38 protein-coding genes are annotated in these 49,031 nt (G+C 50.0%); 23 read left to right on the top strand and 15 right to left on the bottom strand.

Features of this window, described 5'->3' with window-relative positions:
• From BZG82_RS09910 to BZG82_RS09900, 3 genes are all read left to right on the top strand, one after another.
• Nucleotides 1–2,219, top strand: a 2,219-nt coding sequence (locus tag BZG82_RS09910) for a polysaccharide lyase (RefSeq protein WP_338012751.1), incomplete at its 5' end; no start/stop codon positions are given.
• Between the two features lie 187 nt (nt 2,220–2,406).
• Nucleotides 2,407–5,349 (top strand): glycosyltransferase, encoded by a 2,943-nt coding sequence (locus tag BZG82_RS09905; protein WP_077765744.1) that lies wholly within the window; start codon nt 2,407–2,409, stop codon nt 5,347–5,349.
• A 15-nt stretch (nt 5,350–5,364) separates the two neighbouring features.
• Entirely contained in the window at nt 5,365–5,811 is a 447-nt protein-coding gene (locus tag BZG82_RS09900) for a hypothetical protein (RefSeq protein ID WP_077662127.1), read from the top strand.
• A gap of 5 nt (nt 5,812–5,816) precedes the next feature.
• Here BZG82_RS09900 and BZG82_RS09895 read toward each other — a convergent pair whose 3' ends face one another.
• Nucleotides 5,817–8,096 carry a glycosyltransferase family 2 protein gene (locus BZG82_RS09895; RefSeq protein WP_158075998.1) on the bottom strand — a complete coding sequence of 760 codons (2,280 nt, stop codon included), beginning with the start codon at nt 8,094–8,096 and terminating at the stop codon, nt 5,817–5,819.
• Nucleotides 8,097–8,188: 92 nt separating this feature from the next.
• Between BZG82_RS09895 and BZG82_RS09890 the strand changes: the two genes are divergently transcribed.
• The 5 genes from BZG82_RS09890 to BZG82_RS09870 all read left to right on the top strand — a co-directional run bounded on the left by BZG82_RS09890 (nt 8,189) and on the right by BZG82_RS09870 (nt 14,614).
• Nucleotides 8,189–10,327, top strand: coding sequence for a glycosyltransferase family 2 protein (locus BZG82_RS09890; RefSeq protein WP_077765743.1), 2,139 nt, complete (start codon nt 8,189–8,191; stop codon nt 10,325–10,327).
• Nucleotides 10,324–11,283 (top strand): glycosyltransferase family 1 protein, encoded by a 960-nt coding sequence (locus BZG82_RS09885; RefSeq protein WP_108742980.1) that lies wholly within the window; start codon nt 10,324–10,326, stop codon nt 11,281–11,283. The genes BZG82_RS09890 and BZG82_RS09885 overlap by 4 nt, the downstream gene beginning before the upstream one ends.
• Nucleotides 11,280–13,307, top strand: a complete 2,028-nt coding sequence (locus tag BZG82_RS09880; protein ID WP_077765742.1) for a capsular polysaccharide biosynthesis protein — start codon at nt 11,280–11,282, stop codon at nt 13,305–13,307. Before BZG82_RS09885 ends, BZG82_RS09880 begins: the two co-directional genes overlap by 4 nt.
• Before the next feature lie 254 nt (nt 13,308–13,561).
• Nucleotides 13,562–13,750: a hypothetical protein gene (locus tag BZG82_RS09875; RefSeq protein WP_077480257.1), complete on the top strand. Its 189-nt coding sequence runs from the start codon at nt 13,562–13,564 to the stop codon at nt 13,748–13,750.
• A 195-nt stretch (nt 13,751–13,945) separates the two neighbouring features.
• Nucleotides 13,946–14,614, top strand: coding sequence for a TIGR01621 family pseudouridine synthase (locus tag BZG82_RS09870; protein ID WP_077765749.1), 669 nt, complete (start codon nt 13,946–13,948; stop codon nt 14,612–14,614).
• Here the strand turns inward: BZG82_RS09870 and gspS2 are convergent.
• From gspS2 to rne, 13 genes are all read right to left on the bottom strand, one after another.
• Nucleotides 14,607–14,984 (bottom strand): type II secretion system pilot lipoprotein GspS-beta, encoded by a 378-nt coding sequence (gene gspS2, locus BZG82_RS09865; RefSeq protein ID WP_077480258.1) that lies wholly within the window; start codon nt 14,982–14,984, stop codon nt 14,607–14,609. The two genes, BZG82_RS09870 and gspS2, sit on opposite strands and share 8 nt — an antisense overlap.
• A complete protein-coding gene (locus BZG82_RS09860) occupies nt 14,984–15,295 on the bottom strand; it encodes a YciI family protein (protein ID WP_077765741.1) in 312 nt (103 codons plus the stop codon). Before BZG82_RS09860 ends, gspS2 begins: the two co-directional genes overlap by 1 nt.
• 377 nt (nt 15,296–15,672) lie before the next feature.
• Nucleotides 15,673–16,623 (bottom strand): transposase, encoded by a 951-nt coding sequence (locus BZG82_RS09855; RefSeq protein ID WP_077765740.1) that lies wholly within the window; start codon nt 16,621–16,623, stop codon nt 15,673–15,675.
• A 422-nt stretch (nt 16,624–17,045) separates the two neighbouring features.
• Nucleotides 17,046–17,813 (bottom strand): tRNA isopentenyl-2-thiomethyl-A-37 hydroxylase MiaE, encoded by a 768-nt coding sequence (miaE, locus tag BZG82_RS09850; RefSeq protein ID WP_198532200.1) that lies wholly within the window; start codon nt 17,811–17,813, stop codon nt 17,046–17,048.
• Between the two features lie 109 nt (nt 17,814–17,922).
• Nucleotides 17,923–19,887 carry a beta-N-acetylhexosaminidase gene (locus tag BZG82_RS09845; RefSeq protein ID WP_077765738.1) on the bottom strand — a complete coding sequence of 655 codons (1,965 nt, stop codon included), beginning with the start codon at nt 19,885–19,887 and terminating at the stop codon, nt 17,923–17,925.
• Entirely contained in the window at nt 19,887–21,842 is a 1,956-nt protein-coding gene (locus BZG82_RS09840; protein ID WP_241837365.1) for a glycoside hydrolase family 9 protein, read from the bottom strand. Before BZG82_RS09840 ends, BZG82_RS09845 begins: the two co-directional genes overlap by 1 nt.
• Before the next feature lie 20 nt (nt 21,843–21,862).
• Nucleotides 21,863–22,858, bottom strand: coding sequence for an ABC transporter ATP-binding protein (locus BZG82_RS09835; RefSeq protein WP_077662119.1), 996 nt, complete (start codon nt 22,856–22,858; stop codon nt 21,863–21,865).
• Nucleotides 22,859–22,885: 27 nt separating this feature from the next.
• Nucleotides 22,886–23,872, bottom strand: a complete 987-nt coding sequence (locus BZG82_RS09830; protein WP_077765737.1) for an ABC transporter ATP-binding protein — start codon at nt 23,870–23,872, stop codon at nt 22,886–22,888.
• On the bottom strand, nt 23,869–24,897 hold the full coding sequence (locus BZG82_RS09825) for an ABC transporter permease (RefSeq protein ID WP_077765736.1): 1,029 nt from the start codon (nt 24,895–24,897) through the stop codon (nt 23,869–23,871). Before BZG82_RS09825 ends, BZG82_RS09830 begins: the two co-directional genes overlap by 4 nt.
• A gap of 1 nt (nt 24,898) precedes the next feature.
• The gene (locus BZG82_RS09820) at nt 24,899–25,885 is read right to left on the bottom strand and encodes an ABC transporter permease (RefSeq protein WP_077579530.1); all 987 of its coding nucleotides are present in this window, start codon (nt 25,883–25,885) and stop codon (nt 24,899–24,901) included.
• A gap of 83 nt (nt 25,886–25,968) precedes the next feature.
• Nucleotides 25,969–27,657 carry an ABC transporter substrate-binding protein gene (locus BZG82_RS09815; protein WP_077765735.1) on the bottom strand — a complete coding sequence of 563 codons (1,689 nt, stop codon included), beginning with the start codon at nt 27,655–27,657 and terminating at the stop codon, nt 25,969–25,971.
• 805 nt (nt 27,658–28,462) lie between these two features.
• Nucleotides 28,463–31,864 (bottom strand): response regulator, encoded by a 3,402-nt coding sequence (locus tag BZG82_RS09810; protein ID WP_077765734.1) that lies wholly within the window; start codon nt 31,862–31,864, stop codon nt 28,463–28,465.
• Nucleotides 31,865–32,101: 237 nt separating this feature from the next.
• The gene (rne, locus tag BZG82_RS09805; RefSeq protein ID WP_198928547.1) at nt 32,102–35,017 is read right to left on the bottom strand and encodes a ribonuclease E; all 2,916 of its coding nucleotides are present in this window, start codon (nt 35,015–35,017) and stop codon (nt 32,102–32,104) included.
• 566 nt (nt 35,018–35,583) lie between these two features.
• On the opposite strand from rne, the gene rluC reads away from it, so the two are divergent.
• A complete protein-coding gene (gene rluC / locus BZG82_RS09800; RefSeq protein WP_077765747.1) occupies nt 35,584–36,537 on the top strand; it encodes a 23S rRNA pseudouridine(955/2504/2580) synthase RluC in 954 nt (317 codons plus the stop codon).
• 63 nt (nt 36,538–36,600) lie between these two features.
• Complete coding sequence (locus BZG82_RS09795; protein WP_241837364.1) at nt 36,601–37,323, top strand: HAD family hydrolase; 723 nt, start codon at nt 36,601–36,603, stop codon at nt 37,321–37,323.
• A gap of 143 nt (nt 37,324–37,466) precedes the next feature.
• Here the strand turns inward: BZG82_RS09795 and BZG82_RS09790 are convergent, their stop codons facing one another.
• Nucleotides 37,467–38,048: a Maf family protein gene (locus BZG82_RS09790; protein WP_077456001.1), complete on the bottom strand. Its 582-nt coding sequence runs from the start codon at nt 38,046–38,048 to the stop codon at nt 37,467–37,469.
• A gap of 276 nt (nt 38,049–38,324) precedes the next feature.
• Between BZG82_RS09790 and yceD the strand changes: the two genes are divergently transcribed.
• The 13 genes from yceD to BZG82_RS09725 all read left to right on the top strand — a co-directional run bounded on the left by yceD (nt 38,325) and on the right by BZG82_RS09725 (nt 48,844).
• Nucleotides 38,325–38,855 carry a 23S rRNA accumulation protein YceD gene (gene yceD, locus BZG82_RS09785; protein ID WP_069589094.1) on the top strand — a complete coding sequence of 177 codons (531 nt, stop codon included), beginning with the start codon at nt 38,325–38,327 and terminating at the stop codon, nt 38,853–38,855.
• 5 nt (nt 38,856–38,860) lie between these two features.
• Nucleotides 38,861–39,031 carry a 50S ribosomal protein L32 gene (gene rpmF, locus BZG82_RS09780; protein ID WP_069589095.1) on the top strand — a complete coding sequence of 57 codons (171 nt, stop codon included), beginning with the start codon at nt 38,861–38,863 and terminating at the stop codon, nt 39,029–39,031.
• Nucleotides 39,032–39,040: 9 nt separating this feature from the next.
• Entirely contained in the window at nt 39,041–40,063 is a 1,023-nt protein-coding gene (plsX, locus tag BZG82_RS09775; protein WP_077456000.1) for a phosphate acyltransferase PlsX, read from the top strand.
• 8 nt (nt 40,064–40,071) lie between these two features.
• The gene (locus tag BZG82_RS09770) at nt 40,072–41,031 is read left to right on the top strand and encodes a beta-ketoacyl-ACP synthase III (protein ID WP_069589098.1); all 960 of its coding nucleotides are present in this window, start codon (nt 40,072–40,074) and stop codon (nt 41,029–41,031) included.
• A 19-nt stretch (nt 41,032–41,050) separates the two neighbouring features.
• Nucleotides 41,051–41,977 carry an ACP S-malonyltransferase gene (gene fabD, locus BZG82_RS09765; RefSeq protein ID WP_077765732.1) on the top strand — a complete coding sequence of 309 codons (927 nt, stop codon included), beginning with the start codon at nt 41,051–41,053 and terminating at the stop codon, nt 41,975–41,977.
• A gap of 70 nt (nt 41,978–42,047) precedes the next feature.
• Entirely contained in the window at nt 42,048–42,782 is a 735-nt protein-coding gene (gene fabG / locus BZG82_RS09760; protein ID WP_077765731.1) for a 3-oxoacyl-ACP reductase FabG, read from the top strand.
• Nucleotides 42,783–42,939: 157 nt separating this feature from the next.
• Nucleotides 42,940–43,176 (top strand): acyl carrier protein, encoded by a 237-nt coding sequence (gene acpP / locus BZG82_RS09755; protein WP_002541727.1) that lies wholly within the window; start codon nt 42,940–42,942, stop codon nt 43,174–43,176.
• 92 nt (nt 43,177–43,268) lie between these two features.
• Nucleotides 43,269–44,507: a beta-ketoacyl-ACP synthase II gene (gene fabF / locus BZG82_RS09750; RefSeq protein ID WP_069589102.1), complete on the top strand. Its 1,239-nt coding sequence runs from the start codon at nt 43,269–43,271 to the stop codon at nt 44,505–44,507.
• Nucleotides 44,508–44,601: 94 nt separating this feature from the next.
• Nucleotides 44,602–45,429 carry an aminodeoxychorismate lyase gene (pabC, locus tag BZG82_RS09745; RefSeq protein WP_077479230.1) on the top strand — a complete coding sequence of 276 codons (828 nt, stop codon included), beginning with the start codon at nt 44,602–44,604 and terminating at the stop codon, nt 45,427–45,429.
• The gene (mltG, locus tag BZG82_RS09740) at nt 45,423–46,439 is read left to right on the top strand and encodes an endolytic transglycosylase MltG (protein ID WP_077662113.1); all 1,017 of its coding nucleotides are present in this window, start codon (nt 45,423–45,425) and stop codon (nt 46,437–46,439) included. The genes pabC and mltG overlap by 7 nt, the downstream gene beginning before the upstream one ends.
• A complete protein-coding gene (gene tmk, locus BZG82_RS09735; protein WP_069589106.1) occupies nt 46,436–47,074 on the top strand; it encodes a dTMP kinase in 639 nt (212 codons plus the stop codon). The genes mltG and tmk overlap by 4 nt, the downstream gene beginning before the upstream one ends.
• A complete protein-coding gene (gene holB, locus BZG82_RS09730) occupies nt 47,047–48,063 on the top strand; it encodes a DNA polymerase III subunit delta' (RefSeq protein ID WP_241825784.1) in 1,017 nt (338 codons plus the stop codon). Before tmk ends, holB begins: the two co-directional genes overlap by 28 nt.
• Before the next feature lies 1 nt (nt 48,064).
• Nucleotides 48,065–48,844: a TatD family hydrolase gene (locus tag BZG82_RS09725; protein ID WP_077662112.1), complete on the top strand. Its 780-nt coding sequence runs from the start codon at nt 48,065–48,067 to the stop codon at nt 48,842–48,844.
• Nucleotides 48,845–49,031 lie beyond the last annotated feature (187 nt).

The following is a 49,031-nucleotide window of genomic DNA, read 5'->3' as shown; positions in this document are numbered from 1 at the left end:
CTAATACTTTTATATGTACACTGAAAGAGGCAGCAGTTATGAAAGAGTTCTTTCGGTTATTGCAAGTGTGTGGCTTTAGTGTTGTTTTACTCGCCTGCGGTGGCTCGAGCGATTCATCTTCAGAGGGCAACACCTCTGGACCTAGCCCTTCAACCCCTGTGTCTTCTGCGATTGTTGGTATGGCGATCGATGGCTACCTCGAAGGCGCAACTGTGTTCCTCGATTACAACTTTAATCATACTCTCGATGCGAATGAGCCCAATGTTTTGACAGAAGCGCAGGGGCGCTTCTCTGTGGATCAAAACGCGTTGGAGGCCTGCTGGCAATATGTGCCTATCGTAGTCAATGTGCCGGTCGGCGCTTTTGATTCGGATTATGGGGAGGTGATGCGCGCCTACCAGCTCATTGCAACGCCTCAAGTGATCCGCGAGCAACGTCTTGGTGAGCAACAAGCCAGTAATTTAGTGATTTCGCCTTTCACGACGCAGATATGGCAAAAAGCCATTACGGCGTGGCAACGCGCGCAGACTGCTGAGCTCAGCTGTGAGTTAGTGCGTACAGATTCAGAGGCTCGCGCCCAATTGGTTACTTTGATTGATGAGGCGGAGTCTGATATTCGCTCTACGTATAATTTGTCGACTAACCAGCTGTATGGCGATTTTATTGAGAGCGGCGATGGTCGCACGCATACGATCGCTCAGCGATTTGCTGTCGGGCTTCAACAAGCGCATGCAGAAAAGGAACAGGTTGCACAGCTATATCCAGATTTTACAAAGGTAACACGGGTCTATTTACCCACGGTCGCGGAAGGTAGCGGTCAAATCACCGATAAATGGTTGCGTCAGGATTTTGGTGTTGCGGAAAACAATGTCATGCTTCGTGTGGCTGAGGTGTCTGGTACGTTCGATTCGGTGACTCAGCCTGTGTCTATTTTTCAGCAGGGTGAAGAGGTTGTTGGTGAGCTGCAGCGGGGTACGACAATTCAATGGACAGGCGGCTCAACGTGTACGGTGTCGGTTGAATATTGGGCAAACTGGCAAGCCACTGAGTACCGTATTATGGGGCGAGCAACGACTGACTTTGATGAGGTACAAGGGCGTTGCCAGATGCCAACCCAAGAGGCGAGTACACTAGCGACGCTAGAGGTCGATGTTATAGCTAATGCATCATCCCAGCGTACTGATGAGAGTCAGCATACCTTTTTGCCCGGAGCGAATGCGATTGTGGATGAGGTTTGGCAGCGCTTGTATGGTAGCGGTTCGCCAATTGCCGTGGATCTGTCACGACTCGATTTTATTGAGCCCGCGCTGTCGTTCCCAGATAGCTACGGTGCGGACTCTTGGACGCGATTAAGACGAGACAATATCAGTGATCGCGAACAACTTGTGCTAAAACGTGTTGATAGTGGTTTGTGGGTTGAAACGCGATTACGTGACGATGAGGTAACGGCGTTACGTTGTGGCTCCGAATTTGATTTAGTGGCTGCGGCGTCGTTGGCTGAATGCTACCAGCGTTTTGGTGCGCCTGTCTTTGCTGAGAGCTTTGATAGCAGTTTATCCGATTTTGCACTGAGCCTGTTTGATAACGCGTTGATTGAACGTGCTGAGGCGGGAGGTGTGAATAATTCAACCGGCATTCAAGTGAACTATGAGGGGTATGAGCGCGGTAGCCGTCGAGTGCTAGACAAACAAGCCTTGCCGCCCGCTTCTCGCTATTCATTGAGCTTTAATGTTGAATTTTGTGAGGATTTCAAGTTTGTTCGTGGTGGGAAACTGCATGGGTTGGGACCATTGCGCGCCATTACGGGCGGACGAGAAATGACCGATGATGGCTGGAGTGTGCGCCTTAGCTTTGGCTCGGCGGGTACGTTATCAACGTATATTTATCATCAAGATATTCCCGGTACGTATGGTGACTCGTGGCGGGTACCGAATTTTACGTTTATCCCTGGCCAGTATTACCATTTGCAGTTGGTCGTGCAGGTTAATCAGCCTGCGTCTGTATCGAATGGTATGGTGGAAGTGTGGATTGACGGTGAGCAGCGTATGGTAGTTGATAATTTACGCTTACGTGCCAGCGATAGTACGGACAGTTACATTCAGCATTTATTGTTTAGCACTTTCCACGGTGGGAGTGATGATACCTGGGCACCAAAAGATGATGCAGGGAACTTTACCACCGAGTGTGCGTACTTTGATGATTTTATGATTGCACACTAGTGGCACTATTGTGCTAAAGCGCGAACCGTTTAAGAGCCATGCTTTGTCGCATGGTTCTTTTTTTTGCTTTGTGGTGAGTGATGGAAGGGGATTGAGTGTTTACTTATGCCCTGAAGTGCCCGTAATTCGCGGCATATGTTAGAGTAGAGGCCAGCCATTCAGACCGACAGTTTTTTAAGGATATCATGTGGTCGCTGAACAATTGACAGCTATTTTTGATGCCGAGTGGTATTTACGCCAGTACCCAGATGTGGCTGAGGCGGGCGTCGACCCTTGGTGGCATTTTTCTCACCATGGCTGCAACGAGAACCGTCTGCCATGTGCGCTTCCTGCGTTTGAATGGGAGTCGATACTTTGGCGCCAGCCTTTGCAGCGTGCGCGGGCGCTGGCTCAATTAAAGGCGTTATTTGAACAATGCGATACGCACCAACAGCGTGTTAATAGAAGTTTGGCGGGTTTTGTACTGGCGCGTTTTTATGCCAGTGAGGGAGAGTATGCGGGGGTTGCGGATTATTTAAAGCCCATACTTTGTGATGCGACCGCGTGCCTATTAGTGCCAACGCAAGCGCCTTGGCTGCTGTGCTTTTCAGCGCTGTATCATCAAAAGCAGGACGCACAGTTAGCGAGGCTACTCGCCGATATGGCGTGGCCGGATGGATTGGAGCGCCAACTTGCTATCGGGATGACACAAGGCACGCTCGAGAGTTGGGAAGCCTTGCAACGAGGTTGGGAACAAGAAGGGTTATCGCGCGCACCCGCTCCCCAAGATATGTCGCACCTGTTACCCTCCGATATGCCTGGTGTGCGTCACGCTTTACCCACGTCACTCGGCTGGCGGCGATTTTTACCTTGGCGTTATCGAGTATCTGTCGTCATTCCTTGCTATAACGCGGAGCAGACTATTGCGCGTGCTTTGGCGAGTTTATGTGGGCAAACATGGCCCTATCTAGAGTTGATTGTGGTTGATGATGCGTCGGACGACAACAGTGCTAGCGTGGTGAGGCGATGGCAGGCGCGTGATTCAAGAATTCGCTTGGTTGAGCAGTCCGAAAATCAAGGCGCCTATGCGGCGCGTAATCGAGGTATGCAATCTGCGACAGGCGATTGGTTAACCGTGCACGACGCCGATGATTGGTCTCATCCACAAAAGATTGAGCGTCAAATGCAAGCATTGTTATCCGATCGCCATGCTGTTGCATCTGTGTCCCATTGGATTCGCTGCGACGAGAAGTTGCAGTTCCAGCGTTGGCGGATGGAGCAAGGCTGGGTGTACCGGAATGTCTCTTCGCTGCTAATCAAGCGCGAAGTGTTCAGTGCGCTTGGGTATTGGGATAATGTGGCCGTGAATGCGGATACTGAATATTACTATCGATTACAGCATGTCTACGGCGCTGACGCGATTGTCGAGGTGATGCCGGGTATTCCGCTTTCTTTGGGGATGGTGTTGACCGATAGTTTGACTCAGCATAGTGCGACCCATTTACGAACTCAGTTTTACGGCGTGCGAAAAGACTATCACGAACGCGCTTTGGCTTGGCATCACACCATGTCGCATCAGTTACCTTTACCCGCAGAAATGACCACGCGTCCGTTTGCCGTGCCGCCACGCCTATGTCGAGGTTCGTCGGCCTTACAGAAGGATAATTTTGCCCGCTATGTCCGAGAGTGTCAGTGGGTAGATGAAGGGTGGTATCGACAACGTTATCCGGATGTTGCCGCTGCAAATATCGATGCAGTCGAGCATTACTTGGCTCATGGTTGGCAAGAGGGCCGTGATCCTTGTTCACATTTTTCAACTTCGGCGTATCAGTTTTTGTATCCTGACGCGAACACAATCAATCCACTGTGGCACCGATTAACTCACGAACCGAACACACCGCCTATCCCTCTTTCGATAAGAGGGCACTTGGAAACCCCACCGTCACAACCGGGCGCAACAGCTGATGACCAACCTGCGATGGTGTATGTGGGACATCAGGTGTCGAACTATCAATTCGGTGCTGAGCGCAGTTTTGTTCAAATACTGAAACAAATCGCGACTCGCAAAGATTGGCAACACCATGGTTATCGGATTGAAGTGGTCTTGCCTTCGGCTACCCGTGATTATGTTGAGCAAATCATGCCGTTTTGTCATCGTGTGACCTTTATTCCTACGCCTTGGTGGCATCAGGAGCGCGCGCTATTGGATGCGTCTTGCCAGGTGTGGAGAGCTTGGCTTGAGCGCGTTAACGCCAAGGTTGTGTATGTGAATACCTTGGTGATTGACTTACCGTTATGCGCTGCCAAACAGTTAGGGATACCTACGGCGGTACATGTCCGAGAATTACCCGAGCATGACCCAAGTTTGTGTGCTGCGTTAGGGACGACGGCCAATGCTTGGCTGCATCACTTTGACCCTTTGGTGGATACGTGGATCGCCAACTCTCAGGCGGTGGCTGAGTGGTTAACCGATGTGCGTAAACCGCTTGTTTGGCAAAATCCATGGTGTGTCCCAGAGGCAGGTGGCGTTGGTATTCCGAATGGAGAGCGTCTAAAAGTGGGGATGCTGAGTAGCAATATAGTTAAAAAAGGGATCTGGGATGTGTTTCGAGTGGCTGAGCAAGCGTTGTCGGAACAGCTTCCTATCGACTTTTATCTGTTTGGGCCACACACCGCTGACATTGAGGCAATGCAGGCGGATAGAGTGCCGAGTAATCTTCACTTCGCCGGTTATGTGGATAAACCAGATGACGCATTAGCATCATTGGATGTGGTATTAAGTCTCTCTCATTTTTATGAGTCGTTTGGGCGCACGGTACTTGAGGCGCTCGGTGCAGGAAGAGTGGTGATTGCTTATTCCCAAGGTAGCATGGTGGAGTGGGCAGCAGGCTCGCCGGTGCTTTGGGCAGCGTATTTAGATCACGCGGCAGTTACCGCACACTTAGCGGTGCTTTGCAGCGATAGACAGGCGTTGCAGCAACGGGCATACCATGGTCAACAGTGGGTAAAACAGGCATTGCCCGTTAGTGAGGGCGTTGAACAATGGATGTCAATCTGCGAGCGATTGGGTCGACAGGACGATGGGATCACGCCAATCGATAGCGACACGTCCTTGATAACCGTTGATGTCATTGACCGTAAAGATAGGTAAGTAGTTGAGATAGTTATGAAGTCTAGTCAACAGTTGCATTTTGTGCGACACAAGATCGATGTATCAAGCGTATTAGCTTGGCATTTGGATGGGCCAAGACCAGGTGTGGAGAACACGGCTGATGATGGCGCAATGCTTAAGTTTCATGGTTGGCTTTTATATGAGCCCATTTACCGGGCGACGATTTGGGTTGAGGAGGAGGGACGGCGCCATAATTTTGAACTGAATATTGAGCGTCCGAATGTGGTGGAGCAAAAGCTTGGTGTCAGTGCGGATAAGCACCCACTTCGACGCTGTGGTTTTCAGTTTGAGGTGCCGGTATTCGATAAACCTTTTATGTTTGGTTTTCGGGTCAACGGCCAACTCATTAAGGTTTTGGAGGGGCGGTGGTTAACGCCTCAGCAAATTGCGGAAATTGAGCGGCCACGCAAGACCTCAGTATGGCAACGATTCAAACCGTGATCCCGTTATGTTTTTGTTGTTGCCTCAAAATGCTCTTCTTCTAAGCGTAAAGTAAAGTCCTCACGATGACGCGTTAGATGGCGACTATAGTGAGGGTCATTTTGAATGATGGCTGGCCAGCGTTGTTTCATGAGCGTGATCTCTTGTTGCTCTCGCGCTTTCTTCGCTGGCGTGTCTTCTTTGCCCCGACTTTTGGACTCATAGTGGTAAAGCGTTGCACGTGGCGTCCAGAGGTTGTAATAACCTGCTTGTTGTACTTTGAGGCAAAAATCAACATCGTTGAACGCAACGGTGAGCTTTTCATCAAGCCCGCCGACGGATTCATAGAGCGAGCGCTTGACTAGCAGACAGGCTGCAGTGACTGCGGAATAATTCTGGCTACATGCTAAGCGTTTCTGATAGCCATGACTGTATGTAGAGTAATGTTTATGTGCATGGCCTGCGAGCCCCCATATGCCTAAGATAACCCCGGCGTGTTGAATGGTGTCATCAAAAAATAACAGTTTGGCCCCGACGCAGCCAATATCTGGTCGACTTGCTTGACGGACCATCTCAGTGAGCCAAGTGGAATGGATAACTTCGGTATCGTTATTTAGTAGACACACGAGATCGCCGTCGCTGTGTGCGACGGCGAAATTGTTGATCGCAGAGTAGTTAAACGGCTGGTTATAGTCTAATACTTGAACACTACTATGCTGACTAATTTGTTGGAACCACGCCAAGGTGTCGGGACAGTCACTTTGATTATTGACGATAGTTATTTGGTAATTCGGATAACTTGTTAGCCGTAGGATACTCTCCACACATTGCCGCGTAATCGTTAATCCATTTCGGGTTGGGATGATAATCGACACGCGTGGATGAGGAGCCGGAAGACGATAGTGTGCGTGATAGACTTGATGCGTTTTGTCGAAAGTGACACGCGTAATAGTATGCACATCATTCTGGGTGAGTTGCTTAAGTGCGCTTTGTACCTGTTGACGTTCGGTCAGCGCAATGCCTTGTTGTTCGCTACGGCGCTGGTGGAAAAGTATATGCGGTATATGAATGCAAGCGCATTTGGCCGTAGGTGTGTTTAATGCCGCGTGAAGACAGCGGACATGTTGGGGCATTGCGAGAAAAGATGAGTGTATCAGCTGTCCATTAAAAAAGACGGCACGACCCATGTAGTTGTTGCTTTTCAGTAGTTCGGGGTTCCATTGTGGCTTAAAGGCGGGAGCACACCTTTCCTGCTGGACGGTAATTTCGTCATGGTCACTGTAAACCAAACTGGCTTCTGCATTATGTGCTATCCACTGAGCAAAGAGTGCTAGCGCATGTTTCGGCCATTGATCACCACACTCGATGAAACTATGCCAAGCAGTGGGTGCGAGTTGCGCCTTGTTATATGAGGTTATCTGGACCCTGTCTTCTTGAAGCGTAGCTAGGTGCGCTTCCAGCCATGCGGGGAGGCTCTGTGTAAGCAGATTGAGTTGCCAGTATTGATGGGTTTGATCGATTAGGCTTTGAATTGTTTGTTGTACCCCTTTTTTACCATCGGATGTAATATCATCTGGAATTGGCATCCACACCACTGTAGGTATGCTTTGCTGGCAATGAACGTTAGGCAGCTTAGGTTGAAAGTGCTGCCGCCAGAATGCGTAGGGCGTCTGGAGAAGGGTTTTACCGCAGAGCATTGGATGGTATGTCTGGACGAGGCGCTGGAGGGCAAATGGCCAATCGACGCGCTTTTGTCTTGCCCGCGTAATACGATAAATATGTTGCCAGCTCCCTCCTTCTTGTTGCTCTCGTCGTGAGACGGTACGTAGCATGCTCATCACAGCGCTGACTTGAGAGACGCGCTTTAGCTGAATGCTAACCTTGATATGTGCGCTAAGGGTTGGCCATATCAGTTCAATATGTTTTAGAGGTATTGGACTATGAAATGTTAAGCTCAGGAGCCCAGTTTTTTCTTGAATCAATGTGATTGGCGCTTGTTGATCACCGAACTCAACAAATACTGAATTTATCTCTTTTGCTAATTTTGTCTCTTTGGCTAATGAAAGGGCGTGATATTTTACCTTCAACTGATACCACCCTCCTTCCGAATTAGGGTGTTCGAGTTTGAGGGTATTTTTTGTGACTTGTCTTAGGACCCAAGAATGATTTTTTATCTGTGCAGTAACAGAACCTGGATAACGTATATGTGGTTCCATGGAAATAAATTTCTCGGGTCGCTTTTTGTTTAAATATTGAGCGCGGTGAGAGAGGATCTCAGAATTTAATCGATTAGATGTAAGTGACATAGGCGCAGTATTCAAACAAAGGACGTTAGGCGGTAATATACCGTTTTTGAACGTCAGTGAAAATAACCATAGCAACGCTTGGTGGATATGCGATGAGTAATATGGATAAAAAGCCGCAACTGACGTCGTGGGTAGGCACGTCTGACGACGAGATAGCGCGACTGATTGAAGGTCCAATAGCGAAAGCACGGTATTACTGGTTATCACTTTGTATTGCTGAGCCATGGCGATATCAAGGATTTGTTGTTGAATTCATCAACCATGATGGACGGCAGCAATACTTACCTGTTGGTGCAAGTTTACACGGTGTCGTTAAGCAATGGATCGCGCTGCCTCGAGGTGCGCGGGCAGTCCGTATCCGTGATTGTGATTTGAGCAGCCATGCTAAGGTGCGATTAGATAAAAAGTGTGTGAAGCCAGCACGATCGATTTGGTCTTTAGGGTATCAAGCGTTTTCATTGTTAGTAGCATTGCGCCGTCGCGATATCGTTGATCACACCGGTTGGGCTAAGCAAGTGCTAAATTGGTGGCGCCGCTTTGGCTTACGTGCGACTTACCAGAAATTACAGTTATGTAAAGTGCGTTCTCCAGAAGTGCCATTAGAAAATTGGTGGCACGAGCATTACACGCAAACCGCCATCGATGCTGGTGAGTTGAAGGCTCGGCTTGGCCACCATGTTAAAGATAAGGTTGTGGTATGGATTTTTGCTTCAGAGGAGATGACGCAAGCGTCTTTTATAGCGACGCTCGAATCTTGTTCAGGGCAAGATGCAGAGATATGGATTGATTCGCGTATACAGTTTGATGTGCCAACGTATGTCAGTGCGCGAGTCGCAACGATTGATATGTTGTATGATAATCCGCGTTGGAACTGGTGTTTAATCGTGCCGGTCGGAGCCAAATTATTACCTTACGCGGTGACTTGTTTTTATCGAGCGAGTATCAATCAGAATCATATTAAAGTGATTTATTCGGATCATGTTTATGGCTCTTTGGCATCATCCGTGGGATCTATGCCTGATCGCATAAGCTTAAAGCCAGATTGGTGTCTCGAACGGCAGCGTGCAGCGCATTATTGTGGTGATGTGCTATTCGTTGAGCGTTCAGTGTTAACGCAGTTTAAAGCATTATGGTCAGCTGAAAAACCGATGAGCTGCGCCTATTCTCCTTACTCGTTATTGTTGGCGCTGGCGGAWACCCAGTTGGTCGATGCATTTCATCATGTGCGCATACCTTTGTGGTTACAAACATATACCCATCGACTCTCGGAACTGAATACGGTACTTACGCAGCATTTGTATCGGTGTGGTATCAGTGCTGAGCGTATTGTGTCGGAACACTGTGTTGCAAAACTCAATTACACCAGCACATGGCAGCCTGTGGTGTCCATTGTTATTCCGTTTCGTGATAATGTTGTCGTTACTCAGCAATGTATCGATAGTGTATTAACTTTGACGGAGTACGCTGAGTTCGAAATATTGCTGGTCGATAATCAAAGCCAAGAATCGGAGACATTCATTTGGTTACAGGAGATTGAGCGGCACCCAAAAGTGCGCGTGCTGAATTACGATGACGTGTTCAATTTTTCAGCGATTAATAATTTTGCCGTTGAGCATGCACATGGTGAAGTCGTTATTTTGCTCAATAATGATACGCAAGTTATCAGTGGAAACTGGATTGAGGCTATGGTCGGATGCCTGACTTTACCCGCTGTCGGCGTTGTCGGTGCACAGCTCTTGTTTTCGAATGGACTTATCCAGCATGCGGGCTGTGTGGTTGGGCCGCGACAGGTAGCGACGCATCGCTTGGCGTTTCAATCCCTAGGGATGGCTGAAAAACGCCACGAGGGTATTTTGGTTCAAGAAGTTAGTGCAGTCACGGCTGCATGTTTAGCGATGCGTAAATCGCTTTATCAATCATTAGGTGGGTTGAACGAGCAATTGACGGTGGCATTTAACGACGTGGACTTATGTTTGCGTGTCCGTGAAAAAGGTTTACGTGTTATGTATACACCGTTCGCTCAATTGTACCATCATGAGTCTTTGAGTCGTGGTAAAGATAGCACTCCGGAGAAGCAGCGCCGTGCAGCCCAAGAAGTTGAGTTTATGCATCAGCGCTGGTCAATTAAAAATTATTCGGATCCTTTTTATCATCCTATGTTAGACGCAAGATTGGCGAATTTTAATCTCAACCCATTCCCTCAAGAGTCCATCGATTGGAGTCAATTATGATGTCGACTGACTCGCTACCCTCTCAGTGGATCGTGATTCAAGAGCGTGAAAACCCGTCATTTGATTTTTTTGTTAGACCTAAATTGTCGGCGATGGATGCAGATTGGCAATGTGTTTTATTAGGTGAGCAACCCAATCAATGTCTCGATTATTACAAAACTGATGATAGTGGATCTGGAGAAAAGCTAAATCTTCTATTTGTCCGGTATATGAACAAAGCGTGGCGGACGTGGATTAAAAAAAATCGTAGAAAAATTGCGTCAATTGTACTTTTTATTGATGACGATTTATTGGATTGGCAAGCGACATCAGGGTTATCGGTTCGTTATCGTTGGAAGCTTTGGAAATACGCGTTGAAACATCAGCACTTCTGGCGTGATATCGGTGCGAATTTGTGGGTGGCGAATCACTATCTAGCAGAAAAATACGCAAGTTGGCAGCCAACAGTATGTCCTCCAAGTAGTTGGCATGCTCAAACGATTACACAGACCCTTTTTTATCACGGTTCGGCAAGCCATAAGCAGGAGTTCTTATGGTTAAAACCTTTGTTTGAGCGACTATTGCGTGACTTTCCTCAATTAAGCATCGAGCTTATTGGAGATGGTGAAACCAATCTTTTGTTTCGGCACCTGCCGCGGGTACATGTACTTCACCCAATGTCTTGGCCGAATTATCGTACTTTGCTGGCAAAAAAGGGCCGCGATATTGGCTTAGCGCCTTTACTGGATAGTCGATTTAACTCAGCACGCTCGTGCACGAAGTTTTATGATATTGCACAAGCCGGTGCAGTTGGCATTTATGCCGATCATCCTGCTTATCGAGGGCAGGTTATCAACGGGGTAAATGGATTATTGGTTCCAATGGAACATGAGCGTTGGTATAACGCAGTTGCAATGTTGCTACAAGACCAAACGTATTATAAATCGCTACTTGCCGGGAGTATGGCAGATAAATGATGCATTATTCTCAGTTTTTAACTATCTCTCCTGCATTATCAAGCATTACCCATCTCTCTGAGTGTATAGGAGGCTCAGTTCGGTATTTATCGCCCATTGCGCGTAATAATTATCGACAGCAATCCTCCGACACGGCGGTTATCGCATGGGGCAATAAACCTTCCTCGTTAAAAGCGAAGCGATTTGCTGAGCGTAGGCAGTTACCCGTTATTCGCTTAGAAGATGGCTTTTTGCGGTCTTTATTGTTGGGACATCAATCTCCACCGCTCTCAATTGTGATAGATGATATCGGTATTTATTACGATGCAGCGCAGGCTTCTCGGTTGGAGCAGCTGATAATGCAGCCATTGTCTGATATGCAAATGCAAAGAGCGCGAGATCTGGTAAGGCAATGGCAGACGCTCAGAGTCTCTAAATATAACCATAGTGTTGAAAAGGCGATTCCTGTTGTTGAAAAGCCGTTTGTTTTAGTGGTTGACCAGACAATGGGTGATGCCTCTGTGCGTGATGGCCTTGCCGATGAGGGTTGTTTCCGAAAAATGTTGGAGAGCGCGCTAGCTTCTTACCCGAATCACCAGGTTGTGATAAAAACGCATCCGGATGTATTTGCGGGTAAAAAGTCCGGTTACTTAACGGGGCAAGCGGTTGCTGACTTATACAAAGAGCATGCGGATAGAGTCGTGATTTTAGCTGACGACATCCACCCCCCAAAATTGCTAGAAAAAGCGAGTGCAGTTTTTTGTGTGACGTCTCAAATGGGGTTTGAAGCGCTTTTATGGGGCAAAACAGTGCATACATTTGGTATGCCTTTTTATGCAGGGTGGGGGGTTACCATTGATGACTTTCCTGCACCAACTCGGAGGCAGTCTGTCACCATTGAGCAGTTGGTCTATGCTTCGTTAGTTGAGTATCCTCGCTATTGGCATCCAGAGTGGGAGCGATGCTGCCAAGTAGAAGACTTGATGACTTGGTTAGCCTTTCAGCGTCAGCAATCGCAACGTATTGATGGCGATATTAGCGCTATTGATATTTCCCGATGGAAGCAACCTATCCTTACTGACTTCTTAAAGGGAGCAAAGTTACATTTTGTATATCAAAACAAAATGCGTATTCCTTTTATTCATCGAACGTATAATCCGCATTCTTCGCCTCACCGTTCGTTGCGTTGGGGAAGTACCAAAGTAGCTGATTTGTGCGTTGAAGACGGATTTATTCGTTCGGTTGGTTTGGGGGCGGATTTGACTCGCCCCATCTCTTGGGTCGTAGACGATCTCGGCATATATTACGATGCGACACGCGTGTCACGTTTAGAGCGTATTCTAGTTGACGGTCACTTTTTACCAAGTGATTTACAGCGGGCTGAGACACTCATTAATCGTTTAGTTGAACTTAAGGTCAGTAAATACAATGTTGGCAATAGTCATTGGCAACCCCCCATGGATAAAAGGGTGATACTGGTGCCTGGGCAAGTCGAGTCTGATGCATCTATTCGTTTTGGCTCACCGGTATTAAAGAGCAACCTTTCTCTACTTCAAGCGGTCCGCAAAGCAAATCCACACGCCTATATTGTCTATAAACCTCATCCAGACGTACAGGCGGGTTTACGCCAACAAGGTCAAGATGAGCAAACTGCCGAGCAATTTGCCGATGAAATCATCGGTAACGTTGATATGGCTTATTTACTCGAGCAGGTTGATGAAGTGCATACTTTGACGTCTTTGACGGGATTTGAGGCGTTGCTGCGAAACGTCCCGGTTACCTGCTACGGTCAGCCATTTTATTCAGGGTGGGGATTAACTGAAGATATGTACTCTCATGAGCGTCGAGGAGTCCGGCGAACACTGCCTGAATTAGTGGCAGCAACATTAATCTACTATCCTTTTTATGTAAGCCCTAAAACAGGCTATTATCTCACGCCAGAGCAGACTATTGACTTTATGTATGAGCAGCGCCAAAAAGCCGCTCAGAATAGTGGTTTCTCTCAATGGCTATTCAGACAATGGCTAAAACTACGTAGGCATTAGTTTGAGAATACAAGAAGATCAGCGGGGTGCTCGCATTGGCACTTTTGCTTTTTCTGTTTTCTAGGACCCAGAACCCTAAACACTCGGGGGACAGTCACTAGAAACACTCTGGGGATAGTCACTTATATGATTGCCCTAGCAGCGTATGGCTATCAGGGACAGACACTTTTTGCTGGCGTGTTGCACTTAGCGGTTGAATCCGCGACTAAGTAACATACTGCTGAGTCAGTTTCGGCATTTGTTGGAGGTAAACCATGACGAGTAAGGAGACAGAAAGTACAGTTGCCGATCGTGATCAACGGCGATTTACAGTGTCTTCCAATCGAAGCACGCGTAGCCACAGAGTTCGTTATGTGGAAGCGGGCGGTGCCTCGGTGGATAATGAAGAGTGCCCGTTTTGCCAAACGCTTCCGAATTGGGATGAGCAGCAGGAGAAGACTTAAGTACTCCGCTTTAAGGGCGCTTTAAGGGGACAGGCGCTTTAAGCTCTTTAAGCTAACGGAACTAACGGGACAGACACCTTTATAATTGCTCTAGGAACACTCGGGGGACAGTCACTTATATGATTACCCTAGCGACGTAAGTGTGAAGTCGTTATGATGCCTGTCCTCAATAGCCAATCGGTAAATCGCCTCGTTATGTTTTCAATTGTCGACCAAAACCAACACTTTGTGGTGATCAATAAGCACCACGGCGTTAGCGTGCAAAAAGAAGCCGATCACGCGGCACTGCTGCCGGTGGTCGCGGCGCATATTGGGGTTGAGAAAGTCTACCTTGTGCATCGGTTAGACAAGATGACATCGGGCTTGCTGCTGCTGGCAACTTCTTCTCATGCGGCGTCTGTCCTCTCTGGGCTGTTTGCTTCGCGCGAGATAGAAAAGTTCTATTTGGCATTGAGTGCGAAAAAGCCGCGTAAGAAGCAGGGATTGATCGTTGGTGATATGACTAAGGGGCGGCGAGGTAGCTGGAAATTACTGACCAGCAAAGATAACCCTGCGAGAACGCGTTTTACCTCTATTGCTGGTGGTGAGGGGCGGCGATTTTTTCTATGTCGGCCTTACACAGGCAAAACCCATCAAATTCGCGTGGCGATGAAAAGCATTGGCTCTCCGCTTATCGGTGATGATTACTATGGCGGCGAGCCTGCAGATCGTGGCTACTTACACGCTTATGGGCTGCAATTTACATGTCGTTTTACCGAGGATCAGCCTGAAAAACACTATAGCTATGTGCTGCCCCCGACCCAAGGCGAATTGTGGCCAACCTTACCGGTGGAGTGGGAGCAGCCTTGGCAATTAATTAGCTAGCACACCCGGGGGCATCGATAGCGTTTTTGAGGATTTGTCGACCACGGGTGTCGCGAACCAAAATGGTATAGCTGATACCACTATCTAACATACTGCGGATATCGTTATCCTCACAATATCGACGTTTTAAGCCGGAAAAGAGCTGCCCCGGTGCTTTTTTGGCATTCTTCTCCAGAAGCGTCAGCTCGATGATGGCATCTTGTGCACGAGCGCGAACCAGTGAGTAGCCTTCAATATCCATCGGCAGTAACTGTGCAATCATGTCGGCACGTTGGATTGCGGCTTCTGCGGCTTGGTCATGCTGGGTGCTACTACAGGCACTCAGTATTAGCCCAATGGCAGCCATCATTAATACTTTTACTAATCGCATTAGGCAGGGTCCTGAGGAAGCGCTTTTTTGAAAGGTTTAACGGTTACGTCTGCATAGACGCCAGCGGCAACATAAGGATCTTTGTCGGCCCAGGCTTGGGCGGCTGATAATGACTCAAACCAAGCAATAACGGTTGATCCCGTAAACCCAGCTTCGCCCGGCTCTTCGCTATCAACGGCAGGGTTTGGTCCTGCAATCATCAAACGGTTTTCTTTTTCCAGTTGGTGTAAGCGCTCAAGGTGTGCGTCACGCACTTGCTTGCGTAGCGGTAGGCTGTTCTCTACGTCTTGCGAATATATGAGATACCACATCGTCATTGTCCTTGATAGATGTTTATAGCCATTAGGATACAGAGTCCAGATTTCTGAGTACAGCGTATTAGTGAGTATTGGGGGGGACAGGCACTTAAGCATCTAAAGTGTCTGTCCCCCCAACAAGCTAGAATCAAACCTGAATATCCCTTTACCTTCCTGTTACTGGAAGGCTTATTCTTCTGGAAAAACGGTCAGGAGATAATATGGGATGCTGTAATCAATCCCCGGAAGGTGGAGCCAAAGGGCTAAAGCCGCTCTTAAAAGCGGTGGGCGTATTGTTTGTATTGATAGTGGTGCTGGCTTATTGGGCTGGATAAAGCCTCAGCCGATCTGGGTGAATGCCTGTGTTATTGAGATATATTCAATGGTTGGGCCTAGTCACTTGGGATCATTAGACCGGTCATGCGTTTTAGGCCTAGTGTCGGTAATACCGCCTGAATACTCGATAGTGAACCTACGATATTCCCGCCCTCTAAGTGAGAGCATGTACTTAACCAGGTTTCACGTGAGATGTTCAGCTGTGTGAGTAGCTGTGGTCTCGGGAGTGAATTGGCGTTCTGGTCCTGAGCGCACGTCCATTCTACCAGAGCCAAATAGTCCATAAGGCGAAAAGGGATACCGTCGGGCATCGGCTTTCTCGGGTTCCCGGCGAAGGGGAATAAGCCGGCTGGGGTCGCTTTATTTTGCTCGAGTGATTCAACGCGCTTTTTAATCGATGTGTAATTGGCATGCTTAGGCTGCTTGGTGATACCTGCTCGCACTGGGTTCAAATCGACATAGGCCATCGCCGCAGCGAGTGCTTTTTCATCTAATATGGCTTGGCTTTTAAAGCGTCCCTCCCAAAAATGCCCTGAACATTGATCCTCTCGGTTCGCTAGCGTCGAAATATATTGATTGAGCAGCTTCATAAACCAGCTGACAGACATCAAACGTTCGCGCCAGTTCTCAATGATGCGAAAACACGCTTTTCGCTCTGAGTGAGAGAGCGATTCACCCTCATAAAAACGTTGGATAAGCGCAGGCGCTTGATGAAAGGCCAGCCAGCGCTCAACAACTTCGATATTGGTTAGAGACTGAGCCGCTTTGGCGTTGATATGCAAAACAACGTGATAGTGATTGCTCATAATGGCATAAGCACAGATATCGATACAAAATGCTTTGGCGAGTGTAAGTAAACGTGTTTCTACCCATGTGCGACGATGCTCATAGCTTTTTTGTGACTGCGCATCATAGCCGCACAAAAACGAGCGGCGCACACAACGTGAGACACAATGGTAATAGGGGGTGGCGGCTAAATTTATTTGCGATGCGCGAGCTTTGGTCATCGTCGGTCCCTCTTAGCATCTAGGTATGAGTAAAATATACTGTATAAACAAACAGTCTTCATTTTTATGAATTGGATTTTCGTGACAGTGCAAGAAATGGTGTAACTACGAGAGTTGTTACTTGCTTAACATGTCAGTGCTTAACATGTCTGTCCCAAGAAGTACTCGAGAACGCTGAGTAGCGATGGCGTAGCGTCGTAACAGGGACACTAGCGTAACAGGGACACTCACTACAGAGTGCCTGTCCTGATAGAGGAAAAGGTTCGAGCGTTGGAGAAAAACGACGAGGATAGTCATCAAGAGGTGACTGTCCTCGCTAGAAATCAACTGTCCTCGCTAGAAATCAATTATGGATGCGTAAAGGTGCGTAAAGGTGTCTGTCCTCGCAGGAAATAAAAAGTGCCTGTCCCTATAAGAAGAAGTTAGGCAGGGGTGCCGCTGTGAAAGCGGAATTGGCTGTCGGGTGCTTGGATGAGTTCGGCTTCGCGTTCGCCGATGGTTTGAATGCGGTCGCGAATGTCTTCGCCGGCGATAGTTTCTGCAAGTGTCAGGTAATCTTGATAATGGCGTGCTTCCGAGCGCAGTAGCGAGATGTAGAACTTTTGCAGTTCATCATCAAGGTGTGGGGCGACTTTAGCAAAGCGCTCGCAGGAGCGTGCTTCAATGTAGGCGCCAATAATCAGTTTATCGACCAAGGTTGCCGGCTCGTGAGTGCGTGCCGCGCGCATTAATCCTTTGGCGTAGCGGCCTGCTTCTAACGGTTGATAAGGAATGCCGCGTGCGTCCATGATCTCAATCACTTGCTCAAAGTGATGAAACTCTTCTTTGATTAAGCGGACCATTTTATCAATCAAGGCTTGGCCGTGGGCAAAGCCCGCTTTAGGGGTTAAAGGTGCGCTGAGACCGTTTTTTCGCGCGTGGAAGATCCCATCGCGAACGCCGCGATAAACAAAGTCTTCATAGGGTTTGGCCCATGCCAGCAGTTGCTCGCCACTCGCCGCGTCGACCGCATACTTACGGATCAACCACATCGCGGTTTGGCTGGCTTTTAATTCGCAGTTTGCGTGATCGCGCAAAAGAATCGATTGGTTGTCAGGCTGGATGGCCGCGTCAATCCAACTGTCGGGGGTTTGACAGTGCAGAAAACCATGAATAGGGGTGAGTAGGGTATTAATTTCTTGGCGTAGCATGCCGGAAACACTCTCAGACTGACAACAATGGCTGGGCATTATAAACAGAAGGGATGCGAGCGCAAAGAGCTGGCAGCGCAGGAGGCGCTGCCAGGTGGGCGAATTCGGCCTACTTGTTCGATGCCCAAGGGGAACGGTATTGAATACCGAACTTGTCTAAACGCGGTAACTGCGCTTTGAGTCTGGCTAGATAATCGAGCCAGTCACGGCGCTCACTGTGGCTCCAAGCCGCTTCCGCAATGGCGGTAAGCCTTGGAAATACCATGTAATCGAGCCTGTCCTGATTGGTGATCAGTTCACTCCAGAGTGCACATTGCACGCCTAGTATGTGCTCACGGGCGGGGTCGTCACTGGCGAGGCTTGCCAGCGGCTCATATTGGTAGGCTTTTTCTAATGGCGTGACGCCCGCCCAGTCGAGCCCTGGTTCGGTAGCAGCATAATCTTGCACCATATCGAGATAGGTCGCTTGACCGGGGGTTAAAATCACATCAAAACCATGCTGCGCACAGTGCAATGCGGCCTCTTCGCTTTGCCATGAATAGATCACGGTGTTTTTGCTGACTTTATCGCCGTGCTGCACTTCTTCCCAGCCAACCATACGTTTGCCCAAGGCGCGTAGCTTTTGCTCAGCGTAGGTCAGTATCTGTCCCTGTAGCGAAGCGGTCGTTTCTCCGTTCATGCGTCTGTCCCGATAAATTGGGCTATCGGTCCATACCCCGTCAGGGACTTCATCGGCACCAATATGAACCCATGAGGCAGGGAAAAGCTCGGCGACTTCACTTAGTACTGTATCTAAAAATCGATACGTGCCATCAAGGGCTGGCGATAATACGTTATCGGTGTAGTGTTGTACGCTGCGGTAAGTAGAGCGGTCGTCGGCATCGTGTAGCCAATCAGGCAGCGCTTTGATGGCTGCGCGACAGTGGCCGGGAATATCAATTTCTGGAATGACGGTAATACCGCGGGCCGCGGCGTATTCAATCACGTCACGCACCTCTTCTTGGCGATAATAACCTTCGTGACGCTCTGCAATATGACTGAATTGCGGAGCAAGGCGGGTATTGGGGCCGCGTTGACTCCCATAGCGCGTCAATTCAGGCAGGGCTTTAATCTCCAGTCGCCAGCCTTCATCGTCGGTTAAATGCCAGTGAAAGGTATTGAACTTAAAGTAGGCCAACTGGTTAATCAGTCGCTTTACCGTGTCCACCGAATGAAAATGGCGCGCGCAATCGAGCATCATCCCTCGGTAAGCAAAGCGTGGTGCATCGCTGATTTTGATTGCCGGTATTCGAAGCTGTGTGTCATGCTCTTGGCAAAGTTGTAATAGCGATGCGCAGCCGTGAATAAACCCTCGCTCAGCACAGGCTTGGATGACTGCGCCTTGGTCGGTGACGGTAAGCTGATAGGCCTCATCACGGTGTGCGATATCTCGAAGTGCGGAGTCGGGTAACGGCCGTAAGATAATGGCATGATCGCCAGTTACCGCATCTTGGTAGCGTGGGTCGAGTGCAATATCGGCTTGCGGGTACATACGAACCCATTCGTTACTTAACCACTGCGCGGCGGGCAGGGCCTGTGGATCCACTGCGATTAATGGTGTTGTGGGTGAAAGCGTAAAGTACCCTGGCTGGTGGCGCACTGATTTGGGCACCGGAATAATGGCGTGCTCGGCGGGATGAACATCTGGAATCGTTGATCGTGTGGTGTGGGTGTGCGCCAAGTTAATGGGGGTGAGCATCACTGAATATTGCTCGCCATTGGCATAGATCAGCGCATCTTTAAAGCCGGCACAAAGGAACCGCAATGGCGGCGTGTGGGCATCAAACTCGATGTATAAGCTTTGATTGGCATTGAGTGTTTGATGCGCCGGTGTAATGACGCAATAGCTGCCAACTTGCTCAATACTGCCTTGTGACAGGGTATTGGGGTTGATGAAGCGATCAAATAATACCGCAATGGACAGCGCTTCCAGCGAACGGTCGGTAAGATTATGCAAGGTTAACCCCATTCGGCTGCGCGGTGGGGTGTCATTGGGATACTCGTTGATCACACTAAGATCGAGGCGGTAAGTCATCAAGCGTTCTCCTTGTTCGAGTGGCCGGTGCCAACCAGTGCTTGCGCACTGATGGCGAGCATAAACCAGCTTGCATGTGGCAACCACTGCTCGCCCCATCGCCAGTTTTGCGCCATATCATCGCAATATGGCGCGGGGTTGAAGGCAATCTGTGTTTCATCCTCCATCCCTGCGGTAATGCCATTGCAGATCCCTCCTTTGGCATTAAAAAATCCCAAGAGCGGTAGGTAATCTGGGTTGTTGTGACCATGTCCATCGAGCATGCAGATATCAAATGGGTTTAAACCGAGGATCCAATTAAGCGCCCGTTGGCTAAAGGTGTGGAGGGCCGCATTTAGCGCATCGTCTTGAATATGGCGCGTAGCGTGACACGCAAAGGTTGCCAGCGACCCCAAGCGTGCATTCTCGCCTTGCCACCAATAGCCGGTTTCATTGTGGTGAGGAATAAAGTGACGTACCTGTTTGACGCCATCGACGGGTTTGACGTACTGACGCGGATACGCGAATGGATTATCAGCGGTTTGTGTTAGGTTGAGCTCAAACTGGCAGGCGTGTTCCAGTGCTGTTTGTGCGATGGCCCGATGGCTGGGATCGGTTTCCACATCGAGGTAGCGAACCAATGCCAAGCCGGGTAGACCGGCATCGGCGGCATGGTAAAACGGGCGGCCGCCATCAGTATTTGCTGACCAATAATACTGACAGGTTTCATCACTGCACTGCCGTGCTATCAGCTTTTTCATCCAGCCTCGAGCCTCGCTCAAGAAGGGACAGTCACCGTTCGCACTAATGTGTCTGTCCCCAGAACCTAAAGGTGCCTGTCCCGTTAAATAAGCGTGACTGTCCCCGGTAGATTGCTCCTCGATAGACTGCCGAGTGGCGTGATGCAACTCACATGCGGCGAGAAGGGCGCAGGTTTCGTCAATAATGTTGGGCTCACCGTCATCAAGGTAATGATGGTTATGTTCAACCAAATGCCAGTAGCCGCGAATGGCGGCGTCTAAATAGCGTGCTTGTTGGTCTGGATCCGCGCAAAGCGGGGATCGGCTTGCGGCGGCAAGGGCAGCAATCGCCATGCCGCCGCCTTGACGAAAACCGGCTTGGTAAGCCTCACTCATCACTCCATCTTGCGTCGCGTAAGCGCAAAGAGTGCGGCGCTCCGGATCTTTCGACCATTGATCAAACACCGTCATATAAAAAAAGCTACTGGGGTGTTGCATACGGAGAAGAAAATCAGCGCCGTGTTTCGCTTCATCGGCTAAGCGTGTGCGCATAAACGCGGGGAGCGTGTCCGAGCTAAATTGGCTGGTAAGATCGGCCAGTCCCCAAGCCAATAGCGGGATTTGTTGCGGATTAAAGTAATTGGCGTAGGAAAGGTGGCTCAGGTATTTGCTCACATCGCCAGAGGCATCGTACCAACCACCGGATACATCCACGCGTTCATCAGAGCCGAATACCTTGGCGTGCTGATCCGCGTGTTCATAGATGCCACTACACCGCTGCGATTTAAAATAATGCAGCAGATCGGAAAACGTGGTGTGAAACAGACAATCGTCAAGGATCTCAAACGGATGCGAATATACCGGAGTGTCTGTTAACAGCACTAGTTGATAGCGTCCGCGATGTGCAAAGGCAGAGAAATCGAGGGTATAAGCCGTGCCCATCTGCCAGTTGCTTAACTGTGTGCCTTGGTGTAACTCAAACTGCGCCACCACGTTATCGAGTGGTGCTGTGTCTGTCCCCGTAAAATTTTGCGCGCCTTCTGCGGCTTCATTAAAGTGCCTGTCCCCAGAAGAGGAGGCAGCTTTGTCCGCCGAACTGAATGTGCCTGTCCCCTTAAGAGGAGGCAGGGAAATCAGTGCCACGGGCGTGCCGGTGAGGCGGTCGCTGTCACTGACGATCACCGCGTATTTGTCACCGTGTAACGAGTAGCCAATGTGATTGGTCAGCACTTGCATTATGGTATCCTTATTGGTCGCTATTGCTCGTACAAATAGCAGCGCACATAGTGGTTGTCCGCGAGCTTGGTGACGCCGGGCAACTGCTCAGTGCATTTGGCTGTCGCATGTGGGCAGCGGCCAGCAAAAGGGCAGCCGACCGAATCCGGCGTCCACAGGGGGATCTCACCCTTGTTGCCCTTTAGTTTTTCGTGAATAGATTTGCTCGGGTCGGGCACGGCCGAGACCAACAGCTGGGTGTAAGGATGCTGAGGGCGATGAATAATCTCTTCGGTGTCTCCCCATTCGACCATATGGCCGACGTACATCACTGCCAAGTCTTCAGCAATGTAACGCGCGGTGGCGATATCATGGGTGATGTAGAGCAGCGACATTTGCTTCTCCACTTTCATTTCTTCCATCAGATTAAGTACACCGGCACGAATCGACACATCCAGCATCGAAGTTGGTTCATCGGCGAGTACCACTTCCGCGCCCACGGCGATGTTCCGCGCCAAGTTAATCCTCTGACGCTGGCCGCCCGACAGCTGGTGGGGGAATTTCTCCGCCGTTTCTTTGGCAGGGGTCAGCCCCACTTGCTCGAGCAGCTCGAACACCCGCTCTTTCAACTGAGCTTTGTCGCGCTTGGCGACTTTTTTGTGGATCAATAATGGGCGCGCAATATGGTGAAACACATTATGGGTGGGGTTGAGCGAGCCAAAAGGGTCTTGCCAGACCATTTGCAGGCCTTCGCGATAGCGCATCAGCTCATCACGTTTTTTAATGGTGGTGATATCGCGGCCGCGATATTCAATGCAGCCATCGGTCGGGGCATACATTTTGGCAATCATTTTCGCGGTGGTGGATTTGCCCGAGCCTGATTCCCCCACCACGGCAAGTCCACGGCCTTTGTACATTTTGAACGAGACATCATTGATCGCTCGCATCATGGGTTGTTTAAGGGCATGGCTGTTAATCGGGAAATCTTTCACCACGTTTTTCCCTTCAACCAGCAGTTCTCCAAAACCTGTACTCATCACTGACTTCCTCACATTGGCGCGTTATTAGAGTTTTTGTTGGGCGATGGGCTCACCGTATAGATGGCAGTTGGAATACCGGCCCGGTTCGATTTGGCGCAGCGCCGTTTTCATGGTTCGACACCGCTCATGCACCTGAGCACAGCGCGCTTGAAAGCGGCAGCCGGTCGGGATTTCGAGCAAGTTGAGCGGATTGCCTGGGATCCCCGTGAGCTGGCGCTTAGGTCCGGTGAGTGAGGGGAATGAGCTGCCCAGTCCTTCGGTGTAAGGGTGGTAGGGGTTGTTGAGCACCTGTTTGGACGGTGCGACTTCAATCAGCTCACCGGAATACATGATCCCAATCCGGTCGGAGAACTCCACCATGAGCGATAAGTCATGGGTGATAAACAGAATCGAAAAGCCAAACTCTTCTTTTAACGCGTAGATTTTTTGCAAGATCTCGCGCTGCACTACCACATCTAATGCCGTAGTGGGCTCATCCATGATGATCATTTTCGGGTTTAATGCCAGCGCAATGGCAATTACCAAGCGCTGACGCATCCCGCCCGAAAACTGGTGCGGATAATCGGTCAGGCGGCTAGGGTGAATATCGACAATTTCCAGCAAGCCTTGAGCCCGTTTGACCGCTTGTTTGCGGGTCAGGTTGGTGTGGCGCATCAACACATCGCAAAACTGTTCCTCGAGCGTCAGCACTGGATTAAGGGCATTCATGGCGCTTTGAAACACCATCGACATCTCCCGCCAGCGAAAGTCGCGCATCCGAGCGTCGCTGTAATCGAGGATATTCTCGCCGTTAAAGATGACTTCGCCGCCGGTGATAAATGCAGGTGGCTTATGCAGACGCATCAGCGAAAAGGCAACGGTGGATTTACCGCATCCCGATTCGCCAGCCAGACCGAATACTTCACCGGGGGCAATGTCAAAACTGACGTGATCGCAGGCTCGGACATCGCCGGCATCGGTAATGTAGTCCACGCACAGGTCACGGATTGAGATAAGTGGGGTGCGACTCATGATTTATCTCCACTGATCAGCATGTGTTCGGCAACGGGATTCTCGTCGCGGGCTTTCTTTTCTTGTTGGCTGAGTTTTTTCCAGCGCTTCATCCCTTTTTGCGCTCGTAATTGCGGGTTGGCAATTTCATCCACGGCGAAGTTGAGTAACGCAAGCCCCGTCACCAGTAAAGTCAGCGCAATACAAGGCGCGAGTAGCTCCCACCACGCACCGATTAACATGGATGAAGAGGTTTGCACGTTGTAGAGCATGATCCCCCAGCTGATGGTGTTGGGATCGCCAAGGCCTAGAAAGGAGATAATCGACTCCATGGCAATGGCATACATTACCGAGCCAATAAAGCTGGCGCCGACAATCGGCACCAAGTTAGGCAAGATCTCGACAAAGGTGATACGAAAGCGCGACTCACCCAGCACTTCGGCAGCTTTCACGAACTCTTTTTCGCGCAGGGCAAGGGTTTGTGAGCGAACCACCCGTGCGCCCCACGCCCACGAGGTGCAGCCAATAATGATGGCGATCGTCAGCGGTCCGGCTTCGCCGATAAATGCGGCGAGCACGAACAAGAGTGGGTATTGCGGGATCACCAACATAATGTTCATCGCGGCGGTGAGTACATCGTCAACCCAACCGCCTAAATAGCCGGCGGTAATACCAATTAAGGTGGCGAGCACACACACGGTGATACCGGCCCCAAAACCCACCGCTAACGAAACACGGGCGCCATGTACTAACTGCGACCAGACATCACGACCCATACGGGTGGTACCAAGGACATGGTCGGCCTTTTTCGACATCAGTAGGGTGCGACGATCATCCGCTAAGTGTGTGGCGATCCAGCCGTCTGGATTGGCTTGCGCCGCTTTGACGATAACGCTGGGGTATTCATGCGGATTACCGGTGCGTTTATCTGGCGCATGCTGGGTTAATAAAGGCGCGAAGACCGCCATTAATATAAATAGGCCAACAATGATGGAGCCTGCGCGGGCAATTTTATTGCGTACGATAAGGGTGAGGAGATCTTTCATATTATTTGCCTCCTTTGCGCAGGCGTGGGTCAAGGACCACGTACAGCATGTCAGCAATTAAGTTAAACGAGAGCATAAACAAGGTCATAATCAGTAGCTGGCCTTGCAGGACTTGGTAGTCACGCGCGTTGATCGCATTCAAAAGCACTGAGCCAAGACCGGGGTAGTTAAAAATGATCTCCACAATCAGTTGGCCCCCGATGGCAATACCCAGCGACATCGATAGCGCAGTGACACTGGGCAAGAGCGCGTTCCGGGCGGCGTAGTTAAACACCACGCGGTTTTCGCTTAACCCTTTGCCGCGGGCCATGGTGATGTAGTCTTCCGCAAGCAGGTTAATCATGTTGTTACGCATGTTGACCAAAAAGCCGCCGACTTGAATGATGGAGGCACAAAAAAGCGGGAGTACGGCGTGATAGGCCACATCTTTAATAAAAGCCCAGCTGGTCCAGTCAGGGGTGACGCCCGGCGTGTAGGCGTATCCGGTAGGAAACCATTTCAGGCCAATGGCGAAAATAAACAGCGCTAACATCGCGATAACCACTTGAGGCACCGCTTGGATGATTAGCATTCCTGGGGTGATCACAGCATCGTATTTTCCGCCGCGCTTCCAAGCGGCAAAAATCCCCAAAATCGAGCCCAGCGAGAAGGACAGCAGCACTGCACTGCCGGCAAGAAACAGCGACCAGCCAAAGGCTTTGCCGAGGAGCTCGTTTACTGACAACGGATAAAACTGGATGGAGGTGCCTAAATCCCAGCTCAACACGTTTTTCATGTAGGTGAAATACTGCATATAGAGGGGGCCATCGACAAAGCCCAGCAGTTGTTTCATTGCCTCAATCCGCTCTGGAGTGACTTGCACCGAGGCGTTGGCAAACATCATGGTGACAGGATCACCGGGCATGGCACGAGGAATAATAAAATTGAGTGTTGCTGCCACTAAAAGGGCAATCATGTAAAAAGTTAGCCGTCGGAAAAAATAACCCATAACCCACACCTTACACAGCGAAGTGGTGATGTTCGTGGCGTGAACACCGTGGAAAAGCGGGCGCGCAAGGCGCCCGATAGTGGTTACTGAACGGGCTTAAGGTCCAGTACATGGAGAAGACGCTCAGGAATACCGGCCCAGATAGAGGGTCGACCTTTCGGGTTGTCTTCGTTCCACCAACCGGTGAAGCGGGTTGTGTTGTATTGATACATTTGAGCGCCAGAAAGCACCGGAATAGTGACCTGATCCTTGGCAATAATCGCTTGGATTTGGTGGGCAATTTCCAGTTGCTCAGCTTTATCCGCGGTTTTGTAGAAGCTGTCTAACAGCTTGTCGAGCTCGGCATTTTGGTAATAATGCATCGCGAACCGCGGCATGCCGTCCCCTTTCTGTAAATTGGAGTTATATGCGCTATTCCAATAGGTGTAAGGGTCCGCACCGTGGAAGTAGTTGGTGTAGGCGACGTCGTAGTCGGCTTCGAGCATCGCTTGGTTATACACCGAGAAATCAGGTGTACGCGCTTTGGCTTTGATGCCGGCCTCGGCAAGTTGCTCAACCGCAAGCTGAACGGTGTTGTTGAAGTCGGTCCAGCCATTGGGAGATTGGATCTCGAGCTCAAACGACTTACCTGATGGCGTTTCCACAAAGCCATCGCCGTCTTGATCTTTAAAGCCGGCTTTCGCAAGCAGTGCTTTGGCGCCGTCTAGATCGTACGTATTGTATTGGCGATATTTTTCATGCACCGCTTCGTCGGACCAAGACTCAAAGGCATAACCTAAGCCAGACGCAAAGTCGTTCACTGTACCACCGCCATAAAACGCGATATCAATGATGGTTTGACGGTCAAGCGCCATCGAAAATGCACGACGGAAGTCGACATTGGTCAGCGCTTCACGCTTGGCAGGGTCTGGGTCATTAAAATTGACCATAAAGGCTTGGGTGCCAGCGGCAGGGTACCAATAGTGATGATTAGGATTGGCCGCGGCATAAGTGCGGTCAATGTCAGGAATGAACGAGGAGGTCCAGTCCATTTCGCCACTGATCACTTTACTTAAGAACTGGTCGTTATTGGCGATTTGCGGCACGCGCAGACAGTCGACATCAAGGTTGTCGTTATCCCAATAATAGGGGTTACGACATTGAATATAGAGCTGAGAGGTGAAGGTATCGATAGTGGTGAAGGGGCCAGAGCCTACTGGGTTTTCATTGGTATAAGATGCTGGGTCTTCGATGTTTTTCCAAACGTGCTCTGGCACCACTGGCACTTTGACGATCTCGTACGGTACGTTGGAATTGGCCTCGGTGAGTTCAAAGCGGACGGTATAGTCGTCGACTTTTTTCACATCATCAATCCATTTATTAATCCCAGATTGGTCGAGCTCAGGATGGTTTTTAACCAAATCAAATGAATACACCACATCGTCGGCAGTGTAGGCTTCGCCGTCTGACCATTTCACCCCTTTGCGTAGGGTAAAGGTGACACTTTTCAGATCATCCGCCATTTCATAGCCACTCGCGATACGAAAGACAGGTTGGTTGCCTTTCATTTCGTTAAACACCACTAAGGGCTCATAGACGAAGTCAGTGGTGGTGTGCAAATAGGTGGCGCCAAGGAAAGGGTTGAAGTTACGGACAAAGGTATTGAATTCTTTCGGGTGGATAGTGAGCTCACTGCGCTCGGCGGCACTGACGCCAGCACTTGCGCTCAGCGCACCGATAATTGCAGAGGCAAGTAGGGTCTTGCTGGCAAATCTAATGTTACTCGAAAACATAGCCATTCCTTACTGTTGCTTTCAGTTCACGTGATGGATAGTGAGCTCGTTGCTTACAACCTTCGCGAGCTCAAGCTTGCCGATTCACCGGCATCTAGTTGTCTGTTGTCTGGTCATCGTATGCATCAGCAATCGATAACACAGCGGCCAGTGAACCTCTTCAAATAAGCATGCCGATAGAACGCCTCGCAACGTCATTAATCGTTAAAATCGTAAAAAAACACTTTCATGACGTTAAAACCGTTAAAATCGATCGGGATAAATTGAAGATGTATTCTGACTCGCTTTCTCTTCTGAGATAAAAACCAGAAACCGAACCAGATTATACCAATAAATATCAATGACTTATTTGTTACCTTCTCAGGGGTGACAGATATCACATGCTTCTTAGGGCTTATTTTTAATCAAGAATTTAATCTTGCCGTTTTGTTGTGATACTCCCCACAATCCTGATTTTTAGCCCCAACTATCGCTCAGACTTGGACTGATATCGGCATCAAAGACCCCGTTTATTTGCGTGAATTATTATCGCGTAGGTTGGTGGATTCTTGTTGGGACAGGCACTTTAGATTTATGGGGACAGACACTTTTGTTGCTTTTGTTGGAGTGCTTAATGGGACTGCTTAATAGGACAGGTACTTTAAATGTATAGAGTCTGAATATTTAAAGTGTCTATTTAAAGTGTCTGTCCCTATTGGGAAGATAAGAGTGTCTGTCTTGATTAATTGCTTATTGGGTAAGGAAAGAGAAAAATGCCTGTCCTCAATAGGAGAGGCACGTTGGGGGGAAGGTGGTACGGGGTGTGTTAGTCTTCGAGCAGCAGCTGACGCAGCTGTCGGTAGTAGGTTTCTAACTGGGTACGATCGGTATTGTGTTTGTCACAGTGGTCAAGAATATAGCGAATAGAGCTGAGTACTGTGCGCCACCTTGGTGTTTTGGGTAAGGTTTCCAGCAGTAAGTACTTATCCAATGTGCGGGTTTGTAGGCTACTGCGGTCGAGGTAGACCCGCCAAAGCCCGCTTTGTTCGGCAAAATCGAACTTACTTTTGCCCGTCGTTTTTTCCCAATATTCGAGTCCAGCCACCATCGCATCGACAATGAGTTGTCGGCGTGCTTGCGCTTTATCCTCTTGCTGGCTCTGGGCTTGGCTCACTAAGGCTTCAAACTCACCGCCCATGGCTTTTAATTTATCCAGTTGGCGCGCATCACCACGGAATGCATAGCCAGACAAAGCCTCAATCGCACTTTCTAAACTTTGGATCCGCGCTAGCGAGACGGGCGTATCAGTGTTCATCACATATAAGGTGGTTATCTCAGAAGCCGCCGGGAAACGCAAAATCATGCCTTCTAGATCACGATGCTGGTCGCCGATATAAACAGTCAACTTACCTTGATAGCGCTCGAGCTGTTGGCTCTCATCCGGCTCATGGATCAGGGCATGACTATGCATACGCTTGAGATTGGCATCTTGCTGTTGAAATAACGCAGCGGCAGACGCATTGGCAAAGCGGATTTGACCATCGCTGCCTGCCCCGATAATCGCTTCAGGGGCGAGGGATAATTGTGAAATCAGCCATGACTGGGTTTCGAGTAGACTCGCCTGTCGCTCTGCACTTTGCGCTAATGCGGCTTCCAATCGCTGATTTTCTTGCTGACGTCGCTCGGCATCACAGGCGGCAAGGTGCGTGGCAATACGAGCGGCAAGTTCTTGCTTATTGAACGGTTTACTCAAATAGTCATTAGCACCCACGTTAAAACCATGAATGCGATCATCAGGTTGATTAAGCGCAGTGAGCATGATGATGGGAAGCGCCCCATGATGATACTGCTGGCGTAATCGTTCACAAACTTCAAAGCCACTTATCCCGGGCATGAGTATATCGAGCAATACCAGCGCAGGACGTTCTTTTTCGACCTGTTGTAGCGCCGTTTCGCCATCGCTAGCGGTAATAACCTGATAACCCTCCATTTGCAAAAAGCTGGTTAATACTTGTTGATTGGTGGGTTCGTCATCAACCACCAAGATCAGTAAGCCATCATCGCAAGTGGCGGTGGTTGCGTTCGTCTTATTCTCGACGTCCTGTGGGGTAAAGGGTTGCCAGAGGGGAGAAGGCTGTTCGTCATTGGGTAAATGAGCAACCGGTTCGTCAGGCGCTTCGATCGCGGGTAGGGTAAAACTAAATGTGGTACCGATTTGTGGCTGACTGCTTACATAAAGCTGACCGCCCATAAGCTCAATCAGCTGACGTGTGATCGATAAGCCCAGCCCGGCACCATGCTGATAGTGGTAGTGATCGCTGACCGCTTGAGTGAGTGGCTCAAAGATCACGTTCAGTTGTTCGGGCGGGATCCCTTGCCCGGTATCGACTAACTGAATGCGAACCCTGTCATCAATTTTTTCCGCACTCAGCACTATCTTACCGGCATCAGTAAACTTCACTGCATTACCAATCAGGTTATACATCACTTGCTCAAGGCGCTGGGTATCGGCACAGACCCACAAAGAGGACGAGGGGAGCTGATTGATGATACGGATTGGCTTATCTTTTTTGAGATGTTCAGCTAAAGAAAGGACAAGACGCGCTAGGCTGGTGATATCGACCGCTTCGTTTTCAAGCGAGAGCTGACCATAACGCATTTTATGATAATCGAGCAGATCATCGACTAATTTCGCCAACCGTTGGCCGCTGTTAACAATGATCGAAAGTTGATACTGATGATCACGACTAATTGGACCATTCGCACCAGCGATCAAGGCGTCGGCAATCCCAATCATGCCATGCAAAGGCGTGCGTAATTCATGCGAGGTGGTAGCCAGAAATTCGTCTTTGAGCTTGTTAGCCAGCTGCAACTCTTGGTTTTGCTCTTGAATCGTGGCCAAGCTTTGTTCAAGTGTTTGATTTTGCTGGTGGATAAGCTGAAGCTTTTCACGGATAGCGCGCCGCATACGAGAAAAGCTGACCGCCAACCGCCCAATTTCATCATGCCGACGCGTATGGTGAATCTTGGTATCCAGATCCCCCGCACTCACTTTCTCTGCGGCCCATGTCAGCTGCAACAAAGGACGAGTAATAAAATTCGACATACTGTTCGATGCGACCAACACGGCAAAGCCGGCCAACAGCATCGCTACGACGAACAGTTGTTCGAGTTGGCGAACTCTCGCAAAGGCAATGTCGATAGGCACTTCGGCGACAAGCGCCCAATGCAAGCCATGGGTTGAGATAGGTGCAAAGGCCGCCAGCATGGTGTCGCCGGACGCATTGTCATAGCGTTCAACCCCTGTGTGATTATCCAGTGCCTTTTCAATCACTGCTAGGCTGTCGGCGATCGTCTCTGGGTTAGATGAATGGCCGCGCACTTGCAGATCGTCTCCGACTAACAAGGTTTGAATGTCGGATGAAGAGGAAGGGGTCATTAACGCGGTCAGCGCGTGATTGGGAAGCCGAAACAAGGCATAACTGTGCAGGTAGCCTTGCTGAATAATGGGGGCGCCGAGCCATGCATAGGCGTTGCCATCCGGATCTTGGGCAAAGTCTGACATTACGACATTAGGGTGAGGATCGCGCTTACCTTTTACCTGCCTATCTTGGCGCTTTAGCGCGGCAAAGGTGTGACCCAGTTTGGTATCTTGGTAAGGGCCCGTCAATAAGTTGGTCCCATAGTTCGAATGCTTTTTGACTGAATAGGTGACATTACCTTGTTTATCGACGAGTAGCAGATCGTCAAAGTCTGCACGTGCCAATAGTGCCAAATAGGCGCGATGATAACGTTTGTGCAGTAAGCGGTAGCGCTCTACACCGGGGTAGTTCGGCGAACCTTTGCTGACGGGCGTTTTTATCGCGTGACCTGAACCGGGATGGTAGCGAGTTTGTGCATACTGCCGGGCGGAATCCATGTCAGGACCTAGGCTACGGAAGGCGTTGACCAAGCCATAAAAGTGACCACCACTGGCATAGGCAAGCTCTGATGCGACGAACCCTAACACTTCAGATTCTTTAGCATCAAAGTAATCACGCACTTGTTGTTGCTTGCTGTCGCGTACAGAAAGTAGGTGTGCGGTGCTTTGCTCTTGCAAATCCTTGCTGTGAGCATTAAGGAAAAAAAGTGCCACGAGAATCAGAGGCAATAAACTCAGCAGGAGAAAAGCCAACATCAAGGTGTGATGAAGGCGCTTAAACGGGGGAGCGATAAACAGCTTTCTCATGATCAACAGCCTTGTCCTTAAAGCAGCTATTTAATGATTCTGTCTGCAACGCTAAACAGGCAGAAGGAATGCTACACAGTGACGTTACTTCCTTTTTTTGCTTTGACAAGCAAGTTGGTCGAGAAGCGTGTGGATCGGCGCATTTTTATCACTTTTCCCGATAGTTAATGGTTTTATTGAAAAAAAAGCCCCAGCGCTGCTGGGGCTTTCTCATCACGTTTAAGCGTTAGTATCGATTTAATACTGAGGCTTGGTTGCCGGTGCTTGAGCCGCGGCTCGCGCTTCTGCGCTGCCAGCCGCTTTCGCGTTGGCATTGGGCACTTTAAAGGCGGCGATGCGCACTGGCGAATGATCAACCACTTGGTTTGGCGCAGGCGCTTTCATCATTGGTGATGTTGCGCGACGATAACGAATGGTTGATTGAGGCGCTGTGATAACCGCTTCACGCTCAATCACTTTCTCCGTCACCAAGGCCACATTTGGATCGTGTTCTGGCGTGGTCGCTGGTGCCGGTGATGCGGCTACCGATGGCGTAGCCTCAACCACAGGGGCAGTTGGCACTGGCTCAACGGCTGGCTTCTTCTCTGGCGTTGGCGTTGCGGCGACACTCGGTGTGCGCATCACAATCACTTTACCCATCGCCATTTCAGGACGTGCAACTCCGCTTGCAATCACAGATGCGGCTTGGCGTTTGTCTTGGCGACGACGGTCCTGTTTTACTTTGATAGGTTGCTCGGCCGACCAGACTTTACCCATCGCCATTTCTGGCGAGGCCATGCCGGTGGTGAGTGGCATCGGGCTTTTCACCATTGGACGGCGACGACGACGTTGGCCGCTGGCACGCAGGTGACGAGGAGAACGACGATTGCGGCGCTTCTCTTCACGTGCAGGCTTGTCTTGCTGACTTTGGCCGTTGTCTGTTTGTTGCTGTTTGGCTTGCTGCGCCACATCGGCACCGACTTGTTGGAGATCTTTTCCTTTTGCCGGTTCTTGTGGTTGTGCAGATGCGGTTACAGCATCGGGCTGGTCTTTGTTGACACGCACGCTGCGGTTTAGCTTACGGCGTTGGCGACGTTGTTTCACCTTCTCCGTTTTTTCTGCCTTGTTATCCGCGTTATTGTCCGCTTTCTCAGGCTGTTTCTTCGCCGTTTCTACCTTGTCAGCTTGGGCTGACTTTGGCTTCTCGTTACGGTTTTTCTTGCCTTTACGGTTATTGTCGCGACGCTCATCTTGCGACTTGTTACTACGGCGTGGCTTGTTGTTACGGTTGCGATCTTGCGCGTTATCATCTTGCTCGTCTTTTTGTGGCGCGGCCTGATTTTGACGAGGTTTATTGCGTCCACTTTGATCGCGTTTGCTACGTTGTTGACGCGTCGACGAACCCGATTGGCGGTTGCTCGATGGCGTACTCGCTTGACTTGGCGTTGCCTCAGACGTGTTGTCACTTGCAAACAGGCCAGACAAGAACTTACCCAGCTTGGCCAACAGGCTTGGCTGTTTAGGTGCTGTCTCGGTAGCGGGCTTTGCGGTTGGCGCTGGTGAGCTTGGCGCGGCAAATCCTTGTAAAACAGGTTCTTCACGCTTTTTCGCCGGACGCGCTTGTTGTGGTTCTTCGCGCGTTTCCGCTTCTTTTAGCGACTCAAGCTGGCTTGGCAGATGGTACGACAAGCTTGCCATTTCTTCGCCGCCACGGATGCGCACCACATCGAAGTGTGGGGTTTGCAGATCTGCGTTTGGCACCACAACCACTTTGACATTGTGGTACTTCTCAATATGTTGTACCGACCGACGCTTTTCGTTAAGCAGGTAAGAGGCGACAGGCACAGGGACAATACCCAGAACTTGCGCTGTGTTCTCCTTCATGGCTTCTTCTTCCATGAGACGCAGAATCGACAAAGAAAGCGATTCGTTGTCACGGATAACACCCGTCCCTTTACAGCGTGGACAAATATGGTGGCTGGCTTCGGCGAGAGACGGGCTCAAGCGTTGGCGTGACATTTCCAATAGACCAAAGCGTGAGATACGGCCAATTTGCACCCGTGCACGGTCCATGCGAACCGAATCACGTAGTTTGTTCTCCACTTCACGTTGGTGGCGTACTGGCGTCATATCGATGAAATCGATAACCACCAAACCGCCCAAATCACGTAAGCGAAGCTGGCGAGCAATTTCTTCCGCGGCTTCTAGGTTGGTTTGTAGCGCTGTTTCTTCAATGTCACTGCCTTTGGTGGCTCGTGCCGAGTTGATGTCGATAGACGTCAAGGCTTCGGTCGGGTCAATGACAATAGAGCCGCCTGACGGGAGACGAACTTCGCGTTGGAAGGCCGACTCAATCTGGCTTTCAATTTGGTAGTGGCTGAACAGCGGCACTTCGCCTTCATAGAGTTTGATACGGCTGACAAAGTCTGGACGTATTAACTGGATGTGTTCTTGCGCACGTTTGAAGACTTTTTCGCTGTCGATCAAGATCTCACCAATATCGCGACGTAAGTAGTCACGAATTGCACGTGCAATCACGTTACTTTCTTGATGGATCAGGAAAGGGGCAGGGTTGGATGATGCCGCTTCTTTAACCGCTTGCCAGTGGTTGAGTAGCACTTTCAAGTCCCACTCTAACTCTTCGGCCGATTTACCGACACCAGCGGTACGTACAATCAGGCCCATACCTTGCGGTAATTCAAGACCTGACATGGCCTCTTTAAGCTGGTTACGTTCTTCGCCTTCGATACGACGCGAAATGCCACCGGCGCGCGGGTTATTTGGCATCAAGACCAAATAGCTACCTGCTAGAGAGACAAAGGTCGTCAGTGCTGCGCCTTTGTTACCGCGTTCTTCTTTGTCCACTTGGACAATCACTTCCTGACCTTCTTTCACCACATCTTTGATGTTAGGACGGCCTTGATAGGTATAACCGGAAGGAAAGTATTCGCGGGCGATTTCTTTTAGCGGGAGGAAACCGTGTCGTTCAGCGCCGTAATCAACAAATGCCGCTTCCAGGCTAGGTTCAATACGGGTGATACGTCCTTTGTAGATGTTAGCTTTTTTCGATTCATGGCCAGGGCTTTCGATATCAAGATCGTACAGCCGTTGACCGTCAACCAATGCGACGCGCAACTCTTCCTTTTGAGTTGCGTTAATCAACATTCTTTTCATCAGATTGTTCTCATTTATTTATCGTTGTTATTAGCGGTTGATGACGAGAGCAGTCGCCAATGTTGCCTGACCCCAAGTCTGATATGGTGCAACCTCTCGGCTGGAGAAAATCAGGGGTGCGCTCGGGCAAATTTTTATCGGCCAGCTGCGACGGTTATTGTGGCTCACCGGATTATGCAGTTGGCGTCCGCCGTGTTTAAACTCATGGCGGATATCTCTGACACTGGCAAACAGCCATCGTGTCAACACACTAACGGGTGCTTTTGGCTTACGTCTTACGCCGAGTGCTGCGTAAAGCACGAAAAGCATTCGAAATTATGGATATTTTAACAGGCAAGCCCGTCATGTCGCCGAAAAGTGATTCCCTTTTCTGACTAACGCCGCAACTATAGCAGCCAGACCAGAGTCCAGCAATCGGCTTTCGCTGCTTGTGTCGGGTTGGTAGAAAAAGCGGACGAATGTGCGCATTTTTTGCACGATTATCTTTGCTGCCATGTATTCAGCGGTGTTGAGGGCAGGGTTTAGATAGGTGCATGTCCCGTCGCTTAGAGGTACAATCACTCGCTATGACAGAACAAAAATCAAAAGTGCGATTTATCGAAATTGACGATGACATCGCCGGCCAACGTATCGACAATTTTCTGCGAAATCAGCTGAAAAATGTCCCAAAAAGTATGATTTATCGCGTTCTTCGTAAAGGAGAGGTGCGAGTTAACAAAAAACGAATAAAACCAGAATATAAGCTTCAAGCGGGCGATCTGATCCGCGTGCCGCCTATTCGGCTTCCTGAGCGCGATGAGCAAGTGGCGCCAAGTACAAAGCTAGACAAAGTGGCAGAGTTAGAAAACTGCATTCTTTATGAAGATGACCATCTTTTGGTGTTGAACAAGCCATCGGGTACAGCGGTGCACGGCGGAAGTGGGCTACAATTCGGTGCGATCGAAGCCATGCGTGCGTTGCGCCCTAACGCGCGTTTTTTAGAGTTGGTGCATCGTATTGACCGTGATACCTCTGGGATCTTGTTGATTGCGAAAAAACGCTCGGCATTGCGCCATCTCCAAGCACAATTTCGTGAAAAGACAGTGCGGAAAGATTACTACGCGCTCGTGATGGGGGAGTGGCCTGCGAAACAGCGTAAAGTCACGGCACCTCTATTAAAAAATGAAGTAAATAGCATTGTGCGTGTGAACCCCAATGGTAAGCCATCGGAAACCCGCTTTAAGGTGATCGAGCGTTTTGCGGAGGCAACACTGGTGCAGGCTAGCCCAGTGACGGGACGAACGCACCAGATTCGCGTGCATGCGCAGTACGTGGGTCATCCACTCGCGTGGGATGATCGTTATGGTGATCCGCGCTTTGATGCTTATACCAAACAAGTCGGCCTTAATCGACTCTTCCTGCATGCGGCGAAAATTCGCTTTGTGCATCCGGGCCGTGAAGAGACCATGGAGCTCGACGCGCCGATGGAAGCAAAGTTACAACGTGCGCTTGAGGGGTTGCGGAAGAAAACCGGTAAATAAGCGCAACCGGACGGCCCCTATCAGACAATTTCCGATAATAAGTAGTGGAATAGTGAGGCATGCATGAGTGAAAGCGGACAAGTGATAGTACGAGAGATGACGGCGATGAGTGAGGGTGAGCAATCACTCTCGGTGCATCCGTTACTTAGACCCTATTCGCTGCTTATCTTTGATTGGGATGGCACCGTCATGGACTCTATCGGACGGATTGTCTCGAGCTTAGAGGCCGCGGCTGCGCTCACCGGTCATCTACCCACGCTTGCGCCGGAACAACTCAAACAAATGATTGGGTTGAGTTTAGAGAAGGGCTATTCGTTGTTGTATCCAGACGCGGATCCTAAATGGTATCCGCACTGGACTGCACATTACCGTCAACAGTTTGTGCATGATAACCCAACCCAGTGCCAGCTTTATTCTGGGGTGAAGGCCACACTCAGAGCATTAAAGGCAAACGGATTCAAACTCGCCGTGGCCACCGGAAAATCACGTGCTGGGCTTGACCGAGCGTTAGCCGAAACAGGAACGGCTGACCTGTTTGAAGTGACACGCTGTGCCGATGAAACAGCCTCTAAGCCTGATCCGCAGATGATAAAAGAAATATTGACACAAACAGGTGTCGGCGCAGCGCAGGCGTTAATGGTGGGTGATACTCATCATGATATGCAACTGGCAGAGAATGCGATGGTCGACCGTCTTGGTGTGACATGGGGAGTGCACGACCGAAACACTTTGCAGGCTTACGCGCCGATTGCTGTGGTTGACTCGCTGAGTAGCCTTATCCTGTGAGTCACCGGTAAAACGGCGATCTTTCAGGCACCGTACTCCAGCTCACAGCCTATGAAGGGCTCCGGACCATGCGAGAGGCTTTACGGGGGCATGCGATGGCGCCTTAGACACTTATTTGGGCAAGGCGCCACTTTTCTGCAGGGTTAAATAACTGAGACGCCTTCTTTTTCGAGCATTTCGCGCAGGCGGATCAGTGGCAGTCCAATTAAGGTATTGGGGTCGCGGCCGTGCATGGCATTGAACAACGCGATGCCCAACCCTTCGCATTTGAAACTACCGGCGCAATCTAACGGCAATTCTTTATCGATATAACGTGTGATCTCGGCTTCGCTGAGATCACGAAAGTCGACATGAAAGGGCTCGACATCGGATTGATGGTGGCCGGTTTTACTGTTAATGACTGCAATGCCGGTATAAAAAGTGACTTGCTTGCCACTGGCTCGCAGCAATTGCTCAATGGCCTTTTCACGTGTGCCGGGTTTACCGAGCACCTCTTCATCAATCACACAGACTTGATCAGAGCCAATGATCAACGCGTCACCATACAAAGGCATACCCGCCATGGCTTTCTCTAATGCGAGACGTTCGACCAAGTCAGTCGGGCGCTCATTTTCTTGCCGGCTCTCATCAATAGCGGGTGAAAATGCGGTAAAGGGTAGGGCGAGTTTCTTAAATACCGCTTGTCGATAAGGGGAACTGGATGCCAACACGATTTTAGGTTGCATGACATGTCCTTTAATGTGTGTGAGTCTTTATGCGCACAAAAAGCTTGGTTTATCTTCATATTTCAGTCTAACCTGAAAGTCGTCAACGTGCGATGTGCATGATGCAGTATGGTCGGATCTCGGCCAGAACCAAGGCGTTGATGGGAAGACGGTGAGAGGAAAGCCTTCTTACTATTGCGATTCGTTGTGTCTTTTGCCAAGAAGACAACAAAGGGCCTGAGCACAGGCAACATTTTCTTTGACTCCAGCGCATTTGGAGGCTAATATTCGCGCCCTATGCAGAAGGTAAAGCTACCGCTGACGGTTGATCCATTCCGCAGTGCACAAAAGCGGCTTGACTACGATGGCATCGTAGATAAATCGCGTTTGGCGCGCCTCGGTGAGGCAGCCCAAAGCATTGATAGTGATGCTGAGGTCACGCTTTCTTTCGACATTGATGCCCAAGGGTTAAAAACCGTGTCTGGCCATGCGGCCGTCACAGTAAGCCTTGAGTGTCAGCGTTGTTGGGAATCGTTCTCCTATCGCTATGAAACTGAATTCGTTTATAGCCCGGTTTTCAATGAAGACCAGGTTGGCAACTTACCGGATGCTTATGAGCCGGCATTAGTCGACGAAAACGGTGAGATTGATCTGATTCAGCTCGTCGAAGACGAGTTGATTGTGGCCTTGCCACAGGTCGCCATGCACGAAGACACTGACTGCAAAGTGAGTGCTGACAACATGGTGTATGGGGAAATCCCACTTGCTGATGAGCGTCCAAATCCGTTTGCCGTACTAAAAAACTTAAAGCAAAGTAACGAGGAGTAGGGTCAATGGCCGTACAAAAGAACCGTAAAACCCGTTCTAAGCGTGGTATGCGTCGTTCACACGATGCACTGGGTACTCAAGCAGTATCAGTAGACAAATCTAGTGGTGAAACTCACCTGCGTCACAACGTGACTGCTGATGGTTTCTACCGTGGCCGCAAGGTTATCAACAAGTAAGGTTGAACCTTGACTGGGCTAACCATTGCACTTGATGCGATGGGCGGGGATTTCGGTCCCCAAGTGACAGTGCCTGCCTCCGTGCAGGCATTGTCTCGTTTTGCGGACCTAAATGTGATTTTAGTGGGCGACCAAGCACAAATTGTCGCGCAGCTCACTCGATGCGACGCACAAAATCACTCCCGACTTTCCATCGTTCATGCCCCAGACGTGATCCCTAACGACATGCGCCCGTCAACGGCGTTACGCCGTAGCACTGGCACATCCATGCGTATCGCGCTAGATAAAGTGGCGCATGGCGAGGCAGACGCTTGCGTCAGTGCCGGAAACACCGGCGCACTGATGGCACTTTCCAAACACCTTCTAAAATTGCTTCCCGGCGTCGACCGCCCCGCGCTGGTGACCGCGTTACCCGGCGCAAACCAACAACGTAAATGGTTGTTAGATCTCGGCGCGAATGTGTCTTGCGATGCAGATACACTGTTTCAGTTTGCGGTCATGGGCGCGGTGTTGGCCCAGGCAGAGCTCGGGCGTATGCCACGTATTGGCTTATTAAATATCGGTGAAGAAGAGATCAAGGGAAACGACTTGGTAAAGCGATGTGCCGATATGTTGCAATCTTGCCAAGCAGTGAACTACACCGGCTATATAGAAGGGGATCAAATATACACGGGCCAAACTGATGTCATTGTTTGCGATGGCTTTGTCGGTAATGTCGCGCTTAAAACCAGTGAAGGCGTCGCCAGCTTGGTGATTAACCAAGTAAAAACACATCTCAATCAGCATCCCATCAAGCGCTGGATCGCGAAATGGCTATTTTCTGATCTTTTTAATCAACTAAAACAGCTGAAACCCGACCAGTACAACGGCGCAAGTTTGCTAGGATTGCGCGGCATCGTTGTCAAAAGCCACGGACGCGCTGATATCGCCGCTTACGAAAATGCTATTTGTGAAGCGGTGCACGAGGTCGAACGGCAGATACCAACCAAGATAAGTGACCGTTTAGAGGCAGTTCTTCTCGAGAGGCATTAGTAGTCTTCATGTATAGTAAGATTTTGGGCACAGGCAGCTACTTGCCTGAACAGGTTCGCACCAATGCTGACCTTGAACAGATGGTAGAAACCAGTGATGAGTGGATTGTCACTCGCACCGGTATTAAAGAACGTCGTATTGCTGCGCCAACAGATACTGTTGCCTCAATGGCTTATCAAGCTGCTGTGCAAGCAATTGACATGGCTGCCATCGATAAACATGACATCGATCTGATTATTGTAGCGACCACCAGTGGTGAACGCGCTTTCCCAGCGGCGGCCTGTGATGTGCAAGCCATGCTAGGAATTCAAGGCTGCCCGGCGTTTGATATTGCCGCAGCCTGCTCTGGCTTTGTGTATGCGCTGAGTGTCGCTGACCAATACGTTAAAAATGGGCTAGCTAAAAATGCCTTAGTGGTGGGGTCTGATCGCCTTTCACACACCTGTGATCCTGATGATCGTTCAACCATCATCTTATTTGGTGATGGTGCTGGTGCCGTGGTGCTTTCTGCAGATGAAAATGATGGCATCTTGTCCACTCACCTCAAAGCCGACGGTAAATTTGGTGAGTTATTGAAACTTAAATACCCTGAGCGTGGTCAGTCCTTACCAGCCGATGAGGCTTGGCTGTACATGGCCGGCAATGAGGTATTTAAAGTCGCGGTGACCCAGTTGGCGAATATCGTTACCGAAACACTTGCCGCCAACCAACTCGAAAAATCAGACATTGATTGGTTGGTGCCGCATCAGGCCAATTACCGGATTATTAAAGCGACGGCGAAGAAGCTGTCGATGTCGATGGATCAAGTGGTATTGACGTTAGACCGCCACGGTAATACGTCGGCAGCATCCGTACCGACCGCACTCGATGAAGCTGTACGGGATGGGCGTATTCAACGCGGACAAACCGTGTTACTCGAAGCCTTTGGCGGTGGTTTTGCGTGGGGTTCCGCGCTGGTCAGGTTTTAAAATTAATAGGAAAACAGCTATGTCTGCTACTGCGATTATTTTTCCCGGTCAAGGTTCACAAGCCGTGGGTATGCTGAGTGAATTGGCCGACCAATATGGCGTTGTGCAACAAACGTTTGCCGAGGCGTCAGAAGTCCTAGGGTACGATTTGTGGGCGCTTGTGCAACAAGGGCCAGAAGCGGATTTAAATGAAACGCATCGCACACAGCCTGCGTTGCTGACCGCATCTGTCGCTATCTGGCGTGTATGGCAATCACAAGGCGGTGCAACACCGTCATTGCTTGCAGGCCATAGCTTGGGCGAGTACTCAGCCTTGGTTTGTGCAGGTGTATTGGACTTTAAAGAAGCCGTTAAGCTTGTCGAGCTGCGCGGTCAATTGATGCAAGAAGCCGTCCCTGCAGGTGTAGGGGCGATGTCAGCGATTATTGGCTTGGATAACGATGCGATTGCGGCAGCCTGTGAGCAAGCCGCGCAGGACCAAGTTGTTTCACCCGTTAACTTCAACTCGCCTGGCCAAGTTGTGATTGCAGGTAATAAAGAAGCGGTTGAGCGTGCCAATGTACTGTGTAAAGAAGCAGGTGCTAAGCGTGCACTGCCATTGCCGGTGTCTGTTCCATCGCATTGTGCGTTGATGAAGCCGGCAGCGGAGAAATTAGCGCAAGCGCTTGAGCAAGTGAGCTTTAATACCCCTGAAATCCCAGTGATCAATAATGCGGATGTAGAAACACCGACTGATCCAGCGGCGATCAAAGACGCTTTGGTACGTCAGTTATACGGCCCTGTTCGCTGGACAGAAACTGTAGAGCGTATGGCTGCAGAAGGCGTTGAGCAGTTGTTGGAGTTTGGCCCGGGCAAAGTGCTGACTGGGTTAACAAAACGCATCAATAAATCGCTAAGCAGTGCGGCGGTTAACGATAGCGCGAGCTTAGCGTCTGCCAACGCGTAAGCGTTGAGCTGGCAATAACATTCTGTGACTGCCGGCCGAGGTCGGCAGAATCAACTAAAAGGGTAACCGAATGAAACTAGACGGAAAAGTAGCGCTAGTGACTGGCGCGAGCCGAGGCATCGGCCGTGTAACGGCAGAGTTGCTTGCTGAGCGTGGTGCCACTGTGATTGGTACGGCAACCAGCGAAAAAGGTGCAGCAGCGATTAGCGACTATCTCGGTGAAAAGGGTAAAGGGTTGGCGTTGAATGTCACCTCACCGGAGTCGGTCGCTGAGGTGCTTGACACAATTAAAAAAGAATTCGGCGATGTTGACATTCTGGTTAACAACGCAGGCATCACGCGTGATAACCTATTGATGCGTATGAAAGACGACGAGTGGCAGGACATTATGGACACCAACTTGACGTCGATTTTCCGTTTATCTAAAGCGGTATTACGTGCGATGATGAAAAAACGCTGTGGCCGTATTATTAATATTGGCTCAGTGGTTGGTGTAATGGGTAATGCGGGTCAAGCAAACTATGCTGCAGCGAAAGCGGGTGTGATAGGCTTTACCAAATCCATGGCACGAGAAGTGGCTGCACGTGGGATCACCGTTAATACAGTCGCACCTGGTTTTATCGAAACCGATATGACCAAAGCACTGAACGATGATCAGCGTTCAGCAACACTGGCACAAGTGCCAGCTGGTCGTTTAGGCGACCCTCGAGAAATTGCTGCAACTGTTGCATTCTTAGCCTCTGACGATGCTGCCTATATCACAGGCGAAACATTGCACGTCAACGGCGGTATGTACATGATTTGATCTCTAACGTTGCAATCTCGAATGACACACGTCAAACTCCGATTGATTTGTCCCCAAATCGTGGTTTGACCAGCGGTGGGGGTCTTGCAACTTCCACATTAATGAATAAACTACAGCACATATCGCATCTGCGAATCTTGTAAGGACTAGTATTAATATGAGCAACATCGAAGAACGCGTAAAGAAAATCATCGTTGAGCAACTGGGTGTAGACGAAGCAGAAGTGAAAAACGAAGCTTCTTTCGTAGACGACCTAGGCGCGGACTCTCTGGATACCGTAGAGCTAGTAATGGCTCTAGAAGAGGAATTCGATACAGAGATTCCAGATGAAGAAGCCGAAAAGATTACTACTGTTCAAGCGGCTATCGACTACGTAGTTAGCGCTTCTGAGTAATCCCTGATTCCCACCAGGCGGTCTCCTTGACCGCCTGTGTTCTTTTTAAGCTATTCTAATTTCCAAACTTATATTCTCCGGAGAACATCATCGTGTCTAAGCGTCGTGTTGTTGTGACTGGCATGGGTATGCTATCACCCGTGGGTAACTCAGTTGAGTCGTCATGGAAGGCCCTGCTGGCTGGCCAAAGCGGTATTTCGGCTATCGAGCACTTCGATACCACCAACTTTGCCACTAAGTTTGCCGGCATGGTAAAAGACTTCAACTGTGAAGATTACATGTCGAAGAAAGATGCACGAAAAATGGACTTGTTCATCCAATACGGCATTGCTGCCAGTGTTCAAGCCATTCAAGACTCCGGACTAGCTGTAGATGACAACAATGCACACCGTATTGGTGTGGCAATTGGTTCTGGCATCGGTGGTCTTGGTCTGATTGAACAAAACCATCGTGCATTGGTGGAAAAAGGCCCACGTAAAATCAGCCCTTTCTTTGTTCCTTCTACCATTGTGAACATGATCGCCGGTCATGTTTCTATCAACTATGGCATGCGTGGCCCGAATATCTCGATTTCAACGGCTTGTACCACAGGTCTTCACAATATTGGTCATGCTGCTCGTATGATTGCGTACGGTGATGCCGACGCAATGGTTGCCGGTGGCGCAGAAAAAGCCTCCACAGAGCTCGGTATTGGCGGCTTTGCGGCGGCGAAAGCACTGTCAACCCGCAATGACGATCCTCAAGCGGCGTCGCGCCCTTGGGATAAAGATCGTGATGGGTTCGTGCTCGGTGACGGTGCCGGTATTATGGTGCTGGAAGAGTACGAACACGCCAAAGCGCGTGGCGCGAAAATTTACTGTGAACTGGTTGGCTTCGGCATGAGTGGCGATGCTTATCACATGACCTCACCGAGCGAAGACGGCTCGGGCGCTGCATTAGCGATGGAAGCGGCGATTCGTGATGCGGGTATTACGCCAGACCAAATCGGTTATGTGAATGCCCATGGTACATCGACGCCTGCGGGTGACGTGGCTGAAAGTAAAGCCGTTCGCCGTGCGATGGGTGACGCAGCAGACCGTGTTCTGGTGTCTTCGACCAAGTCGATGACAGGACACCTTCTTGGCGCAGCAGGCTCCGTTGAGTCGATCATCACTGCGATGTCATTGATTGACCAAGCGGTACCGCCAACGATTAACCTTGAAAATGTCGACGAAGGTTGCGATCTAGACTATGTTCCGCATGAAGCCCGTGACGTGAAAATGGATTACGCACTGTGTAACTCATTCGGCTTTGGTGGCACCAATGGGTCTTTGATCTTCAAGAAAATCTAATTGCACGCGTCTTGAGCGCAAAGTGATTAAAGATTTTGATATAGTAACGGTCCGATTTATCGGGCCGTTTTTATTTGTGGAGTGATGAGGCATCATGCAGTGGGTTAATGGACAACCGAGCGCAACAGTACCGATCAGCGATCGGGGACTGCAATTTGGTGATGGTTGTTTTACCACGGGCCAGAGTGTTCAAGGTGTGCTGCAGCAGGCTGATGCGCACTTCGAACGATTGATGGCGACCTGCCAACAGCTCGCGATTGATGGTGTCGATTGGTTACGGCTGCAGCAAACGGTCGCTCACGCTTGTGCGCAGTCAAACCAAGAGCAGGTGGTCAAAATCGTGATCACGCGAGGGCAAGGTGGGCGCGGCTACAGCCCCGCGGGGTGTCAGCAGCCAACTGATATCGTGACCCTTCATGCTTTTCCTCAGCATTACTATCAATGGCAGCAGCACGGGATTTCGTTGGCGACCACAGAAAGACAGTTGGGTGCCTCCCCATTGGCAGGCCTGAAACATCTGAATCGGTTGGAGCAAGTGTTACTCAAGCGCGAACTTGACCAACGCAATAAGCTATCTTCAGCCACCGTCGACGATCTGGTGGTGTGCGATCTGTTTGGCAACCTTGTCGAGACCACGGCATCGAATCTTTTTTGGCGTCAAGGCGTCGATGTGTATACGCCCGCTCTGCACTATGCCGGCGTGGATGGGCTGATGCGTCAGCGCGTTATTGCGTTGCTTGAGGACATCCCTGACTATCACTGTCACATGGTGCAACAAGGACCGGATGCGCTTTATCAAGCTGAGGAAGTCTTTATCACCAATACCCTAATGAAAGTGGTCCCTGTGAATCATATTGACCACATATCGTATTCTGATCATACGCTGGCAAGCGCATTACAGCAGAGGTTAAACGCGTGCTAAAAAAGCGAATATTCGGGCTGATCAGCCTACTCATGTGTCTGCTTGTCGCGCTGGCAGGCTGGACGCTTTGGCAGACAAAAGCCTATGTGGCCTCACCGTTAAATCTTGAGTCACCACAACTGGTGACAATTGAGAAAGGGGCGCATTATCATAAAGTTATCAATCAGTTTGAAGATAAAGGCTGGCTGACTGCGACAGTGTGGGCCAAGGTGGCGCCTCGGGTGTATCCTGAGTTGACACGGATTCAAGCGGGTACCTTTCAAATTCATCCGGGACAAAGCTTAAGTGAGGCATTCGCCACCTTGCGTGAGGGACAGCAATATCAAGATGCCATCACCTTTATCGAGGGAAGCACCTTCGCGCAGTGGCAGTCACAAATGGCATCCGCACCGCATCTCGAACAAACATTGACGGGGCTTGATGAAGCTGACATCGCCAAACAGTTAGGCGCTGAGTACACCAAGCTTGAGGGCTTGTTACTCCCCGAAACCTATGTCTACGATGTGGGGGATACGGATTTGTCTTTGTTGCGTCGCGCATACCGAGCGATGCAAGCGTCGCTCAATAAGGCATGGCAAAATCGGGCTGATGACCTGCCGATCGACTCGCCGTATGAGCTGTTAATTTTGGCCTCCATTATCGAGAAAGAAACCGCGATCGATGCCGAACGCACCAAAGTGGCTTCCGTCTTTGTCAATCGGCTGCGTCGGGGGATGCGTTTACAAACCGACCCGACGGTGATTTATGGCATGGGTGACAACTATGATGGCAATATTCGTAAACGAGATTTACGCACCCCGACGCCTTACAATACCTATGTGATAAAAGGGCTACCGCCAACGCCGATCGCCATGCCGGGTGTGGCATCACTGATGGCGGCGGCACAGCCTGCCACCACTCAATACTATTATTTTGTCGCGACAGGGAAAGGCGGCCATCAATTTTCTACCACGCTGGCCGAGCATAATCGAGCGGTGCGTGATTACCTAAAAGTGTTAAAGAGCCAATGAAGAACCATTTTATTGTTGTAGAAGGCCTCGAAGGGGCGGGTAAAAGCACGGCTATTGCAAAGGTGAAGCAGGTGCTACACCAACATGGCATCGATGACGTGATCACCACCCGTGAGCCTGGTGGCACTCCGCTGGCAGAGCAAATGCGTACCTTGGTTAAGCAAGGTCATCCGGATGAGCCTCTCACCGACAAAGCCGAGTTGTTACTTTTGTATGCGGCGCGCGTACAGCTGGTAGAGAACGTCATAAAGCCGGCTTTGGCGAATGGCCAATGGGTGATCGGCGATCGTCATGATATGTCCTCGCAAGCCTATCAAGGTGGTGGCCGCGGTATGGATGCAGCACTGATGCAAAGCCTTAAAGCCACGGTATTGGGCGACTTTTCGCCCTCGCTGACCTTGTATATGGATATTGAGCCTAGTCAGGGGCTAGCGCGTGCTCGCGGTCGTGGCGAATTGGATAGAATTGAAACCATGCAGCTCGACTTTTTTGAACGGACACGAGCACGTTATTTAGCACTTGCTAAGGCGGATCCGAGCGTGGTGACTATCGATGCGGGACAGTCGCTCGACACGGTTTCTCGCAGCATTGAACAGGCTCTAACCCAATGGCTAACGACACAAAACACGCCATGAGTGACGCAGTAACGCTATCTATCCCAGCACCTGAGGTGTTGCCCTGGTTTGCACCGATGTGGTCTCACTGGCAACACTTACTGACGCAACAACGCTTGCCGCATGCTCTTTTACTCGCGGCGCCAACCGGCAGTGGCCGTGGCGAGTTGGTGAGCTTGTTGGCAAAAACACGCTTATGCCAAACACAGACAGAGCAGCCTTGTGGGCACTGCCATAGTTGTCAGCTGTATGCAGCTGGTAATCACCCGGATGTACATTGGCTAAAGCCAGAAAAACCCGGCAAACAAATCAGTATTGACGCGGTGCGCCAAAGCCAACGCAAAGCCACTGAAACGTCTCAACTGGGTGGTGCACGATTCATTATTATCGAACCGGCTGAGATGCTCGGTGAAGCTGCCGCGAATGCACTGCTCAAAACCCTTGAGGAGCCACCCTCAGCTTGTCATTTTGTCTTGCTCAGTGACTCGCTAGACACCTTACTGGCGACCATCATCAGCCGTTGCAGCGTATGGAAAGCGCCCCAGCCGGAGATACAGGTTGCCAAGCAATGGGTCGAGCAAGCATTGCAGCGAGATGTGCCTTATCATGCGGTTGCGCTATATCGTGGCGCACCATTGGCGGCAAAAGAATTTGTAGCCTCAGGGGGATTGGATCATCACCATGCGGTTGTGACTCAGTTAGCGGACTACTTGGTCACGCGCTCGGGCCTATTTGACACGCTTGAGCAGTTGGTTTCACACTATCCCGCTTCATTGGACTGGGCCAGCTACTTTTTGCTTGATGTGATGAAGTGGCGTCAAGGGGCGACCAACGCGCTCATTCATCACCATCACCAACCCGTGGTAGTAAAAGTGGCTGAGGCGCTACAAACCCATCAATTACACAGTCAGCTGCGTGCGCTGCATCATATGCAACGGCAACTGACCAAGCATTCAGGACTAAACACTGAGCTTGTGATTAGCCAGTGGTTATTAACGATTGGAGAATAACGTGTTAATAGACTCTCATTGCCATCTCGACAAACTGGATTATGACGCACTACACCAGAATGTCGCCGATGTATTAGATAAAGCGAAGGCAAGAGGTGTCGATTACTTTCTCTCGGTGGGGGTGACGCTAGATAGCTTCCCCGCGATGTTGGAGATGATTCGTCCTTACCCCGAAGTCTTTGCCTCATGTGGTGTTCACCCACTCGATATTGAAAACGGGTTCGATTATGACCGTTTAAAGGCCCTTGCCGCTGATGATCGTGTGGTGGCTATTGGCGAGACAGGGTTAGATTACCATTACCAGCCAGAGTTGGCCGAACAGCAACAAGAGATTTTCCGCCAGCACGTGCGTTTAGCGGTAGAGCTAAATAAACCACTGATTATTCATACCCGCGCGGCACGTGAAGATACACTGACGATTTTACGTGAGGAAGGGGCTGAACGTGTGGGTGGCGTGCTACACTGTTTTACAGAGAGTTACGAGATGGCCGAGGCGGCTATTGAGCTAGGCTTTTATATTTCTATCTCAGGTATCGTGACCTTCAATAAGGCGACCGAGCTTAAAGAGGTGGTACGTCGTTTACCGCTAGAGCGCTTGTTGGTAGAAACTGACTCGCCTTATTTGGCGCCGGTGCCTTATCGCGGTAAGCAAAACCAGCCTGCTTATGTGCGGGAAGTTGCCGAGTATATCGCGTTGCTCAAAGGAGAAACGGTTGAGACGGTTTGTGAGGTCACAAGCCATAACTTTTTTGCGCTTTTTAGCGGCGCGAAAACTAATTAATTCAAATAGCCCGGCGAAAATGCCGGGCTTTTTCTTCTTTTGCCATTTCATTGGATATCGGGCGGGTAAAATAAAATCATTTCACGCCTTATGATGCATGTAGCTCGCCTGATGACATGCAGATACGGCTGTTATTTTTTGGTCAAAATTGCGTCATATTGGCGTCAAAGTGACCATACTGACAATG

The organism is Salinivibrio sp. PR5, assembly GCF_001996085.1.
In the GTDB taxonomy this organism is placed as follows: Bacteria; Pseudomonadota; Gammaproteobacteria; order Enterobacterales; family Vibrionaceae; genus Salinivibrio; species Salinivibrio proteolyticus.
Note: the sequence above shows the minus strand (reverse complement) of the source record. Positions and strands in the feature narration are given on the sequence as shown.

Bases quoted from the DNA above. Each gene is read 5' to 3' on its own strand.
- BZG82_RS09900 (WP_077662127.1), top strand. From the start codon at position 5,365: ATGAAGTCTAGTCAACAGTTGCATTTTGTGCGACACAAGATCGATGTA.
- BZG82_RS09895 (WP_158075998.1), bottom strand. From the start codon at position 8,096: ATGTCACTTACATCTAATCGATTAAATTCTGAGATCCTCTCTCACCGC.
- BZG82_RS09885 (WP_108742980.1), top strand. From the start codon at position 10,324: ATGATGTCGACTGACTCGCTACCCTCTCAGTGGATCGTGATTCAAGAG.
- BZG82_RS09880 (WP_077765742.1), top strand. From the start codon at position 11,280: ATGATGCATTATTCTCAGTTTTTAACTATCTCTCCTGCATTATCAAGC.
- BZG82_RS09875 (WP_077480257.1), top strand. From the start codon at position 13,562: ATGACGAGTAAGGAGACAGAAAGTACAGTTGCCGATCGTGATCAACGG.
- BZG82_RS09870 (WP_077765749.1), top strand. From the start codon at position 13,946: ATGTTTTCAATTGTCGACCAAAACCAACACTTTGTGGTGATCAATAAG.
- gspS2 (WP_077480258.1), bottom strand. From the start codon at position 14,984: ATGCGATTAGTAAAAGTATTAATGATGGCTGCCATTGGGCTAATACTG.
- BZG82_RS09860 (WP_077765741.1), bottom strand. From the start codon at position 15,295: ATGTGGTATCTCATATATTCGCAAGACGTAGAGAACAGCCTACCGCTA.
- BZG82_RS09855 (WP_077765740.1), bottom strand. From the start codon at position 16,623: ATGACCAAAGCTCGCGCATCGCAAATAAATTTAGCCGCCACCCCCTAT.
- miaE (WP_198532200.1), bottom strand. From the start codon at position 17,813: ATGCTACGCCAAGAAATTAATACCCTACTCACCCCTATTCATGGTTTT.
- BZG82_RS09845 (WP_077765738.1), bottom strand. From the start codon at position 19,887: ATGACTTACCGCCTCGATCTTAGTGTGATCAACGAGTATCCCAATGAC.
- BZG82_RS09840 (WP_241837365.1), bottom strand. From the start codon at position 21,842: ATGCAAGTGCTGACCAATCACATTGGCTACTCGTTACACGGTGACAAA.
- BZG82_RS09835 (WP_077662119.1), bottom strand. From the start codon at position 22,858: ATGAGTACAGGTTTTGGAGAACTGCTGGTTGAAGGGAAAAACGTGGTG.
- BZG82_RS09830 (WP_077765737.1), bottom strand. From the start codon at position 23,872: ATGAGTCGCACCCCACTTATCTCAATCCGTGACCTGTGCGTGGACTAC.
- BZG82_RS09825 (WP_077765736.1), bottom strand. From the start codon at position 24,897: ATGAAAGATCTCCTCACCCTTATCGTACGCAATAAAATTGCCCGCGCA.
- BZG82_RS09820 (WP_077579530.1), bottom strand. From the start codon at position 25,885: ATGGGTTATTTTTTCCGACGGCTAACTTTTTACATGATTGCCCTTTTA.
- BZG82_RS09815 (WP_077765735.1), bottom strand. From the start codon at position 27,657: ATGTTTTCGAGTAACATTAGATTTGCCAGCAAGACCCTACTTGCCTCT.
- BZG82_RS09810 (WP_077765734.1), bottom strand. From the start codon at position 31,864: ATGAGAAAGCTGTTTATCGCTCCCCCGTTTAAGCGCCTTCATCACACC.
- rne (WP_198928547.1), bottom strand. From the start codon at position 35,017: ATGAAAAGAATGTTGATTAACGCAACTCAAAAGGAAGAGTTGCGCGTC.
- rluC (WP_077765747.1), top strand. From the start codon at position 35,584: ATGACAGAACAAAAATCAAAAGTGCGATTTATCGAAATTGACGATGAC.
- BZG82_RS09795 (WP_241837364.1), top strand. From the start codon at position 36,601: ATGAGTGAAAGCGGACAAGTGATAGTACGAGAGATGACGGCGATGAGT.
- BZG82_RS09790 (WP_077456001.1), bottom strand. From the start codon at position 38,048: ATGCAACCTAAAATCGTGTTGGCATCCAGTTCCCCTTATCGACAAGCG.
- yceD (WP_069589094.1), top strand. From the start codon at position 38,325: ATGCAGAAGGTAAAGCTACCGCTGACGGTTGATCCATTCCGCAGTGCA.
- rpmF (WP_069589095.1), top strand. From the start codon at position 38,861: ATGGCCGTACAAAAGAACCGTAAAACCCGTTCTAAGCGTGGTATGCGT.
- BZG82_RS09770 (WP_069589098.1), top strand. From the start codon at position 40,072: ATGTATAGTAAGATTTTGGGCACAGGCAGCTACTTGCCTGAACAGGTT.
- fabD (WP_077765732.1), top strand. From the start codon at position 41,051: ATGTCTGCTACTGCGATTATTTTTCCCGGTCAAGGTTCACAAGCCGTG.
- fabG (WP_077765731.1), top strand. From the start codon at position 42,048: ATGAAACTAGACGGAAAAGTAGCGCTAGTGACTGGCGCGAGCCGAGGC.
- acpP (WP_002541727.1), top strand. From the start codon at position 42,940: ATGAGCAACATCGAAGAACGCGTAAAGAAAATCATCGTTGAGCAACTG.
- pabC (WP_077479230.1), top strand. From the start codon at position 44,602: ATGCAGTGGGTTAATGGACAACCGAGCGCAACAGTACCGATCAGCGAT.
- tmk (WP_069589106.1), top strand. From the start codon at position 46,436: ATGAAGAACCATTTTATTGTTGTAGAAGGCCTCGAAGGGGCGGGTAAA.
- holB (WP_241825784.1), top strand. From the start codon at position 47,047: ATGGCTAACGACACAAAACACGCCATGAGTGACGCAGTAACGCTATCT.